53 protein-coding genes (1 of these 53 only partly in view) are annotated in these 54,879 nt (G+C 73.2%); 17 read left to right on the forward strand and 36 right to left on the reverse strand.

Annotated features, from left to right (window positions below):
- The 16 genes from ABZ128_RS05525 to ABZ128_RS05600 all read right to left on the reverse strand — a co-directional run.
- A partial coding sequence (locus ABZ128_RS05525) for a hypothetical protein (protein ID WP_356846399.1) occupies window positions 1-180 on the reverse strand: 180 nt, incomplete at its 3' end.
- Between the two features lie 61 nt (window positions 181-241).
- Window positions 242-1,615 (reverse strand): dihydrolipoamide acetyltransferase family protein, encoded by a 1,374-nt coding sequence (locus ABZ128_RS05530; RefSeq protein ID WP_356846197.1) that lies wholly within the window; start codon window positions 1,613-1,615, stop codon window positions 242-244.
- Between the two features lie 11 nt (window positions 1,616-1,626).
- Complete coding sequence (locus ABZ128_RS05535; RefSeq protein ID WP_356846198.1) at window positions 1,627-2,646, reverse strand: alpha-ketoacid dehydrogenase subunit beta; 1,020 nt, start codon at window positions 2,644-2,646, stop codon at window positions 1,627-1,629.
- A 1-nt stretch (window position 2,647) separates the two neighbouring features.
- On the reverse strand, window positions 2,648-3,787 hold the full coding sequence (gene pdhA / locus ABZ128_RS05540; protein ID WP_356846199.1) for a pyruvate dehydrogenase (acetyl-transferring) E1 component subunit alpha: 1,140 nt from the start codon (window positions 3,785-3,787) through the stop codon (window positions 2,648-2,650).
- Window positions 3,788-3,880: 93 nt separating this feature from the next.
- Complete coding sequence (locus tag ABZ128_RS05545; RefSeq protein ID WP_356846200.1) at window positions 3,881-5,149, reverse strand: acyltransferase; 1,269 nt, start codon at window positions 5,147-5,149, stop codon at window positions 3,881-3,883.
- Window positions 5,150-5,182: 33 nt separating this feature from the next.
- Complete coding sequence (locus ABZ128_RS05550; RefSeq protein WP_356846201.1) at window positions 5,183-6,148, reverse strand: PDR/VanB family oxidoreductase; 966 nt, start codon at window positions 6,146-6,148, stop codon at window positions 5,183-5,185.
- A 152-nt stretch (window positions 6,149-6,300) separates the two neighbouring features.
- Window positions 6,301-7,224, reverse strand: a complete 924-nt coding sequence (locus ABZ128_RS05555) for a fumarylacetoacetate (FAA) hydrolase (protein ID WP_356846202.1) — start codon at window positions 7,222-7,224, stop codon at window positions 6,301-6,303.
- A 96-nt stretch (window positions 7,225-7,320) separates the two neighbouring features.
- The gene (locus ABZ128_RS05560; RefSeq protein ID WP_356846203.1) at window positions 7,321-8,628 is read right to left on the reverse strand and encodes a pyridoxal phosphate-dependent aminotransferase; all 1,308 of its coding nucleotides are present in this window, start codon (window positions 8,626-8,628) and stop codon (window positions 7,321-7,323) included.
- Window positions 8,629-8,632: 4 nt separating this feature from the next.
- Window positions 8,633-10,366 (reverse strand): AMP-binding protein, encoded by a 1,734-nt coding sequence (locus tag ABZ128_RS05565; protein WP_356846204.1) that lies wholly within the window; start codon window positions 10,364-10,366, stop codon window positions 8,633-8,635.
- Window positions 10,363-11,499, reverse strand: a complete 1,137-nt coding sequence (locus ABZ128_RS05570; RefSeq protein WP_356846205.1) for a Glu/Leu/Phe/Val dehydrogenase dimerization domain-containing protein — start codon at window positions 11,497-11,499, stop codon at window positions 10,363-10,365. The genes ABZ128_RS05565 and ABZ128_RS05570 overlap by 4 nt, the downstream gene beginning before the upstream one ends.
- Window positions 11,500-11,648: 149 nt before the next feature.
- Window positions 11,649-12,212, reverse strand: coding sequence for a gamma-glutamyl-gamma-aminobutyrate hydrolase family protein (locus ABZ128_RS05575; protein ID WP_356846206.1), 564 nt, complete (start codon window positions 12,210-12,212; stop codon window positions 11,649-11,651).
- Complete coding sequence (locus tag ABZ128_RS05580) at window positions 12,209-13,033, reverse strand: acetylglutamate kinase (RefSeq protein WP_356846207.1); 825 nt, start codon at window positions 13,031-13,033, stop codon at window positions 12,209-12,211. Before ABZ128_RS05580 ends, ABZ128_RS05575 begins: the two co-directional genes overlap by 4 nt.
- Window positions 13,030-14,082, reverse strand: a complete 1,053-nt coding sequence (gene argC / locus ABZ128_RS05585; protein ID WP_356846208.1) for an N-acetyl-gamma-glutamyl-phosphate reductase — start codon at window positions 14,080-14,082, stop codon at window positions 13,030-13,032. The genes ABZ128_RS05580 and argC overlap by 4 nt, the downstream gene beginning before the upstream one ends.
- A complete protein-coding gene (locus tag ABZ128_RS05590) occupies window positions 14,079-14,930 on the reverse strand; it encodes a RimK family alpha-L-glutamate ligase (protein WP_356846209.1) in 852 nt (283 codons plus the stop codon). Before ABZ128_RS05590 ends, argC begins: the two co-directional genes overlap by 4 nt.
- A gap of 26 nt (window positions 14,931-14,956) precedes the next feature.
- Entirely contained in the window at window positions 14,957-15,145 is a 189-nt protein-coding gene (locus tag ABZ128_RS05595) for a lysine biosynthesis protein LysW (protein ID WP_356846210.1), read from the reverse strand.
- 25 nt (window positions 15,146-15,170) lie between these two features.
- Window positions 15,171-16,325: a LeuA family protein gene (locus ABZ128_RS05600; RefSeq protein WP_356846211.1), complete on the reverse strand. Its 1,155-nt coding sequence runs from the start codon at window positions 16,323-16,325 to the stop codon at window positions 15,171-15,173.
- A 380-nt stretch (window positions 16,326-16,705) separates the two neighbouring features.
- On the opposite strand from ABZ128_RS05600, the gene ABZ128_RS05605 reads away from it, so the two are divergent.
- Window positions 16,706-17,452, forward strand: a complete 747-nt coding sequence (locus tag ABZ128_RS05605) for an arylmalonate decarboxylase (protein ID WP_356846212.1) — start codon at window positions 16,706-16,708, stop codon at window positions 17,450-17,452.
- A gap of 70 nt (window positions 17,453-17,522) precedes the next feature.
- On the opposite strand, the gene ABZ128_RS05610 is transcribed toward ABZ128_RS05605, so the two are convergent.
- Window positions 17,523-18,209: a response regulator transcription factor gene (locus ABZ128_RS05610; RefSeq protein WP_356846213.1), complete on the reverse strand. Its 687-nt coding sequence runs from the start codon at window positions 18,207-18,209 to the stop codon at window positions 17,523-17,525.
- 51 nt (window positions 18,210-18,260) lie between these two features.
- Window positions 18,261-19,460 (reverse strand): transposase, encoded by a 1,200-nt coding sequence (locus tag ABZ128_RS05615; RefSeq protein ID WP_356846214.1) that lies wholly within the window; start codon window positions 19,458-19,460, stop codon window positions 18,261-18,263.
- 644 nt (window positions 19,461-20,104) lie between these two features.
- Between ABZ128_RS05615 and ABZ128_RS05620 the strand changes: the two genes are divergently transcribed.
- On the forward strand, window positions 20,105-20,710 hold the full coding sequence (locus tag ABZ128_RS05620; protein WP_356846215.1) for a ScbR family autoregulator-binding transcription factor: 606 nt from the start codon (window positions 20,105-20,107) through the stop codon (window positions 20,708-20,710).
- 106 nt (window positions 20,711-20,816) lie between these two features.
- On the opposite strand, the gene ABZ128_RS05625 is transcribed toward ABZ128_RS05620, so the two are convergent.
- The 5 genes from ABZ128_RS05625 to ABZ128_RS05645 all read right to left on the reverse strand — a co-directional run bounded on the left by ABZ128_RS05625 (window position 20,817) and on the right by ABZ128_RS05645 (window position 24,940).
- On the reverse strand, window positions 20,817-21,350 hold the full coding sequence (locus tag ABZ128_RS05625) for a nuclear transport factor 2 family protein (RefSeq protein WP_356846216.1): 534 nt from the start codon (window positions 21,348-21,350) through the stop codon (window positions 20,817-20,819).
- Window positions 21,351-21,380: 30 nt separating this feature from the next.
- Window positions 21,381-22,595, reverse strand: a complete 1,215-nt coding sequence (locus ABZ128_RS05630; RefSeq protein ID WP_356846217.1) for an MFS transporter — start codon at window positions 22,593-22,595, stop codon at window positions 21,381-21,383.
- An 11-nt stretch (window positions 22,596-22,606) separates the two neighbouring features.
- Window positions 22,607-23,233, reverse strand: a complete 627-nt coding sequence (locus ABZ128_RS05635) for a sigma-70 family RNA polymerase sigma factor (protein WP_356846218.1) — start codon at window positions 23,231-23,233, stop codon at window positions 22,607-22,609.
- 234 nt (window positions 23,234-23,467) lie between these two features.
- Complete coding sequence (locus ABZ128_RS05640) at window positions 23,468-24,238, reverse strand: SDR family oxidoreductase (RefSeq protein ID WP_356846219.1); 771 nt, start codon at window positions 24,236-24,238, stop codon at window positions 23,468-23,470.
- 66 nt (window positions 24,239-24,304) lie between these two features.
- Entirely contained in the window at window positions 24,305-24,940 is a 636-nt protein-coding gene (locus tag ABZ128_RS05645) for a ScbR family autoregulator-binding transcription factor (RefSeq protein ID WP_356846220.1), read from the reverse strand.
- Between the two features lie 229 nt (window positions 24,941-25,169).
- Here ABZ128_RS05645 and ABZ128_RS05650 point away from each other — a divergent pair, with 229 nt between their 5' ends.
- Entirely contained in the window at window positions 25,170-26,069 is a 900-nt protein-coding gene (locus ABZ128_RS05650) for a ScbA/BarX family gamma-butyrolactone biosynthesis protein (RefSeq protein ID WP_356846221.1), read from the forward strand.
- Window positions 26,070-26,148: 79 nt separating this feature from the next.
- Here ABZ128_RS05650 and ABZ128_RS05655 read toward each other — a convergent pair whose 3' ends face one another.
- Window positions 26,149-26,889 (reverse strand): HAD family hydrolase, encoded by a 741-nt coding sequence (locus ABZ128_RS05655; protein WP_356846222.1) that lies wholly within the window; start codon window positions 26,887-26,889, stop codon window positions 26,149-26,151.
- A 155-nt stretch (window positions 26,890-27,044) separates the two neighbouring features.
- Here ABZ128_RS05655 and ABZ128_RS05660 point away from each other — a divergent pair, with 155 nt between their 5' ends.
- Entirely contained in the window at window positions 27,045-28,190 is a 1,146-nt protein-coding gene (locus ABZ128_RS05660) for a hypothetical protein (RefSeq protein ID WP_356846223.1), read from the forward strand.
- A 102-nt stretch (window positions 28,191-28,292) separates the two neighbouring features.
- Here the strand turns inward: ABZ128_RS05660 and sigJ are convergent, their stop codons facing one another.
- Both sigJ and ABZ128_RS05670 read right to left on the reverse strand, forming a co-directional pair.
- On the reverse strand, window positions 28,293-29,177 hold the full coding sequence (sigJ, locus tag ABZ128_RS05665; RefSeq protein ID WP_356846224.1) for an RNA polymerase sigma factor SigJ: 885 nt from the start codon (window positions 29,175-29,177) through the stop codon (window positions 28,293-28,295).
- 76 nt (window positions 29,178-29,253) lie between these two features.
- Entirely contained in the window at window positions 29,254-30,327 is a 1,074-nt protein-coding gene (locus tag ABZ128_RS05670) for an alpha/beta hydrolase (RefSeq protein ID WP_356846225.1), read from the reverse strand.
- A 96-nt stretch (window positions 30,328-30,423) separates the two neighbouring features.
- On the opposite strand from ABZ128_RS05670, the gene ABZ128_RS05675 reads away from it, so the two are divergent.
- Window positions 30,424-31,149 (forward strand): TetR/AcrR family transcriptional regulator, encoded by a 726-nt coding sequence (locus ABZ128_RS05675; RefSeq protein ID WP_356846226.1) that lies wholly within the window; start codon window positions 30,424-30,426, stop codon window positions 31,147-31,149.
- 195 nt (window positions 31,150-31,344) lie between these two features.
- Here ABZ128_RS05675 and ABZ128_RS05680 read toward each other — a convergent pair whose 3' ends face one another.
- From ABZ128_RS05680 to ABZ128_RS05690, 3 genes are all read right to left on the reverse strand, one after another.
- On the reverse strand, window positions 31,345-31,557 hold the full coding sequence (locus ABZ128_RS05680; protein WP_356846227.1) for an acyl-CoA carboxylase subunit epsilon: 213 nt from the start codon (window positions 31,555-31,557) through the stop codon (window positions 31,345-31,347).
- Complete coding sequence (locus ABZ128_RS05685) at window positions 31,554-33,128, reverse strand: acyl-CoA carboxylase subunit beta (protein WP_356846228.1); 1,575 nt, start codon at window positions 33,126-33,128, stop codon at window positions 31,554-31,556. Before ABZ128_RS05685 ends, ABZ128_RS05680 begins: the two co-directional genes overlap by 4 nt.
- A 119-nt stretch (window positions 33,129-33,247) precedes the next feature.
- The gene (locus ABZ128_RS05690) at window positions 33,248-34,471 is read right to left on the reverse strand and encodes an aminotransferase class V-fold PLP-dependent enzyme (RefSeq protein ID WP_356846229.1); all 1,224 of its coding nucleotides are present in this window, start codon (window positions 34,469-34,471) and stop codon (window positions 33,248-33,250) included.
- Window positions 34,472-34,853: 382 nt separating this feature from the next.
- Between ABZ128_RS05690 and ABZ128_RS05695 the strand changes: the two genes are divergently transcribed.
- Window positions 34,854-35,045, forward strand: a complete 192-nt coding sequence (locus ABZ128_RS05695; RefSeq protein ID WP_356846230.1) for a hypothetical protein — start codon at window positions 34,854-34,856, stop codon at window positions 35,043-35,045.
- Window positions 35,046-35,207: 162 nt separating this feature from the next.
- Entirely contained in the window at window positions 35,208-35,531 is a 324-nt protein-coding gene (locus tag ABZ128_RS05700) for an acyl carrier protein (protein ID WP_356846231.1), read from the forward strand.
- 111 nt (window positions 35,532-35,642) lie between these two features.
- Here ABZ128_RS05700 and ABZ128_RS05705 read toward each other — a convergent pair whose 3' ends face one another.
- Window positions 35,643-35,768, reverse strand: coding sequence for a hypothetical protein (locus tag ABZ128_RS05705; protein WP_356846232.1), 126 nt, complete (start codon window positions 35,766-35,768; stop codon window positions 35,643-35,645).
- 231 nt (window positions 35,769-35,999) lie between these two features.
- Here ABZ128_RS05705 and ABZ128_RS05710 point away from each other — a divergent pair, with 231 nt between their 5' ends.
- The 4 genes from ABZ128_RS05710 to ABZ128_RS05725 all read left to right on the forward strand — a co-directional run bounded on the left by ABZ128_RS05710 (window position 36,000) and on the right by ABZ128_RS05725 (window position 42,496).
- Entirely contained in the window at window positions 36,000-36,737 is a 738-nt protein-coding gene (locus ABZ128_RS05710; protein WP_356846233.1) for a VOC family protein, read from the forward strand.
- Between the two features lie 1,230 nt (window positions 36,738-37,967).
- Window positions 37,968-41,447: an AMP-binding protein gene (locus tag ABZ128_RS05715; RefSeq protein WP_356846234.1), complete on the forward strand. Its 3,480-nt coding sequence runs from the start codon at window positions 37,968-37,970 to the stop codon at window positions 41,445-41,447.
- A 71-nt stretch (window positions 41,448-41,518) separates the two neighbouring features.
- A complete protein-coding gene (locus tag ABZ128_RS05720; RefSeq protein WP_356846235.1) occupies window positions 41,519-41,929 on the forward strand; it encodes a hypothetical protein in 411 nt (136 codons plus the stop codon).
- A gap of 108 nt (window positions 41,930-42,037) precedes the next feature.
- Entirely contained in the window at window positions 42,038-42,496 is a 459-nt protein-coding gene (locus tag ABZ128_RS05725; RefSeq protein WP_356846236.1) for a DUF2871 domain-containing protein, read from the forward strand.
- On the opposite strand, the gene ABZ128_RS05730 is transcribed toward ABZ128_RS05725, so the two are convergent.
- Window positions 42,480-43,070 carry a TetR/AcrR family transcriptional regulator gene (locus ABZ128_RS05730; protein WP_356846237.1) on the reverse strand — a complete coding sequence of 197 codons (591 nt, stop codon included), beginning with the start codon at window positions 43,068-43,070 and terminating at the stop codon, window positions 42,480-42,482. The genes ABZ128_RS05725 and ABZ128_RS05730 overlap by 17 nt on opposite strands.
- Before the next feature lie 125 nt (window positions 43,071-43,195).
- Here ABZ128_RS05730 and ABZ128_RS05735 point away from each other — a divergent pair, with 125 nt between their 5' ends.
- On the forward strand, window positions 43,196-44,848 hold the full coding sequence (locus ABZ128_RS05735; protein ID WP_356846238.1) for a condensation domain-containing protein: 1,653 nt from the start codon (window positions 43,196-43,198) through the stop codon (window positions 44,846-44,848).
- Window positions 44,849-45,146: 298 nt separating this feature from the next.
- On the opposite strand, the gene ABZ128_RS05740 is transcribed toward ABZ128_RS05735, so the two are convergent.
- Window positions 45,147-46,319, reverse strand: a complete 1,173-nt coding sequence (locus tag ABZ128_RS05740) for a nucleotide disphospho-sugar-binding domain-containing protein (RefSeq protein WP_356846239.1) — start codon at window positions 46,317-46,319, stop codon at window positions 45,147-45,149.
- 191 nt (window positions 46,320-46,510) lie between these two features.
- Here ABZ128_RS05740 and ABZ128_RS05745 point away from each other — a divergent pair, with 191 nt between their 5' ends.
- Window positions 46,511-47,911 (forward strand): NDP-hexose 2,3-dehydratase family protein, encoded by a 1,401-nt coding sequence (locus ABZ128_RS05745; RefSeq protein WP_356846240.1) that lies wholly within the window; start codon window positions 46,511-46,513, stop codon window positions 47,909-47,911.
- Window positions 47,908-48,873, forward strand: a complete 966-nt coding sequence (locus ABZ128_RS05750; protein WP_356846241.1) for a Gfo/Idh/MocA family oxidoreductase — start codon at window positions 47,908-47,910, stop codon at window positions 48,871-48,873. The genes ABZ128_RS05745 and ABZ128_RS05750 overlap by 4 nt, the downstream gene beginning before the upstream one ends.
- Before the next feature lie 73 nt (window positions 48,874-48,946).
- On the opposite strand, the gene ABZ128_RS05755 is transcribed toward ABZ128_RS05750, so the two are convergent.
- The gene (locus ABZ128_RS05755) at window positions 48,947-49,366 is read right to left on the reverse strand and encodes an ester cyclase (protein ID WP_356846242.1); all 420 of its coding nucleotides are present in this window, start codon (window positions 49,364-49,366) and stop codon (window positions 48,947-48,949) included.
- A 162-nt stretch (window positions 49,367-49,528) separates the two neighbouring features.
- On the opposite strand from ABZ128_RS05755, the gene ABZ128_RS05760 reads away from it, so the two are divergent.
- The 3 genes from ABZ128_RS05760 to rfbD are packed head-to-tail and all read left to right on the forward strand — an operon-like array spanning window position 49,529 to window position 52,472.
- Window positions 49,529-50,596 (forward strand): glucose-1-phosphate thymidylyltransferase, encoded by a 1,068-nt coding sequence (locus ABZ128_RS05760; protein WP_356846243.1) that lies wholly within the window; start codon window positions 49,529-49,531, stop codon window positions 50,594-50,596.
- Window positions 50,593-51,585: a dTDP-glucose 4,6-dehydratase gene (rfbB, locus tag ABZ128_RS05765; RefSeq protein ID WP_356846244.1), complete on the forward strand. Its 993-nt coding sequence runs from the start codon at window positions 50,593-50,595 to the stop codon at window positions 51,583-51,585. The genes ABZ128_RS05760 and rfbB overlap by 4 nt, the downstream gene beginning before the upstream one ends.
- 29 nt (window positions 51,586-51,614) lie before the next feature.
- A complete protein-coding gene (gene rfbD / locus ABZ128_RS05770; protein WP_356846401.1) occupies window positions 51,615-52,472 on the forward strand; it encodes a dTDP-4-dehydrorhamnose reductase in 858 nt (285 codons plus the stop codon).
- Window positions 52,473-52,581: 109 nt separating this feature from the next.
- Here rfbD and ABZ128_RS05775 read toward each other — a convergent pair whose 3' ends face one another.
- The 3 genes from ABZ128_RS05775 to ABZ128_RS05785 form a co-directional block, all read right to left on the reverse strand.
- A complete protein-coding gene (locus tag ABZ128_RS05775) occupies window positions 52,582-53,229 on the reverse strand; it encodes an NAD(P)-binding domain-containing protein (RefSeq protein ID WP_356846245.1) in 648 nt (215 codons plus the stop codon).
- Window positions 53,226-53,828 (reverse strand): dTDP-4-dehydrorhamnose 3,5-epimerase, encoded by a 603-nt coding sequence (gene rfbC, locus ABZ128_RS05780; protein ID WP_356846246.1) that lies wholly within the window; start codon window positions 53,826-53,828, stop codon window positions 53,226-53,228. Before rfbC ends, ABZ128_RS05775 begins: the two co-directional genes overlap by 4 nt.
- A gap of 143 nt (window positions 53,829-53,971) precedes the next feature.
- Window positions 53,972-54,879, reverse strand: the 3' portion of a protein-coding gene (locus tag ABZ128_RS05785) for a DHA2 family efflux MFS transporter permease subunit (protein WP_356846247.1). It continues 586 nt past the right edge of the window; 908 of the gene's 1,494 nt are visible here — the last part of the coding sequence; its start codon lies beyond the right edge, outside the window; the stop codon is at window positions 53,972-53,974.

Here is a 54,879-nt window from a genome sequence, read left to right on the forward strand (position 1 = left end):
GTACGCCGGAAGGATCGCACCGCCCGGAATACCGAACACGGTGTCGCACCCCACCTCTTCGAGAGAACGGATGAGGGACTGCGCACCCGTGACGTACTCCACGGGTGCGGACCGCTCGCCGCTGCGGAGCCGTGGTGGGGGACGGTCGACTCCGGCGGTGTGCTGCACAGCGCTCTGCATCATGAAATCCAAAGGTCTGGAGGAGTGGGCGGATGCGGGGTGTCCGGGCGGGCCGGGCGTGTCAGCCCCAGGTGAGGAACCGTTTGGGGCGTTCCAGGAGCGCGGCCACGTCGGCCAGGACCTTCGAGCCGAGCTCGCCGTCGACCAGGCGGTGGTCGAAGGAGAGCGCGAGGGTCATCACCTGGCGGGGCCGGACCTTGCCGTGGTGCACCCACGGCCGGAGGCCGATCGCGCCGACGGCGAGGATCGCGGACTCGCCGGGGTTGAGGATGGGGGTGCCGGTGTCGACGCCGAAGACGCCGACATTGGTGATCGTGACCGTGCCGTCCGTCATGTCCGCGGGGGACGTCCTGCCCTCCTTGGCGGTGGCGACCAGTTCGCCGAGCGCCGCGGCCAGTTCGGGAAGGGTCTTGCGGTGCGCGTCCTTGACGTTCGGAACGATCAGACCGCGCGGGGTGGCGGCGGCGATGCCCAGGTTCACGTCGTGTTTGACGACGATCTCCTGGTTCACCTCGTCCCAGGCCGCATTGATCCCGGGGTTGCGCCGGATCGCGACGACCAGGGCCCGGGCGATGAGCAGGAGCGGGTTGACCCGCAGGCCCTGCATGTCCCGGTCCTGCCGGAGCTCCTCGACGAGCTTCATCGTCCGCGTCACGTCGACCGTCACGAACTCGGTGACGTGGGGGGCGGAGAAGGCGCTCGCCACCATCGCCTGCGCCGTGGCCCGCCGTACGCCCTTGATGGGGATACGGGTCACCGCCGCCGGGCCGGACGGTGCCGGGACCGGCGCGGAGGCCGATGCCGATGCCGGCGCCGGGGAGGACTGCGCCGGCCCGGGGGCGGCGGGGGTGCGGGTGGCGGCCGCGTGGACGTCCGCCCGGGTGATGATGCCGTCGGGCCCCGTCGGGGGCACCGTTTCCAGGGCGATGCCCAGGTCCCTGGCGAGCTTGCGGACCGGCGGCTTCGCCAGCGGGCGGGTCCGCGGGGAAGCCCCGGCCTGGCCGGGCGGTGCCTGCGGGGGCCGTCGTCGGCGGCGGGACGATCCGTCGGAGACCCCGTAGCCCACGAGTACGGGCTGCCGGGCGCCGGACGGCGGCGCCGCGGCCGGCGGTCCGGCGGGGGCCTCCGGTGAGGCGGGGGCCGCGGGGGCCGCAGGTGCCGCCGTCGCCGCGGGGGCGCCCGCCGGGGCGGTGTCCACGGAGATGATCACACTGCCGACGTCGACGGAGGCGCCCTCCGGGTAGCGCAGTTCGTGCACCACCCCGTCGTAGGGGATGGGCAGTTCGACGGCCGCCTTGGCGGTCTCCACCTCGCACACGACCATGCCGTCGTGCACGCGGTCGCCGGGGGCGACGTGCCAGGTGAGGATCTCCGCCTCGGTGAGCCCCTCGCCGACGTCGGGCAGTTTGAATTCGCGCAAGCGCTGTTCGGTCACGGTTCCCGCCCTCAGAACGACATGGCACGGTCGACGGCATGGAGCACCCTGTCCAGGCCCGGCAGGTACTCGTCCTCCAGGCGCGAGGGAGGGTAGGGGGCGTGGTAGCCGCCCACGCGCAGCACGGGCGCCTCCAGGTGGTGGAAGCAGCGCTCCGTGATGCGAGCGGCGATCTCTGCTCCGGCCCCGAAGAAGACGGGGGCCTCGTGGACCACGACGAGCCGCCCGGTGCGGCGCACGGAGGCCTCGACGGTGTCGAAGTCGAGGGGCGAGACGGAGCGCAGGTCGACCACCTCCAGCCGCCGGCCGTCCCGCTCGGCCTCGGCGGCGGAGTCCAGGCAGGTCTTGACCGTGGGGCCGTATCCGAGCAGCGTGGCGTCCCGGCCCTCGCGTACGACGCGTGCGGTGTGCAGGGGCCGTACGGGGGCGGGGTCGACCTCGCCCTTCTCGTAGTAGCGCCGCTTGGGTTCGAAGAAGATCACCGGGTCGTCGCTCTCGATGGCCTGCCGCAGCATCCAGTAGGCGTCCGAGGCGTTCGCCGGCGAGACCACCTTCAGGCCCGCGACGTGCGCGAAGAGCGCCTCCGGGGACTCCGAGTGGTGTTCGACGGCCCCGATCCCCCCGCCGTACGGGATCCGGATGACGACGGGCAGTCTGACCGTGCCCAGCGAGCGGGCGTGCATCTTGGCGAGCTGGGTGACGATCTGGTCGTACCCGGGGAAGACGAAACCGTCGAACTGGATCTCCACCACCGGGCGGTAGCCGCGCAGGGCGAGCCCGATGGCGGTGCCGACGATGCCGGACTCGGCGAGCGGGGTGTCCATGACCCGTTCCTCGCCGAACTCCCGCTGCAGGCCGTCGGTGATGCGGAACACGCCGCCGAGCCTGCCGACGTCCTCGCCCATGACCAGGACCCTGGGGTCGTGCTCCATGGCGTCGTGCAGGGCCTGGTTGACGGCCCGCCCCAGCGGCAGGGCCTTCGCCGCGGGGGGCGCGTCGGCCTGCGTCTTCGCAAGCGTCAGGGTGGTCATGTCACTTCCCTCCGGGGGCGGCGAAAGTCGCCTCGTAGCGGCCGAACTCGGCGCGTTCCTCGTCGACGAGGGCGTGCGGGCCGGCGTAGACGTGTTCGAAGATGGCCTCGGTGGGCGGGGACGGCATGGAGCGGACCTGCGCGCGCAGCCGCTGCGCGAGGGCCTCGCCCTCGCGGTCCGCCTCGTCGAGGAAGGGCTGCCCGGCCCACCCGTTGTCCAGCAGGTGGGTCTTCAGCCGGGCGATGGGGTCGCGGCCGGCCCATTCCTCGACCTCGGCGGGGTCCCGGTACTTCGTGGGGTCGTCCGAGGTGGTGTGGGCGCCCATCCGGTAGGTGTACGCCTCCACGAGGGTGGGGCCTCCCCCGCTGCGGGCCCGGGCCAGTGCGGCCCGGGTGACGGCGAGGCAGGCGAGGACGTCGTTGCCGTCCACGCGGACGCCGGGGAAGCCGAACCCGGCCGCCCGCCGGTGGATGGGGACGCGGCTCTGCTTCTCGGTGGGCTCGGAGATGGCCCACTGGTTGTTCTGGCAGTAGAACACCACGGGGGCGTTGTAGACGGCGGCGAAGTTGAAGGCCTCGCTGACGTCGCCCTGGCTGGTGGCGCCGTCGCCGAAGTAGGCGATGACGCCCGTCTGCGCACCGTCCTTGGCCACGCCCATGGCGTAGCCGGTGGCGTGCAGGGCCTGGGAGCCGATGACCAGGGTGTAGAGGTGGAAGTTCTTCTCGACCGGGTCCCAGCCGCCGTTGTTCACGCCGCGGAACATGGCCAGCAGCTTCAGCGGGTCCACGTCCCGGCACAGGGCGACGCCGTGGTCGCGGTAGCTGGGGAAGACGTGGTCGCTGTCGTGCAGGGCGCGGGCGGAGCCGACCTGCGCGGCCTCCTGGCCGAGCAGGGAGGGCCACAGGCCGAGCTCGCCCTGCCGTTGCAGGGTGACCCCTTCGGCGTCCACCCGCCGGGCCAGCACCATGTCCCGGTAGAGCGAGCGCAGTTCACCGGGCGTGAGCGCGATGTCGTAGTCGGGATGCGTGACGCGCCGGCCGTCCGGGGTCAGCAGCTGCACCGCGTCGGCCGCCGGTGCCTGCTGCCCGGCCGCTCCTCCTTCCCGGCCGGCGCGGCTTCCCGCCCTGTCTGCTGTTCCCATCGGATGTCCCACTCCCCTGTTCGATACGTGTGCCACGGCCCGTCCGGCCGCGCTTTCCTGTGTGGGGTCCCGCCCCGGTGGGTGCGAGCGGCCTCAGACCCGGGTGTGCTCGCCGGCCCGCGCCGCCGCGGCGGCCCGGGCGCGGGTCTCCTTGCGGGAGCGCGACCACCTGCGGGTGAGGGGGCGCTCCACCCAGGCGTACAGCGCCCAGGCGAGCAGCACGCAGACGGCCAGTTCCCCGGCGAGGATCGCCAGGGCCGCCGGCGTGCCGAAGAGGCGGTCGCCGAGCAGGCTGCGGGTGTACTCCAGCACCGTGAAGTGCACGAGGTAGAAGGCGAAGGAGATCTCGCCGAGCCAGACCATCGCCCGGTTGCGGAAGAGGGTGAAGCGTCCCTCGTTGTCGGCGAGGGCGCCGGCCGCGATGAGCAGGGCCGCGGGGACGATGCAGACGATGCGCAGCCCGTAGAGCCACGGCACGGTCAGGGCGAGCCCGTACGAGACGAGGACGAGCACCCCGGACCAGATCATGCCGATGTTGCGCCAGCGGCCGAGGACCACGGCCCGGCCCACGAGCATGCCGAGGGCGAAGTCGAGCAGGCGGCCGGGCGGGAAGACGTAGGCGAACCAGAAGTAGTTGGCCGACTGGCCGGGCTCGTTGGGGACGACGGCGGTGCCCACGGGCATGACGGCGTAGGTGAGCAGCGGGGTCAGGGCGACGGCCGCGATGACACCGCCGATCCAGTACTTGAGCCGGTGCGCCGGGATGCGCCGCAGCACCAGGTACAGCAGCGGGAAGGCCAGGTAGAAGAAGGCCTCGGTGGACAGCGACCAGCTCACGTTGTTCACCGCGAAGTTGGTGGGCACGTCCGGCACCCACGACTGGAGCATGAAGAGCGTGAGGAATCCCTGCGCGGGTGTGGTGTGTGCGCCGTCGACGCCTTCGACGAGCAGCAGCGCGAGGAGCCACGACACGAGGTACGGCGGCACGATCTTGGCGTAGCGGCGGCGCCAGAAGGACTTCGCGGTGTCGCCGGGTCGGGCCGACCAGATCAGGATGAACCCGCTCAGCATGAACCAGAAGGGCATGGTCAGCCCGGCCACGCCGCCGAGCGCCGCGTAGATGCCCCGCTCGACGCCGTGGTCGGCGAACAGCCGGATGCTGGCGAACGGCAGTACGGCGTGGAAGAGGAACACCAGCAGGGCCGCCGGGAAGCGCAGGCCGGTCAGGGTGGGGAGCCGGCTGACGCGGACGACCGTGCTGTCCCCCGCGGACGGGGTGCGCGGGGCGGACGGGATGGGCGGGGTCGGCGGGCCGGGCGCGCGGACTGGTCTTTCGGTCCTGGTGAGACTGTCGATGCTCACGGGTTGTCTCCTCGGGGTGGTGGGGAACGCCGGTCAGATGTCGAGGACGAGGCGTGGGGAGGCGCAGCGGGAGACGCAGATCATCATCACGTCGCCCGCGGCGTGCTGTGCGCTGCTGAGCAGGCTGTCCCGGTGGTCCGGGGAGCCCTCGATCACGCGGGTCTCGCAGGTGCCGCAGACGCCGTCGCGGCAGGAGGCGTCGACGTAGACCCCGGCGTCCTCCAGGGCGTCGACGATCGACTCGTCGGGGCCCACGGCCACGGTCCGGCCGGAGCGGGCGCACTCCACCTCGAAGGCCCGCTCCCCGTCCTCGGGGGCCGGGGCCGCCGTGCCGGCGAAGCGTTCGACGTGCAGGCGGTCGCCGAGGCCGAGCCGCGTGCAGGCGGCCTCGACGTCGTCGGTCAGCGACTGCGGTCCGCAGCAGTAGACGCGGGTGCCCGCGGGGGCCTGCGCCAGGATGCCGGCGACGTCCATGCGTCCGCGCTCGTCCTTGGGGTGGAGGACCACCGAGGCGTCGTCGGTGGCGAGGGCGGTGAGTTCCTCGCTGAACGCCATGGCGGAACGGCTGCGTCCGCCGTACCAGAACTGCCAGCTCCTGCCGCGGGCCGCGGCCTCGCGGGCCTGTACGAGCAGGGGGGTGACGCCGATGCCGCCGGCGATGAAGACGTAGGACTCGGCGTCGGCCAGCGGGAAGTGGTTGCGCGGCCCCCGTACGGTCACGCTCGCGCCGGGCCGCAGCTCGTGGTGGACGAAGGCGGAGCCGCCGCGCGAGGCGGGCGCCTTCAGGACCGCGATGCGGTAGCGGGCGGTGTCGGCGGGGTCGCCACACAGGCTGTACTGCCGGACCGGGCCGGCGGTGTGCAGGTCGATGTGGGCGCCGGGCGCCCAGTCGGGCAGCGGCTTGCCGTCGGGGTGCACCAGCTCGACGGAGAGGACGTCGTCCGCCTCGTGTGTCATCCGGTGCACCAGCAGGTCGAACTGCGACTCCGTGCTGCTCATGGCGGTGTCCTCCTGGTCGGCGTCGGCTGCCGGGTTCGAGGCGGGCGGGGATGGGCCTCCCGGGCCCGCTGCCGCCGGGTCGGCGGCCGGCGGGAGCGGGCGGGGAAGGCAGGGCGGGGCGGGTGGGGCGCAGCCGGGCGGGTGGGGCGCGCCTATGCGGCGGCGGCCGCGGTGGCGGTGGCGGCGGTGGCGGTGGCCGCGGTGCCGAACTGGATCGGGTTGGCGAGCACCACGCCGTGGCTCTTGACGTCGATGACCACCCGGTCGCCGTCGGCGATCCGGAAGCCGTCGTGGAAGCTGGCCTTGTCGGCTCCGAGGAGCACGTAGTTGACCATTCCGGGGCGGCGGATCGCCGGGTACTCGAAGAGGTTGGCCATCATGTCCCGCGCCGTGAAGTACAGGGCGTCCTCGCCGCAGTCGAAATTGCCCTCCCACGCCGGCACGCCGTCGCGCTCGATGGTGACCCGGCCGGTCACCGACTTCGGCGGCTCGCCCAGGAACAGCCAGGGCGCGAGGGAGGTGTCGCTGAGCTTGCAGTACGGGTTCCAGCCCGGGTTCTGCCGGTGCAGGCCGATGTCGCACAGGTCGTTGCCGAAGGTGTAGCCGACGTAGTGCGGGTCGCCGTTGTCGTCGTTGACGTAGACGAGGGCGACCTCCGGCTCCTCGATCAGCGCGACCGCCTTCCTCGGGACGACGAGGGTCTCGTCCGGCATGCGCAGCCAGGAGCCGAAGCCCTTGAAGAACCAGTTCGGGGCGACGAACTCCTCGCCTTCGGTCGGCTCCTTGCCGAACTTGGACTTGTGGGTCCCCATGAAGCCGCTCAGCAGGGCGTTTCCGGTGCTGGTGGGCAGCAGCGGCGGCAGGTAGCGCAGCTCCGGGTCGCCGGCGGTGACCGTGATCTGCTCGGCCTCGCCGGTGATGGCGGCGAGGACCGCCTCGGGTCCGTCGGCCGCGATGAACTCGGCCTGGAGCTGCCCCTCGGAGACCTGGTACAGCGTCAGGGACCGGCCCGGTACGGGCCGCTCGAACCCCGCGTACCGCTCGCCCTTGTACTCACACTCGAACAGGATTGACATGGTGGTCGGCCCTCCTGTGGCCGTGGGCGGCCCGGGGCCGCGCGGAAGCGGTCCGGAGGCCGGGGACGGGCCCGGCATCCGGAAGGTGACGGTTGATCAGCGGCCGGCGAGGGCCGGCCGCGGGGCGGCGGGCTTGCCGGTGAGGTCGGCGAGGACCTCCTCGATCCGGTCGAGCGAGAAGCGGATCCAGTCCAGGGCGAGCGGGTCCTCGGCGTTCAGGGCGGCGGTGCGCTGCTCGTCGCCGTCGCCGTAGAGCCGGCTGGTGGCCACGCGCAGCCGCAGGGACTCCTCGGGCTCGCCGAAGGCGCTCGCCGGGAGGACTCCCACGCCGTGGCGTTCGACGAGGAGCCGGGCCAGCTCGGCCCCGGTGTGCACGCCGTGGGCCTGCGCGAGGTGTTCGCGCAGCGGCTCGAAGTCGGGGTACAGGTAGCAGGTCGCGACCACGGGCGGGACCAGGGCCCCGGCGGCCGTGAGGCGTTCGGCCATCGCGCGGGCCACCGTCTCGTGGAGCCGGCGGCTCGCGGCGACGTGCTCGACCACCTCGGCCGGCTCGTCGAAGGCCCAGGCGGCCGCCGCCTGCACGGGTGCGGCGGGGCTGGACCAGATCTGGCTGGCGATGCCGACCAGGCGGTCCCGCAGGGCCTGCCCGGCGTCGCCGTCGGGGAGCCGGGCCACCCCGGTGCGCCAGCCGCCGATCGCCAGGTTCTTGGTGAGTCCGGTGGTGACGACGGTCCGCTCGGGTGCGTACACGGCGGGGGACACGGCGGGGGTGGCCGCCGGGTCGTAGACCAGGTCGCAGTAGATCTCGTCGGAGATGATGACGAGGCCGAGTTCCCGGGCCGCCTCGCCCAGGCGCCGCACGGTGTCGGGCGCGGCGATGGTCCCGGTCGGGTTGTCCGGCAGGGTGACCACGACGGACCGCGGGTCGTGCCCGGCGGCCCGGGCGGCCGTGACCGTCTCGCGCAGCAGGTCGGGGTCGGGGACCCCGCCCTGGCCCGGCAGGGTCGGGACGGAGAAGTGCCGGGCCCCGATGAGGTCGGCCTGGGCCGCGTAGCTGACCCAGCTCGGCATCGGGATGACCACGTCCCCGCCGACGGCGAGGAGCAGTCCGAACAGCAGCGGTTTGCTGCCGGGCCCGCAGACCACCTGCTCGGGTGTGGTGGGCAGGCCGCGCCGCCGCCAGTAGCCGGCGGCCGCGCTGCGCAGCGCCGTGGATCCGGCCACGGGGCCGTACGATCCGAGCCCGGCGGCCTCGGTGAGCCTGGCCTTCAGGCCGGGGTGGACGGGCAGGCCGATCTCGCCGCTGGCCATCGACAGCACGCTCTGTCCGGCCAGCCGCCTGCGGGCGATGGCTTCGTCGGCGGCGAGCGTCGCCGACATCGTCACGTTCGTGGGCTCGGGCACGGTCTCACGCCTTGCCGTAGAGCTCTCGGAGGGTGGCCTTGCGCACCTTGCCGGTCAGGGTCTTCGGCAGGGCGTCGATCACCTCCAGGCGGTCGGGGAGGAAACGCGGGTCCAGGCCGGTCTCCTGGAGGTAGGCGCGGATCTCCTCCAGCGTCGGTGCCTCGTCGCCGTCGGCGACGACGACCGCGAGGATCGGGTCCTCGACCCGGCCCGTCGGGCCGACCAGGGTGGTTTCGGCGACCTTCGGGTGCCGGTTGACGATGGACTCGATCTCGGCCATGGGCACGACCATTCCGTCGCGCTTGATGGCGTCGCTGGCCCGGCACAGGATGCGGATGCCGCCGCGGCCGTCGTCGCGGGCCACGTCGCCGGTGTCGAACCATTCGTCGTCCATGAGGTGGGCCTTGTACTCGGCGTCGCGCCGGTAGTAGCCCAGGGCCTGGGAGGCGCCCCGCACCCGCAGCCGGCCGACGGGGGCCCGCTCGGTGGGGTTGATGCACTTGTCGATCCGGATCTCCATGGCGTCGATCGGCCGGCCGTTGCTGTGGGCCGCCCAGTCCTGGTTGTAGTCCAGCTTGGTGATGGTCACCGGGCCGTTCTCGGACATGCCCCACAGCGAGTACGTACGGGCGCCGAGGGTCTCGCGCAGGTCGTCGACGAGCGGCTGGAGCACCTGGGCCGAGCCGGTCACCACGTGGCGCAGCGTGTGCACGTCGCGCGGCTCGTCCCGCTGGGACTGGGCGATGTCGGTCAGGGTGGGCGGCGGGCCGTACAGCAGGGTGGCGCCGTACTTCTGGACCAGGTCGAGGAGCGCCTCGTTCTTGCGGTGGTCCTGGAAGGCGATGGTGCCGCCCAGCATGACGCTGGCGAGGACGCCCTGGCCGAAGCCGGAGTAGTGGACCAGCGGGGTGGTCACGGCGGCGACCAGGTGCTCGTCGAGCAGGAAGGTGTCGACGTATCCGCGGATGGCGGAGTGGACGGTGTTCTGGCTGTGCAGTACGCCCTTGGACTCTCCGGTGGTGCCGGAGGTGAACAGCACCACGAACGGGTCGTCGGGCCCCAGCTCGCGCCCCTCCAGGTCCTCGCCGTGGACGTCCTCCCAGTGGCGGTCGACGAAGTGGTCGCGGAAGTCGACGGTGCCTTCCGGCGCGTGGCCGTCCACGATCACCACGTTCTCCAGGCTGGGGAGTTCCTGCCTGAGCCGGTCGGCGGTCTCGCCGAGCCGGTCGCCCTCCCACTCCGCGACGGTGATGATCACGCGGGCTTCGGTGAGGGACAGCCGGTGGCGCAGCGGCTCCTCGGGGGTGGTGGGTGCGATCGGGCAGATGACCGCGCCGACGCGGATGCACGCGTACAGCAGCGGCACCATCTCCCAGCGGTTGGGGAGCTGGACGGCCACGAAGTCGCCGGGCCGGACGCCGAGTTCGACGAGGGCGCCGGCGAACCGGTCGGTCAACTGGCGCAGCTCGATGTAGTCGAGGGTGTCGGTGCGGGCTTCCTTGATGCGGCGGCCGGCGACCGCCAGCTTGTGGGGGCGCAGGCGTGCCTGGCGGCGCAGGTCGTCGAGGAAGGTCTCGGTGCGCCACCAGCCGCGCTGGTAGTACAGGGCTTCGCGGGCTTCGCGCCCGTCCGGCATGGGGCTGGTGATCTCGATGACGGGCATCGTCTCGCGGGTGAGGACGACTCCGTCGACCACCGGCGGGTCCGGCTGCGGCGGTGCGGTCAGGGTCTCGGTCATCGACGGTCCTTCCGGCGGGCGGTGAGCAGGGTCGGCAGGGGGTCGCCCGCCTGGGCTGCGGCGATGTCCAGCAGGTCGCGGGTGTTGCGGCGCACCCGGTCGCCGACCCAGTCGAAGACCCAGGCCTTGCGGGCACCGGCCGACAGGTCGAAGGGGACGACCCGGGTGACGGCCAGAGCGGCGGAGGCGGCGCCGCCGATGTTGGCGATCACGCCGGGCACGAGGACGGTGCCCGAGGCCCGCACCTTCTCCTTGGCGTCGGTGCTGGAGCTGAGGTTGCCGCCCTCGACCACCAGGCCGGCGCGTACGCGGTGCGCGTTCTCGGCGTTGATCGCGTGCTTCTGCGCCGCGAGGATCAGCAGGTCGGCTTCCACGTCCAGCCAGGCGTCCTGCTCCTGGGACACGGTGACGTTCTGGGGCAGCCGTGAGCGGTCGATCTTTCCGAACTCGTCGGTGATCGCGACGAGGTCGGCCACCGGCAGGCGGTCGGCGCTGATCGTGCCCTGGACGTCGGCGACACCGACGACGGTGTGGCCGCGCTCCTCCAGGAAGTGCGCGACGGCGCGGCCCACGGCGCCGAAGCCCTGAATCACGACTCGGGCCGGCCCCGTGCGACCGCCGGCCTCCAGGGCGGTGATGGCGGCGACGCCGACGCCGTGCCCGGTGCAGTCGATCAGCGGCTCGTAGTAGGTGCGCCAGTCGATGGGCATGTCCGGGGCACCGAGCCGGTAGCGGGGGTCGTACCCGGCCTCGTCGAAGAAGACGGCGCGGTCGGCGGGCGTGACGCCCATGTCGATGCCGAGGTGGATGCCGCCGTGCAGTAGCGGCTTGACGGTGCGGCCGAAGGTGCGGAAGGTGCTCTCGCGGTCGCTGCCGTCGGCGACGATGCCGGCCTTGGCGCCGCCGATGGGCAGGCCGGCGAGGGTGAACTTGTGCGTCATGTCGCGGGCGAGACCGGCCACCTCTTCCTGGGTGACACCGGCGGTCATCCGGGTGCCCCCCATGGCCAGACCGTCGTGGAGCGAGTCGACGACGACCCATCCCCTGAGGGATCCTCCGCTGCCGTTCAGCGAAACGGTGAAAGCCGGGTCTTGGGGCGTATCCACGGCGGGGCTGCCGTCCAGAGAACTCATTGCCAAGGACCTCATAATCGATTCGATGGGGGTGTCTGTCTGAGCTGAAGCGGTGGCGGCGTGCCGCACGCCCGACGACGGGGGCGGGCACCGGTCGTGCGGCACGCCGGTCCGGGGCGGTGATCAGCCGGCCGGGCCGGCCGGGGCGATCACTGGTAGATCTCGGCGAAGCCCCGCAGGATCTCCTTTCCGTCGCTGCGGAATTCCAGGTGGGCCTGCGCGCCGAAGATGCGTCCGTCGTCGGAGCGGATGAACTCGACGGGGGCGTGCTCGGAGCGGCCGATGGAACGGAAGCCGGCGGGCGCCCCCTGGAGGTAGAGGGTGTGGCGGTGGAAGACCGTCACGGTCGGCTTGACGTGGGAGAAGAGGGGCTCCTCCTTGTCGACCTGCACCTCGTGGCCGCCGACGCGCTGGGGTCCGTCGGCCAGTTCGCCGCCGTTGGCCACGGCGATGATCTGCATGCCGCCGCAGATCCCGAAGACCGGGACCTCCGCCCCCATCACGAGATCGATGAGGGGCCGGTAGTAGTCGCTGTCGTACGCCCTCACCTTGGTCCCGCTGAGCACGATCGCCTGGTACTTCGGGTCGAGGCGTGCGGGCACGGAGGCGGCGTCGACCACGTCGGTCTCGGAACCGAGGTCCTCGAAGCGCCTCCGCAGCTGCTTCAGGGAGAGCGTTCCGTTGTTGACCACGAGAACCCGGGAAGTCGTCACGAGCCCTGCTCCTCTCGCCGGCTGCGCGTGATGACGGTGCCGGTGTCCTCGGCGAGCATGTGCGAGACGGGAGCGCTGCCGATGATGACCCTTTCGACGCCCCGGTCCAGGGCCTCGCCCGCGGCGCGCAGCTTCTTGCGCATGCCGCCCGTGGCCCCGCGGTCGCGGAACTCGGCGGCCGCTTCGGCCGTGATCTGCCGGACCGGCTCCCCGTCGATCAGGAGGTGCGGGACGTCGGTGACGAGCGTCAGGCAGGTGGCCGAGGAGGCGCCCGCGATGGCGGCCGCGGCCCGGTCGGCGTCGGTGTTGACCTCCTGGCCGGCGGTGTTGCGGGCCAGCGGGGTGACCAGGTAGCAGTGGCCCGGCTGGAGGTTGGCCAGCCGGCCCGGGTCCACCTCGGTGATGGGGCCCACGAGGTTGTCCAGCTCGACGAGCTGCTTGTCCTTCCACCACCAGCGCTCGCCTTCGCCGGCGTGGACGAGGCCGTCGCTGCCGAGGAGGCGTTCGGTGGTGATGCCCCGCTCGCCCAGGCGGGCGATGACGTCCTTGCCGAGGGCGTCGCTGACGGCCTTGATGTCGTCGATGACCTCCGGGGTGGTCCACCGGCTCTGGTTGCCGTAGCGGTCCCGCAGGATGGCGGTCGGCTCGGTGTAGCGGGGGTTGAGCTCCTTGAGCGGCTTGGACCAGCCGTGCACCAGGATCAGCGGGTTGTCGCGGCCGTGCGCGGCCAGGTCGTCCCACCAGGCGTCGGACATGTCGTCCAGGCAGCTTCCGCCGAGTTTGACGACGGTGGGGGTGGCCGTGGTGGTCGTGGTGCTCATGCGGGCATCACCGGCTGCATCGTCAGCCCCGTTTCCTCGGGCAGCGAGAAGCGCAGGTTGAGTGCCTGGATGCCCTGTCCGGCAGCGCCCTTGACCATGTTGTCCAGGGCCGCGAGGACGACGATGCGCTCGCCCTCGGGGTCGTGGAGCACCGTGACGTCGCAGTAGTTGGACCCGAGGACCGCCTGCGGGTCGGGGACCGGGATCAGCGTCTCCGTGTTGCGGCGGACCCGGACGAACCGGTTGTTCTTGTAGAAGCGCAGGTAGGCGCGCTGGAGCTCGCGGGCGTCCACCGCGTCGTCGGTGAACACGTACGAGCTGGCCAGCAGCCCGCGTACGTGGGACACCCCGTAGGCCGACATCGTCAGCCTGCCGATCGTCCCCGGCTTGCTGCGGTCGAGGAAGTCGCCGACCTCGGCCGCGTGCCGGTGCCCGACCGGGGCGTACGGGGCGATGGCGCCGGCGCGCAAGGGGTGCAGGTCGGCGGTGCGCAGCTGGATGCCGCCGCCGCTGGAGCCGCTCTTGCCGTCCACCAGCACGGTCTTGAGGTTCAGGCCGAGGCCGAGGGTCAGCGGTGCCAGGCCCAGGGTGATGGCGGTGGCGTAGCAGCCGGGCAGCGAGATCAGCGAGGCGCCGACCAGCTGGTCGCCGACGAGTTCCGGGACGCCGTAGACGAACCGGTCGGCGAGTTCGGCCTGCCGCTCGACCTGGGGGTACCACCGCTCGTGGAGCTCGGGGGTACGGATGCGGAACGCTCCGCTCAGGTCGATGACGCAGGGCACCTGGTCGGCCAGCCGTGCGGCGAGCTCGGCCGAGGCGGGGGCCGGCGTCGCGAGGAACACCACGTCGCAGCGGCCGGAGAGGTCGGTGACGGCCTCGATGGTCAGGCCCAGGTCCAGGCGCAGTCCCGGGTGCAGTTCGGCCGGGCGCCGGCCGACGTTCGAGGATCCGCCGAGGAAGGTCAGCTCCAGTTCGGGATGCTGGGTGACCAGGCGGATCAGCTCACCCCCGGCGAATCCGGAGGCGCCGATGATGCCGACACGAATCATGCGAGGGTCTCCTGCAGATAGCGGCCTATGGCCGAGGCGACGTCCACGCCGGTCGCCGACTGGATCGCCCGGAACGCCGGGGCGTGGTTGACCTCGTTGACGACGTAGCCGTAGGACGTCTTGAAGAGGTCGATGCCGTAGATGCCCTCGCCGAGTTCGTTCACCACGCTGTCGACGATCTTCTGGACCTCGGGGTCGTGGTCCATGGCGTGGTGGCGGTTGCCGAGGGCCGCGTTGCTGCGCCAGTCCGTGCCGGCGCTGGCGAACTCGGCGGCGGCGACCAGCTCGCGGCCGACGACGAAGCACCGTACGGAGCTGCCGCCGTCCAGGAACGGCTCGACGAGGCTGGCCTGCTCGAAGCCGTGGCCGAGGTCCTCGATGTAGTCGTAGACGGACTGGGCGGTGTCCGCGTCGCGGATGAGGGTGACCCGCTTGCCCATGCCGCCGAAGACGGGCTTGAGCACCAGGGGCAGGGGAAGCTCGTCCAGGGTCTTCTCGAAGTCCTTGCGGGACAGGACGAGGCGGTAGTCCGCCACCGGCACGTCGGCCTTGCGCAGCAGGGTGCGCAGCGTCAGCTTGTTCTCGCAGGCCTGGATCGCGAAGGCCGAGTTGAGGGTCTTGATGCCCGAGGTTTCCGCCTGGGTGGCCAGCAGGCCGCCCCGCGTGTAGCTCCGGCTGCGGATGAGGACGACGTCGTGGCCGCTGAGCGAGGGGGCGTCCGGGTGGCCGAGGGACAGCGATTCGTCGTTGACCCATTCGACGTGCAGACCGACGTCCGGTGCGGTCTGGATCAGCCGGCGTTCTTCCCAGCCGATCCGGTCCGCGACGATGGCGATGTTGCCGCGCATTGAGGGACTCCTATCCGGTTCGCGGCTTACTGGCCCCAGTCGCGGAGGGTGACTTCGACCATCGCGAGGGAGAGGGTGCCGTCCGCCTCGACGTCCTCGACGCGCAGCGTGAGCATGCACTCGGGGCAGACGAGGGTCTCGCCCTTGCCCATCGGCGGGGTGGTGAGGTCGGTCTCGCACTCGGGGCAGACGGCGGTGAGGGTGGCGGTGGACATGCTGTTCTCCAAAACGTTGTCGGGCTTAGAGCGACTGGAAGTCGATGGCGGACTTGCGGATGGCGTCCCGGTCGAGCAGCGGCCGGCCCTCCTGCTCCTGACGCCGTGTGAGCCAGGCGGTGAAGGCCTCGATGTCGACGCCGGCTCCTTCCTCGGCCAGCGCCCACTTCACGAGGGCGGTGGTCAGGCGCGAGCGGACGCGCAGTTCGCGGGTGTTGCCGACGAGCTCGGCGGGGAGGGTCTCGTACGCCTCGGGGCTGGTGAGCTGGCCCGGCAGTTCGTAGGCGAAGGCGTGGGGGGTGGTGGGGCCGGACTGGAAGGCCTCGCCGAGGCCGGCTCCGCGCAGCGCCGCCTCGGACAGCTCGGTCAGGTGCGTGAGGTCGAAGCGGGTGTCGCCGTGGATGACGCGCAGCGAGGTCAGCAGTTCGGCCAGGGGGGCGTTGCCGCCCCGCTCGCCGATGCCGGCCACGGTCGTCGAGATCCAGTCCGCGCCGGCCCGGTGGGCGGCCAGGGAGTTGGCCACCGCCATGCCCAGCATGTTGTGCGAGTGGATCTCGATCTCGGAGCCGTCGATCGCGGTGAGGTCCGCGATCTTCTCCTCCATCTGCCAGGGCGAGAGGCAGGCGACCGTCTCGGCGAGCCGGAACCGGTCGGCTCCGGCCTCGAAGCCGGCGGTGACGTAGGGGACGAGGCGCTCGCGCGGGGTGCGGGCGCCGTCCTCGCCGCTGAAGGTCACGTGGAAACCGCGTTCCTTGGCCGACTCGATGGCCGCCCGTGCGACGTTGATCAGGTACTTGGTGCTCGGCGAGGCGAGCTTGAGCTGCGCGTGCTCCTGCGAGGTGGGGATCGAGAACATCACGGACTTGACGCCCAGGCGCAGCGCCTCGTCCAGGGCCTTCTCGACCTGCTGGCGGTCCCGCACCACGACCAGGGTCAGGCTGCGTTCGGCGCCCACCGCCTCGTGCGTGGCGAGGACGAGGTCGGCGTCCTTCGACGAAGGACCGGACACCATCCCCACCTCGACGAGGTCCACGCCCGTCTTCACCAGCAGGTCCGCGATGACCGCGGCATCCCGGGCGCCGAACTCGACGCCGGCCATGTGAGCGGAGTCCCGCAGGGTCGCATCGGATATGTGAGGCAGCCTCTTCGGGAGACCGTCGCCGTTCTCTGATACTGCCATTGCATGTGCTCCTTCTCCAGGACCCGTCGCAGGAACGGATCACCGAGTTGCTACAGGAAGGGATCGTGGGGCCGCATTCGCCTCGGGGGCGTTCTCGCGAAGAGGCTTCGGGCCGCAGATGGTGTCGGCGCCGAATCCGGTGGGAATGCGGTGGGCGCTGGGATAAATCTTGTTCGGCGGACCGGTGAGGCGTCAAGGAAGTCGGCGTCAGGCCTTCGTCGAGTTTTGTCAGGAAGTGTGAGGGCGGGAAAGGTCTGCAAGGTCGCGGTCATGCGCCGTCAACTGGCGTCAATTGCCGTTAATTCCGATGCCGGGCCGGTTGGCGGCGGGAATTTTTGGATTACCGTGGGGATTCACTTCGACAGACGGGTTATTTCCCCATGGACCTTTTCACCCTGCCGCGGCTCGGGGTTGTCGTACCCCCGGAGAATCCGACGGCGGAGCCGGAGTTCAACCGTCTCGCCGGTTCCCGGATGAATGTGTACACGTCCCGTTTCCCGGTGCTTCCCGGCACGTCCCTGCCGGAGATGCTGGAGACCTACAACGAGGTGCTGCCCGAGACCCTGGCGGCCTTCGGCGGGATGCGGCTGGACGCCGCTGTGGTCGCCTGCAGCGCTTCGCACTACCTGCTGTCCCCCGACGGGGACCGGGCGCTGTGTGACGAGCTGGGCGAGCGGGCGGGATTCCCCGTGCAGTCCTCGACCCAGGCCATCCTGGCCGCGTGCGAGGCGCTGGGGGTGGAGCGTCTGACGCTGGTCTCCCCTTACGAGCCGTGGCTGACCGAGACCTCGGCGGGCTTCTGGCGGAAGGCCGGCCTGGCGGTCGACCGGGCGGTCCTGGTGCCGGCCGGAGCGGACCGCTTCAACCCGTACGAGGTGACGACGCAGGCCCTCCTCGGCGCGGTGCGGCGGGCGGAGCTTGCCGATGACGGCGCGCTGCTGTTCACCGGCACGGGGATGTCGACCCTGGCCGCCCTGGACGAGCTCTCCCGCGACACCGACCGGGTGCTGCTGACCTCGAACCTCGCCAGTGCCTGGTGGGCGCTGCGGGAGGTGGGGGCGCACGACGCCCTGGCCGGCGGCCACCCCTTGCTGAGCCGGCTGGCTCGTACGACGTCCGCGGTCTGAGCCCGGGAAGGGCCGCGGCGGGCGCGGGGGAGCAGGTGGTCACGGGGGGCCGCCTGCTCCCGGCGCGTCGTCACGACACCTCGGAGGAGCGCTTCCGCCCGTGCCCGATGCGGTAGCCGACGCCGCGCACGGTGACGATCCACTTGGCGGACCCGAGTTTCGCGCGCAGGCTGCTGACGTGCGTGTCGATGGTGCGGCTGGACTCGGTGTAGTCGCATTCCCAGACCTTGGCCATGAGCTCTTTGCGGGAGACGACCCGCTCGGGGGTGGAGGCCAGCGTGTAGAGGAGCTCGAATTCCTTCGAGGTGACCTCCACGGGGCGGTCGTTCAGGCGGACTTCGCGGGATCTGCCGTCTATGTGCAGCGGGCGCAGCGAAATGGACTGCGGGGCGGTCGGGGACCGCGGGTGCGCGCGGCGCATCACGGCCTCGATACGGGCCATGACCTCCCGCACTCCCGTTGATTTGACCACGCAGTCGTCCGAGCCGGCCTGGAGGGCGAGAACCCGGTCCAATTCTGCGTCCCGGCTGGTGAACGTGATGATGGGGGTGTCGCCGGCGGCGCGTATGGCCCGGCACACCTCCAGGCCGTCGATGTCCGGCAGTTCGAGGTCGAGCAGGACCAGGTCGGCCCGTTGGTGCAGTTTCAGGGCGTCCGTTCCGGTGGCGACGCCTTTGGCGTCGTAGCCCTGCCGCCGCAAATTGCGCACCGTCGATTCTGCCGATGCGGAGTCCTCTACCACGAGTACATTCACCATATGCTCGTCGACTTCCTCGGATGGGCTGAGAAAAAAGGTTGTGGAAAAGGCTCAGGCACTCATGAGCAGGGGTTCACGGCTCTGCACCGCCGGCCGTACGACGCGGTCGTAGGCGTAGGCGGCGGAGACGAGCGTCATGTGGTGGTGCCAGCCCGGGAAGGAGCGGCCCTCGAAGTCGAGCAGCCCGTAGTCCCGTTCGAGGGCGGCCACCGTGAGAGAGGCCCCGGACTGGAGCCGGGCCAGGGCCAGCAGCTCGTCGGCGGGGCGGCCCAGCAGGTTGGTGATCCACACGCGTGCGGGGTGGCAGCCCGCGGGGCTCCTCTCGGTGAACAGCCGGTAGGTGCGGGGCTCTCCGGGCACGCGGACCAGCCCGGTCAGCAGGCCGATCCGGCGCTCCCGCCGGTCGGGCGCGGCCGTGCTCGCGGTGGGCGCGTGCCGGGCGGTGCGGCGGTGCAGGAAGCGCTGGGCGCCGAGGGTCTGGTGCGGTGTGTCGGGGGCGGTGCGGCCCGCGCCCGCGAGCCGGGGGTCGGCGGGGTGGACGTGCAGGCCGGCCGGTACGGCGACCACGAAGTCGTGGCCGCGCCTGCTGAGTCCGCTCAGCAGGCGGCCGGCGTCGTGGTGCTCGCTCATGTCGGCCACGACCGGTACGCGGACCGGGGGGACCAGCGCCGAGGTGACGGCGTCCACGAGGTCGAGGGCCTGCGCCCACATCGGCCGGTGGCGGGCGGACTCCGGGATGCGGGCGCGTTCGCGGCGCCGGGCGTCGTCGTTCCACTGCTCCGGCAGCATCAGCCGCCACTCGACGGGGACGTCCTCCTCGCCGGTGGACAGGAAGAGGCCGAGGCCGGCCTGGCAGCTGATGGTGCGTCCGAGGGCGGGGACGAAGCGGCGGTGCACGCCGCAGGTGTACTCGCCCCGTTTGGGCAGGACGGCGGTGCCGAGGGTCAGGGCCCGCGCCGTGGTGTGTGCTTCGGCCAGCCGGGTCAGCTCCTGCCGGGCCGGGACCCAGTCCCAGGGGCTGGAGTTGATGAACTGCTGGAGGGACTGGGAGGCGGTGGGCGAGGTGGAGACGGTGGCGGCCAGCCGGCGGATGGACTTCCTGCCGGGCGTGGACAGCAGCCCCTGGAGGTAGATCCGGGCCCAGCGGCGCTGGTCGGCGCGCGGCAGGTGGCCGAACAGCGCTTCGGCGAAGGAGGAGACCGGCCAGTCCTGGTCCGGCTCCGGCGTCGGGTGTGTTCGGTTTTCCGCCATGCTGCATTCCCCTCCCTGGCGTGATGAACTCGCCATAGCATAACGAACGTTCTCTTTTTTTAGGCCGTCGAGAACCAGCCCGTCTGCGACTTGACCAAGTCGGCCGGCGGCCGGCGGCCTCCCGGTCCGCGCCGCAGCGGCCGGTGACACCTTCCGGCCGCGCGCCGGCCGCACTCCAGCCGCACACCGGCCCGCGCCTGCCGCGCCCGTACGCCGACCTCGCGCCCCGGTGGGTACGTTGCCGCGGCCCGCTACACGATTGGTCGGGAACCCGCCAGTTTCGGTTCAATCGGTGGCAATCCGGGAAGGCGACGGGCCCCTCTCCAGTTGAGCCTGTGCCGGAACCGACCGGCGCCCCAGAAGAAGCGGAACCGACCACGCCGGCACCGGAGGTGACATGTGGCCGCACCCATGCGTCCAGCCCAGGGCCCCAGCCCGACCCCGGCGAGAATTCGCCACGGCCCGCGAACGGCCCCCCACTCGTTCGACGAGCGGGGCCATCATGGGCTCGCCTTGTTGATCGACCACGTGACCGAAGAGACCCCCGTGCGCGCACCTGGCCCACCCGCGGTGCGTCCTCGGCAACGGCGCACCGTCGCCGGCCCGGCCGGCAGCCCCGGGTGGGTGGAATCCGGAGAAAGCCCATGGTGAAACAGGAGAGAGCCGCACGGACCCGGGAGGCTCTGGTGCAGGCCGCCGCCGCGGCGTTCGACTGCGCGGGATACGAGGCCACGACACTGGCCAAGATCAGCAAAGCGGCCGGCATCTCCATCGGAGCCCTGACGTTTCACTTCCGGTCCAAGGACGAACTGGCGGACGCCGTCCAGGCACGGGGCGAGGCCGCCCTGCGGTACGCCGCGGACCGGGCGGCGGCGCGCGAGGAGGTGCCGCTGCAGGCCGCGGTCGCCCTGACCGTCGAGATCGCGCGGCTGCTGGAGGAGGACCCGACCGTCCGTGCCGCGGCGCGGCTCGCGCGCGAGCGCGTGGACGGCGCGACGGCCTGGTGCTCCCTCTGGCTGCCCACCCTCGACCGGCTGCTCGCGCAGGCCTCGCGCGGCGAACTGCGGCCGGGCACGGACCGCAAGACGGTGCTCGCCCTGGTGTCGTACCTCGTCACCGGCGCCGAGGGGTACGCCCGCAGCCGCGCGAAATCCCCCGGGAAGGCGGACGACAGCGCCGAGCAGCAGCTGACGCGGATCTGGGACGTGGTCCTGCCCGGGATCTCGGGCGGGGACAGGGTCTCCCCCTGATCCGGCGGGTGCGGGGTCCGGCCGCTCGCGGACCCCGCACCCGTGGCCGACGCCGCCGGCTGCGGCCGTGCGCCGACTGGTCCGGCGGATGCGGCCGTAGCCGGTGTCAGCTGCGGCCGTACGCCGGCGAGTCCGCCGTCACGGCACGGCCCCCGGCGCGGGCCGCGGCGGACCGGCCCGGGGCCGCGGGCTCCGCCGCCCCGCCCCCGTCGGGCCGCGGTACGCGGCCGCGCACCGCGCAGGTGCGGATGCGCGCCGCGCCGCCGTCGAGGACCACGGTCCAGGTCTGGTACTCGTCGAAGCCCAGCCACCGGCCGCCGTCCTGCGACGGGCCCGCCGCCCGGCCCCGCCAGGAGAGCACCAGCTCGACCACGCCGCTGAGCGGGGCGTCGAGGCGGACCCGCACCGAGGAGGCGGTGCGGCTCTCGTCCGCGTACCTGCGCCGGGCGCCCTCGTACCAGGAACGGAAGCCCTCCAGCTCCTTGTACGTGCCCTCGTGCAGGAACATCACCAGGCCGTCCGGGACGAGGAACGCCTGGACCTCCTCGGCCGGGGCGTGCCGGTCGAGCGCCGCGCACCATCCCTCGACGAGCCGGCGTACCAGGCCCTCGGTGAGCTGCGCGGTCCGCGCCGTGTGCATCCGGACTCCCTCCCCCGGCCGCTGACCTGTCTACGGGGCCGTGCCGGCCCGCTTGGCAGGGAACCCGTGGGTCCGGGCGGCGAGCACCACGACGAGGACCGGCGCCAGGAACACCAGGACGCTCCAGGGGAACGAGCGGGACCCGAGGAGGTCGAGGAGGATGCCGCCGACGACGCCGCCGCCCGCCATGGCGCCGTTCCACGAGGTGACGAGCATGGCCTGGGCGGCGTCGGCCGAATCCCCGCCCGCGTCGGCCACGGCCGTCTGGAGCAGCGTCGGGGCTCCGCCCCAGCCCAGGCCCCACAGCGTCACCGCGGCGTAGACCAGGACCTGGCTGTCGGACAGCAGGGCGAGGGCGGCGGCCGCCACGGCGATCAGCAGGGTGTTCACGATCATGAGGGTGCGCAGCCGGCGGTTGATCTGCGCGCCCACGACCCAGATGCTCACCAGCGACGCGATGCCGAAGGCCAGCAGGACCAGGTCGGTGGAGCCGCCCATGCCGACCTCGTCGAGGAACGTGGCGATGAAGGTGTAGAGGATGGTGTGGGCGAGGACGAGGACGAGGGTGACGAACAGGACCGGGGTGACGCCGGGGACGCGCAGGGCCCGCAGCATCGGGGGGCTGTCGCTCTGGCGCTGCCCGGGGTGGTCGGGGACGGCCGCCGCGATCCACCCGAGCAGGACGACGGTGAGCCCGGTCATGGCCAGGAAGGCGGTCTGCCAGCTGAGGGCCTTGCCGAGGAAGGTCCCCGCGGGGACGCCGAGGGACAGCGCGACGGGGATCCCGGCCATGGAGATCGCCATGGCCCGGCCCTGCAGGTGCGCGGGCGCCATCCTGCGGGCGTATCCGGCCAGCAGCGCCCAGGCCAGGCCGGCGGCCACGCCGGCGACGAAGCGGGCCGCCATCGTCAGGGAGTAGGAGGTGGAGACGGCGGTGACCGTGTTGGCGACGGCGAACCCGGCCATGGCGGTCAGCAGCAGCCGCTTGCGGCGCCAGGCGGCGGTGGCCGCGGTCAGGGGTATCGCCGTCAGGGCGGTGCCGATCGCGTAGATGGTCACCGTCTGCCCGGTCGCGGACTCACTGACGTGCAGGTCGGTGCTCATCGCGGGCAGCAGCCCGGCCGGCAGGGTCTCGGTCAGGCTCGTGATGAAGACCGCCGTGGCGAGGGCCAGCAGGGCGAGCAGCGGTAGTTTCTGCTCGTCGGCGGCGGGCCGCCGTACGTCGACGGGCACGTGTGTGGTCATGGAGTATCAGCTCAAACCTTCGCGCGTGTAGGGGTGGTGTCGGGGGCCGGACCGGGTGCCCGGTGCCCCAGGTGTCCGTCGAGCAGGGTCCGCAGCCGCCTTCTGCCGCGGTGCAGGCGGGAGTTGACGGTGCCGTTGGGAATGCCGACCAGCGCGGCGATCTCCTCGTACGGCAGGCCTTCGACGTCGGCGAGGTAGACGACGGTCCGGAAGTCGCCCGGTATCGCCTGCATCGCCTCGCTGATCACCGGGTCCGGGATCCGGTCCATGACCTGCGACTCCGCCGAGGGCAGGCCCTTGGAGGTGTGGGAGGCGGCGCTGGCGAGCTGCCAGTCCTCGATGTCCGAGGTGTGCGCGCAGCGCGGCTCCATCTGCTGCTTGCGGTAGTCGGTGAGGAAGGCGTTGGTGAGGATCCGCAGCAGCCAGGCCCGCAGGTTGGTGCCGGGGCGGAACTGGTGGAAGCTGCGGTACGCCCTGGTGTACGTCTCCTGGACCAGGTCCTCCGCGTCGGGCGGGTTGCGGGTCAGCCGCATGGCGTGGGCGTACAGCAGGGTTCGGTAGCCGACGGCATCGCGCTCGAAGCGAGTCGAGCGCTGCTCGTCCGTCTCTGCGGCGGGGACCGTGGTCGTGTCCGTCATGGGTGCTCTTGCGCTCCTGTACGCCCGCCGCACCACGGGAGTACAGGCGCGATCCGGCGGAGGACTGTGTGGGTCCCCACAGGTTACATATCGAGCGTTCGTTTTCCTTTGATGCGGCGAACATCCGTGACGGTCTTGGCAAGTTGCCCAAGCGGCTGCCGCGCGGACGGGCGGACATGCAAAAGCGCCGGGCGCCGCCCTTGCGGGCGCCCGGCGCTCACTGCGGCGCTGCGGTTACCTGGCGGTCCACCCGCCGTCGACGGGCAGGGCGGTCCCGGTGACGAAGGAGGCCCGGCCGCTCAGCAGCCAGGCCGCGGCCTGGGCGACCTCGGCGGGCTCCGCCATCCGCTTCTGCATGGAACGGGAGACGAAGGGCTCCTCCAGGGCGGGGATGTCGGTGAGCACCTGCTGCATGAGCTCGGTGAGGGTGCTCCCCACCACCAGCGAGTTGACGCGGATGCCCTGGCCGCCGTATTCGTCGGCGGCGGCCTTCGTCAGCCCCACCACCGCGTGCTTGGCCGCGATGTAGGAGGCGGTGGCCCCCGTCGCGAGGACGGCGGCCACGCTGGCCGTGTTCACGATGGAGCCGCCCGAGCCGGCGGCGAGCATGGCGCGTATCTGGTACTTCATGCAGTGCCAGACCCCGCGCAGGTTCACGTCGATGACCCGCTCGAAGACCGAGTCGTCGGTCTCGTGCAGGGGAGTTCCGGCCGTCGCCCAGCCCGCGTTGTTGAACGCCCCGTCCAGGCGGCCGTAGGCCTCCACCGCGCCGGCCACGACGCGCTCGACGTCCCCGGGGTCGGTGACGTCCCCGGCCAGTACGGTCGCCCGGCCCCCGGCCTCGGCGATGTCCCGGGCCACTGCGGCGAGTTGGTCTTTCCTGCGGGCCATCAGGACGACGTCCGCGCCTTCTGCGGCGAAGAGTCGCGCGGCGGCGGCCCCGATGCCGCTGGATGCGCCGGTGATCATGACTGCCTTGCCCTGGAGCAACCCCTCAACACGCATGTTGCGCATTCAACCACGGGGCTCCGGCCGGCTCCGCATGATCCTTCTCACAAGGCGCCGGTCCGTTCAGCCCACCCGCGACTCCGCCTTCCCGCGCTGCGGGTCGAGGTCGATGGCGGCCGCGACCGCGGCGGGGGCGAGGCCGGGGAGCAGGAACCGCCACATCCGGATCACCCGGTCCGTCAGGTCGGCCCGCCCGGACATCAGCTGGGAGTGCAGCTGGGTCCCGGTACACGTGCCGACGATGAACTCGGCCACTTCCGCCGGGTGGACCCCCTCCAGGAGCTCACCCCTGGCCACCGCCTCCTCCAGGCAGCCCTCCATGATCTCCTGCCAGTCGCGGAACGAGGTGTCGTCCCGCACGCCCAGGGCCCGCTGCTCCACGGCGAGCTGGACGCCGGCCCGCAGCAGCAGGTCGGTGCGCAGCCGCCAGGACCAGACCAGCGTGATGTCCACCAGCCGCTGCAGGCCCGCCGATCCGAGGTACGGGACGATCGTGTCGGGCTGCGCGTTCATGACGGCGCGGGCCAGCGCCTCTTTGTTGGGGAAGTGGAAGTAGACCGCCCCGAGCGTGACTCCGGCCTGCTGGGCCAGCGCTCTCATGGAGGTACCCCGGTAGCCGTGCTCTTCGAGCAGCGCCGCCGCCGCTCGGAGGATCTGGTCGCGCGTCTTGGCGGCGCGTTCCTGCTTGGGCTCGTGCATCGAGATCTCCATCGACAAACAAAAAGAACACACGTTATTTTATGACTCTCGGTCCCCCCCACCGCCCGCGACTGAGGTTACAACGAGGCCTGCTCGCCGTACCTGGAGTGAATCAGTGATCAACGTCCAGCCTGCGCAAGTCCGTTCCGCCGCCGCCCCGCCCACCCACTCCGCCGTTCCCGGCCGGCCGTTACGCCGCCCCACCTCGGCGGAGGCGATCCAGCTCCTGGTGCACAAACACAGACCGGCGGAGGTGCTCCTCACCGGCCTGCGGCGGCGGGGATCGGACGACTTCACCGTCACCGCCCGCTGGCCCGATGCGCACGTCTTCTACGAACGGCGCCTGGGCGCCTTCGATCCGCTGCTGTTCGCCGAGACCGTGCGGCAGAGCATCCCGTTCCTCTCCCACGTCGCCTACGACGTCCCGCTCGGACACCAGCTGATCTGGGAGTACTTCACCTACAGCGTCAACCCGGCCGCACTGCGGATCCAGCACCGCCCGGCCGTCGTCGAACTGCACATCACCTGCTCGGACGTCGTCCGGCGCGCCGCCCGCATGGCCGCGATCACCATGGACGTCACGGCGTTCGCCCACGGCAGGGAGCTCGGCTCCGCGCGCGCCCGGTTCACCAGCAACCCGCCCGCCCTCTACAAGCGCCTGCGCGCCGGGTACGCGGACCCGCTCACCTCCATGGCCGCGGCCCGGCCGGCACCTCCCCCGATACCCGCCGCCGCCGTGGGGCGCCTGCGGCAGGCGGACGTGGTGCTGTCCGCCACCGACGCCCCCTCGCGCTGGCTGCTGCGCAGTGACACCTCGCACCCGGTCCTCTTCGACCACCCGGTGGACCACGTGCCGGGCATGCTGCTGCTGGAGGGGGCCCGCCAGGCCGCGCTGGCCCGCGTGGGCGCACGGGACGCGCTGCCCGTCGCGTTCGACTCGACGTTCTTCCAGTACGTGGAGTTCGACGCCCCGTGCCGGATCGCCGCGGAGCCGACGCTGCCCGACCACCGGGGCCGGCCGCGCGTCGACGTCGTCGCGCTGCAGCGAGGGGGGATCGCCTTCTCCTGCATCGTGACCCTCGAACCGCGCGGGGCCGGCCCGTACGGCACAGCGCCGGCGGCCGTGTGACGCCTGCCCCGGCCCGGCACCCGCGGGCCGCGTGGGAAACCGGGAGGAGGCGGCGCAGGGCCGCCGACCGCCCGGGGCCTCAGAGGTGAGGGACGATCAGGGAGGGCAGCCGCCGCATGTCGGTGAAGACCACCGTTCCGGGCAGCGCCAGCCATGCGGCGGGTGTGAGGCCTCCCGCGTAGCCGAAGCCGCGCATTCCGGCGGCGCCGGCGGCCTGGATGCCGAAGCGGCTGTCCTCGACGACCGCGCACCGGGACGGGTCCACGCCCAGGGAGCGGGCGGCGTGCAGGAACAGGTCGGGGGCGGGCTTTCCGTGCTCGACCTCGTGGGCGCTGAAGATCCGGCCGGCGAACCGGTCGTACAGCCCGACCCGGCCCAGGGTGTGCCGCATCTTGTCGTGGCTGCCGCTGGAGGCGATGCACCACTGCTGCGGTCCGAGGCCCGCGGCACGGAGGCCGTCGAGGGCCTCTGCCATGCCGTCGACCGCCTGCAGGCCGGCGTCGACCGCCTCGGCGTGCAGCGTGCGGAAGCGCTCGTCCCAGACGCGGGCGGTTCCGGGGCCGAGCCGGGCGGCGATCTGCTCGCCGATGGAGGTGGTGGAGCGGCCCACGAAGCGCTCCATGACCTCGGCCTCGGTCAGCGGCCAGCCCAGCTCCGCGCCGAGGGCCACGTGCGTGCGGACGGCGATGGGCTCGCTGTCGACGAGTACTCCGTCGCAGTCGAAGACGACGAGTTCGACCGGCGCGGCGGACTCGGCCTCGCGGACGCGTGGTGCCTCGGCGGCCCGGGCGGAGGGCGGGGGCGGGGCGGTCGTGGTCATCGTGTCGTGCCTTCCGTGGGAGGGGCTCGGGGACAAGATCACACAGCCGGTCGGGGGCGGACAAGCAGCGGAAACGGTTCCCGGGGTGCTCCCGGCTCCTCGCCCCGTCCTCGCCCCGCGGACCCGGCGGGGAAAGACGTGAGTACCGTCTGTGCATGCACATCGATGAGCCGGGCGCGCCGCAGCGGGGGCACGTCCTTCTGATAGCGGGTGACGCCGCCGTGCGGCGGCGGGCCGTGCAGGTGGCGCCGAGTGCCAATGTGGCGGCGGTGGCGGCGGTGCCGTCGGCGGTGCTGCTGGGCAGTCAGGTGCCCAGCGACACCACCTATCTGGACGGGGCCCGTGATCCCCACACCGTGCTGCTGCGGTTGCGGGCGGCGGCCGCCACTTCCGGGCCGCTGCTGGTGTACCTGTCGGGGCGGCTCACGCTCGACCGGCGGGGGCGGCACCTGCACCTGGCGCTCGCGGGGACCACGGCGTCTTCGGTGCGGTACACGGCGTTCCCGTGGGAGTGGCTGGGGACCGAGCTGCGGGCCCGGTCCGCCGGGCTGACCACGGTGGTGCTCGACCTGGTGGCCGACAAGAGCGCGTGGCCGGTGCTGCAGGAGTACGGGAGCCTGCCCGGTTCGCCGTCCGCCGAGGTGTACGGGGTGGTCGTGCCGCCCGCGTTCGCCGGCGGGCACGACGGCGTCAGCCCGTACACGCGGCACTGGGTGGAGCAGTTGCGGCGGGGCCCGCACCGGCCCGGCAACGTACAGGTGCACGCCTTCGCGGTGGGGGCGGCCGCGCTGCCGCCCGGCACGCTGGTGCTGCCGGCCACCCGCGCGCTGAGTGCCCAGCCCGCGCAGTCGCAGTCGCAGTCGCAGTCGGCCGAGGATCCGCGGCCGCACATCCACGCGCTGGCCTCCGGGGGCCGCCACGAGGAGGCGGCCGCGCTCGCCCGGGCCTGGGAACAGCACGCGCTGCGGGCCTGCGGGCCGGGCTCGTCGGAGGCGGCCCACTGGGCGGAGATCCGCGCCGACCTCGCCCGGATGGCCGGCGACTACAGGCTGGCGACCCGGCTGTGGATCCGGGCCGGGACGACCCGCCTGGAGCGGCATGCGCCGGACGCCCCGGAGGTGCTGGCCGCCGGGGCGGGTGCGCTGTACTGCTGGACCCAGCTCAAGGACCAGGCCGCGGCGCGGGAGGCCGGCCCCGAACTGCTGCGCCTGCTCGGCGCCCTGCCGTCGCTGGAGCCGCGGCTGCTGCACCTGACGCAGCAGCGGCTCCAGGCGCTGGACTCGGTGGCGGGCCGGCACTGATCCGCAGCTCCCGGCCCGGCATGCGGGCCGGGCCGGTGCGGGGGTGTCCGCGTGTCCGGTGGATCACGCCGGACACCTCGGGATCGCCGGGATGGACGGCCGTCAGGCGGCGAAGTCCGTCAGGTCGAGGGCGCGCAGCCGCTCGGGGTCGGCGACCACGTCGATCGCGGTGATGCGCCCGGCCGTGACCGTGAAGGCCATGACGGACAGCGGGTGGCCGTCGGCGATGACGACCGCTCCGGCCGCGCCGTTGACGAGGGCCGGGCGGACGAACGGGCTCATGCGCCTGAAGGTGAGGGCCTGCGAGGCCACCCTGGAGGCGCCGTTCAGGACGACCGTGTGACGGGCGCGGGCGACGCCGCCGTCGGAGCGCAGGACGACGTCGGGGTCGAGGACGGCGACGAGGGCGTCGAACCGGCCGTCGCGGGAGGCGGCGAAGAAGGCGTCGACGACCTCGCGCTGGCGGGTGAGGTCGGGGTCGGGCGCCGGGGCCTGCCCCTGGACCCGGCGGCGGGCGCGGCTCGCGAGCTGGCGGGTGGCCGCCGGGGTGCGGTCGATCAGCGGGGCGATCTCGTCGAACGGCACGGCGAACATGTCGTGCAGGACGAAGGCGACCCGCTCGGCGGGCTGGAGCGAGCCGAGCACCACCATCAGCGCCAGGCCGACCGAGTCGGCCAGCATCACCTCGGCTTCGGGGTCGATGACGTCCTCGCGGGTCACGACCGGGTCGGGTATCCGGAGTTCGAGGGGCTCCTCGCGGCGCGTCTCGCGCGAGCGCAGCATGTTCAGGCAGATCCGCGCCACGACCGTGGTCAGCCACCCGGGCAGGTTCTCGATCTCGGCGGCGCCCGTGCGCTCCAGGCGCAGCCAGGCCTCCTGGACGGCGTCCTCGGCCTCGCCGAGGGAACCGAGCATGCGGTAGGCGACGGCGCGCAGCCGGGTCCGCTCCTGCTCGAAGCGGTCGGTCGGCGATGGGCTCTCGTACACCGGTCACGTGTCCTTTCGTGCGGGCGGTCCGCCTCATGATCATGACCGGCCCGCCCGCCCGTGTCAGCCGCCCGTGTCAGCCCGCCGGGGCGGTCACCAGCGGGCGGACGCGGGTGAGCATCAGGTGCAGGAACTGGTCGGGGCGGCGGAACGAGGCGAAGTGGCTCGCGTCCTCGATCAGGGCGAACTCCTTGACGGGGGCCTCGACCTCGTCGAAGAACCGCCGGGCGCGGTCGGGCGGGGTGATGACGTCCCGGTCGCCCTGGAAGACGAAGAACGGGATCTCGAAGCGGGTGCCGTCGGCGCGGTCGTCGAAGGCGGCCGTCCCGGGGGTGAGCACGCCGGAGAACTTCATGCCCGCGAAGTACTGCCCGATCTCGCGCAGGGTGTGCAGCGGGGAGAACCACAGGGACCGCAGGACGACGCGCTTGAGGGTGTCGAGCGTGAAGGGGTCGCTCGCCACGGTCAGTTTGTCGTACGCGGCCCGCTGCGCGGCGCTCCAGTGCCGGGCGTCGGCGCCCATCCGCTCCACGGCCGCGGCGTCCTTGTGCCGTCCGGCGGCGCGCAGGCGGGCGAGGAGGGCGGCGTGGGCCGAGGTGTCGCGGCCGGCGTCCAGGACGTTCTGGTCGGTGCCGACGTAGGCCGCGTACAGCTCGGGGTGGTTGCGGGCCAGGCGCAGGCCGAAGACGCTGCCGAGGGAGCTGGCGACCAGCACGAGCCGGTCGGCGCCGAGGCGTTCGCGGGCGTACCGGGTGACCTCGACGGCGTCCTCGTACAGCCGGGCGAAGGTCATCTCGCCCTGCCCCCCTGGTCCGGAGCGGCCGAAGGTCTTGCCCGCGCCGCGCATGTCCCAGCGCACGATCGTGAAGTGCTTCTCCCAGGGCCGGGTGAGCGCGCCGTGGATGGAGTGGGAGGCGCCGGGGCCGCCGTGGATTTCGAGCACCACCGGGTTGGCGAGGTCCTCCCCGCGGATCGAGATCCACTGGTCGATGCCGCCGATCCGGACGAAGCGCTGCTCGTCGATGCCGCGCGGGCTGTCGATGCGCAGGAGGCGGGCGTTGCGGGCGCGGCGCAGGGCGCGGTGGCCGAGCAGGCCGGCGGCGGGTGCGGTGAGGAGGGCGGCGCCGGTGGCGAGGACGGTGGCGAGCATGGGGGACTCCCGGTTTCTGTGTATCACGTAAGCGATTTCGTTTATGTTATACACAGTTAGGCGACGGGTCGTCAACGATGCAAGGAGCGGGGCCCCATGGCCAGGAGCAAGGACGAGAAGCGTGATCCGGCGGTGAGCCTGGCGCTGCTGTGGGGCGAGCAGGCCCAGCCGCGACGCGGGCCCAAGCCCTCGCTGAGCGTCGAGCGGATCGTGGACGGCGCCCTCGCCGTCGCCGATACGGAGGGGCTGGACGCGCTGTCCATGCAGAGCGTCGGCGCGCGCCTGGGCGTGACCACCATGGCGCTGTACCGCTACGTGCCGGGCAAGGCCGAACTGCTCGACCTGATGGTGGACGCCTCCTTCGGCCCGGCTCCCGCCGTCGACGGGGTGCCGGGGGGCTGGCGGCCTCAGCTGGAGGCGTGGGCGCGCGCCTGCTGGGAGCAGTACCGGCGCCGACCGTGGATGGTGGTCGCCACCGGGATGCGCAGACAGCTGATGGGGCCCCGGCAGCTGGCCTGGCTGGACTCGGCGCTGGCCGCACTGGCGGGGACGGGGCTGTCCTTCGCGCAGCAGCACGAGGTCTTCCTGCTGCTCATCGGGCACATCCGCAGCCTCGCGCAGCAGCGCGCGGACGATGACGCGGAGGGCCGGGAGGAGTGGGACCGGCTCACGGCGCAGGTGCTGGAACGGCACGCCGCGCGCTTCCCGGCGCTGAGTGCGGCCATCGCGGGCGGGGCCTTCGCCCCGCACGGGGGTGATCCGCTGGACTTCGGGCTGGAGCGGATCCTCGACGGGGTCGAGGCGCTCATCGAGCGGAGCTGAGCCTCTCCGGGGCCGGACCGGGGCCGTGCCGCGCGGCCGGGTCGGGATGCGGCTGCGCCGGGCCCCCTTGGCGGGGGCCCGGCGGCGCGGGGGCGTCAACGGCGTTAACGGCGTTAATGGCGTCAGCAGGTCGGCGGCGTTAACGGCGTTAACGGTCTCGGCAGTGCGGAGGCGTCGGCGGTGTCGACGGGCCGGTCAGGGCCGGCGCCAGGTGCCGGTCGTGCGGAACGCGTCCGCCGGGCCGCGGTCCCAGCCCGCTCGCCCCCTGCCGGGCGGCTCTTCGGGCTCGGGCGCTCTGGCCAGCAGGGCCGTGAGGACCGCCATGACGGCGGCCGTCTCCTCCGCGTCGGGGTTGCCGCCGGTGATCCGCCAGGCCTGCGACGGCGCCCCGCCCTCCACGGCCGTCATACCGGCGGGTTGCCGTGCTTGCGCGACGGCAGGTCGGCGTACTTGGTACGGAGCATGGAGAGCGCGCCCACGAGCACCGAGCGGGTCTCGGCCGGGTCGATCACGTCGTCCACCAGACCGCGTTCGGCGGCGTAGTACGGGTGCATCAGCTCCGTCGTGTACTCCTTGATCTTCTGCGCCCGCATCGCGTCGGGGTCGTCGGCCGCGGCGATCTCCCGGCGGAAGATGACGTTCGCCGCGCCCTCCGCACCCATGACGGCGATCTCGTTGGTGGGCCAGGCCAGCGCCAGGTCCGCCCCGATGGAGCGGGAGTCCATGACGATGTACGCGCCGCCGTACGCCTTGCGCAGGACGAGGGAGATGCGCGGGACGGTGGCGTTGCAGTACGCGTACAGCAGCTTCGCACCGTGGCGGATGATGCCGCCGTGCTCCTGGTCCACGCCCGGCAGGAAGCCGGGGACGTCGACGAGGGTGACCAGCGGGATGTTGAAGGCGTCGCAGAACTGCACGAAGCGGGCCGCCTTCTCGCTCGCGTGGATGTCGAGCACCCCGGCGAGGCTGGCGGGCTGGTTGGCGACGAAGCCGGTGACGTGCCCGTCCATCCGGGCGAGCGCGCACACCACGTTGGTCGCCCACGCGGGCTGGACCTCGAAGTACTCGCCGTCGTCGACGACCTCCTCGATGACCTTGCGGATGTCGTACGCCTGCTGCGGGTTGACGGGGACGATGCCGGTCAGCGCCCCCGTCGGCCGGTCCGCCGGGTCGCCCGTGAACTCGCGGGGCGGGGTCTCGCGGTTGTTGGCCGGCAGCAGCGACAGCAGGTGCCGGACGTCCTCCAGGCAGCTCTGCTCGTCGTCGTAGGCGAAGGCGGCCACGCCGGAGGTCGCGGCGTGCACGTCGGCGCCGCCGAGGCCGTTCTGGGAGATCTCCTCACCGGTGACGGCGCGGACGACGTCGGGGCCGGTGATGAACATCTGCGAGGTCTCGCGGACCATGAAGACGAAGTCGGTGAGGGCGGGGCTGTACGCCGCGCCGCCCGCGCACGGGCCGAGCATCACCGAGATCTGCGGGATCACCCCGGAGGCACGGGTGTTGCGCTGGAAGATGCCGCCGTACCCGGCGAGCGCCGAAACGCCCTCCTGGATGCGGGCGCCCGCGCCGTCGTTGAGGGAGACCAGGGGCGCGCCGGCTGACTCGGCCAGGTCCATCACCTTGTGGATCTTCTCGGCGTGGGCCTCGCCGAGCGCGCCGCCGAAGATGCGGAAGTCGTGGGCGTAGACGAAGACGGTACGGCCGTCCACGGTGCCCCAGCCGGTGACCACACCGTCGGTGTAGGGGCGCTTGTCCTCCAGTCCGAAACCGCTCGCGCGGTGTCTGCGCAGCGCCTCGATCTCGTGGAACGAGCCCTCGTCCAGCAGGAGGTCGATGCGCTCGCGGGCGGTGAGCTTGCCCTTGGCGTGCTGACGCTGGGTGGCCCGCTCGTCCGGTCCGGCGACGGCCTGGGCCTTGATGTCGGCCAGTTCCGCGGCACGGTCCAGGACCGGTATGAGGGGCGCGTCGATGATGGTCATGTGGATCCTCCAGGTCTGAGGCCGGATTGCAGCCACCGTCGCGGGCGGGGCTCAAGAGGTCGTCGAAGTCCGCTGGAACCCTCCGCGATACGGGGTCGGGACCGGGTCTCGCGCAGGGTTCAGGACGTCGTGTGCAGGGTGAGGTGGCCGCGCCGGAAGGGTTCGGGGCGGCGGTACGGGTCCTGCCGTACGGGCGGGCGGCCCACGGGGGCGGCTCCGGCCGCGGCGAGCACCCGTACCGCCGACACGGCGGCGAACTTCCGCTCCTCGCGCACGATCTCGTGCAGCGCCTCGCGCAGGGCGGGCCCGAGGTGGTCGATGTCCTCGGCGGTGTTGTCGTAGTGGACGGAGGCGACGAGGGCCGTGGGCGCCTCCCGCCCGGCCGGGTGCAGCGGGTGCTCCTGCGCGACCGACTTGCGTACGACGATCCCGCGCCGGGCCAGGGCGCGCCGGACCAGCGCGGCGGGCACCTCCCCGTGCCGGAAGCCCACGATCCCCGCCTGCACGCGGCCCGCGGCTAGCAGGTCGATCCCCGGAGCCCGGGCGACGGTGCTGCGCAGGCGCGGCAGGAGCTGGGGGTGCGGGAGGGACATGGCCGCGGCGTGGTGGCCGAGCGCGGTGTACAGGGCGGCGACGGCGGCCGGGGCCGGCGGCTCCGGGAACGCCTCGGCCGACCGGGGACCGGCGTAGGCGAAGCCGATGCCCTGCGGTCCGCGCAGGAACCTCCAGCCGTCCGCGGTGAGCAGGTCGCAGCCGATGCGCGCGGCGTCGACGGGCAGCTGGCCCACCGCGTGTGAGGCGTCGACCGCGTAGAGGGCGCGGTGCGGGGCGAGGAGCCGGCCGACGGCCTCCACCGGGTTGACGGTCCCGCAGACCGCGGAGACGTGCACGACGGAGACGAGGGCGACGTCCTCGTCGATGTGCTCCAGCATCCACTCCAGGTCGAGGTCGCCGTCCGCCCGCAGCGGGACGACCTCCAGCCGGCAGCGGGTGCGCTCGCGCAGGGCGTGCAGGGTGGTCAGGCGGGCCACGCCCTCGTGGGGGGTGGTCCAGATCCGGTCGCGCGGACCGAGGTCGAGGCGGGACACGTAGGCGTGGAAGGCATCGGCCGCGCCGACGGCCAGGGCGGTGCGGCCGGCCGGGACGCCGAGCAGGGCGCCGAGGCGCTCGTGGATCCCGGTGTGCAGGACGGCGCCGAGCTCCTCTTCCAGGGCGTGGGGCCCGAAGCGGTCGTCGCGGGCGGTGCAGTCGGCGAGGACGGACTGCACGGCGGCCGGCATCCGGCCGGTGCCCGCGGTGTCCAGGTGGGCCGTTCGCTGCCCTTGGTGCGTCGGCGCGTTCATCGAGGGGCCTCCCTCCGCTGTGGGGCCCGGCGGGTACCCGGCCCTGCTGTACCAAGAATTGCCAACACGCTTGGCAAGACATTGCCCAACGCCGGGCCGTCTTGGCAATATCCGGGCAACCCCGCTCCGGCGAGGCTCAAGTCAGCGGGTTTCTGGCAACTTTTGGCAAGTGCTGTTGCCGCTTCTGCCGGATCAGGAAAAGCACAGGTCAGGGCGGATGTGGCGTGGTTGGAATTCGGCTCGTCGGGCCATGGGGTGGGGAATTGGGCGCTGCCTCCAGGGCATCTTGAGCGATTTCCGAGTGAATCCCGAGGGTGGGTTGCCAATGTTCTGGCAGAGGACTTGCCAAGCCGGAACAAACAATTGCCACCGAGGAGTCACCATGAAGACCATCGCCCGCGTCGTCGCCACCGCCGCTCTCGTCTCCGCCGCCGTTCTCACTGCGGGCGGTGTCGCCCAGGCCGACGGCGGACAGATCGACTGGCCGGTCGCCCCCGGCACCTCCGCCGCCCCGGCGGGCGCCGGGATCGACTGGCCGGTCGCCCCGGCCACGGGCCAGATCGACTGGCCGTAACCCGGGGCGCCCGGCGCACCCGGCGCGCCCGTCGCGCAAATGGCGCACGCGGCGCACGCGGCGCACGCGGCGTTCGGAGCCAGAAGGGGTCCACGGCGGCTCTAGCGGGATGCGGCACGGTGCAGGGGCACCACGTCGTCCGTCCCGGAAGGAAGTCCACCGATGGCCCACGCACCGTGGAACGCGAAGTTCGAGAACCTCCTGCGCCAGGGACTTCCCGGGCTGGGCCGCGACGAGGCGCCGGCCGCGGACGTTCCGATGGAGGCGTACGGCCTGGACTCCATGGCGCTCATCGGCATCGTCAGCAGCCTGGAGTCGGTGTTCCGCGTCAGCCTCGCCGGCCAGGTGGTGATCCCGGTCCGTACCCTGACCGCCGGTCAGCTCTGGGGCATCCTCTCCGCCGCCCTCCACCCGGCATGGGCCGACGACCGCCGCGCCGAACCGGCCGGCAGCATCCGCAACGCCTCACCGTGGGCCGTTGCCTGAGGAACGGCACCGTACGAACGGCCCGTACAACCGTTGAAGCCCCCGCCGTCGGCGGGGGCTTCGGTCGTTTCCGCTGCCCGGTCCCTCCGGGGGGCGGGCGGGCGGAGCAGGTCAGAGGCTGGAGATGTGGGACAGGACGGTGCGCGAGGTGGCGGGGGCTTCGTCGGACTCGGCCTGAACCGAGACCTCGGGAACCTCGCCCCGGTCGGGCTTGGGGTGGGGGATGCGTGTACCCATGGTCGGCCTCCACGGTGGCAGGAAACGGGTCCCCACCGTGCCAGGACCGCCTCGCGGTGACCTTGAGCGCGCGGGGTCGCGGCCCTCCGCCAGCCGGCCTGGCACCTCTTGGCCGGGCCGCCGACGGTGCGCCGCACCCTTCGAGCGCCGTACACGGCTCCGGAGTGCGCCCCCCTACGCGGGACCGAGCGGCGCGGGGGCCGGGCCGGCGGGACTTCTAAGATCTTCGGCATGGCAACACGACTCGTGCAGATCAACATGAAGGCCCACGACGACTCCGCGCTCGGCCGGTTCTGGGCGGAGGCACTGGGGTGGGGTGTCGACAGCGAGGGACCCGGCGTTACCAACCTCGAACCCGTGGGTTTCGCCTACCCCGACCCCACGGCCGTCTGCATCGACATCATCGCCCGCCCGGAAGCCAAAACGGGCAAGAACCGCGTGCACCTTGATCTGGCCACCACCTCGACCGCCCATCAGGCGGAGTTGGTCGAGCGCTTGAAGGAACTCGGCGCGACGCTCGCCGACGTGGGGCAGGGCGACGTCCCCTGGACGGTCATGGCCGACCCGGAAGGCAATGAGTTCTGCGTCCTGGAGCCGCGTGCGATCTACCAGGACACCGGGCCGATCGCCGCGGTGGTGGTCGACTGCACCGACCCCCGGGAGATGGCCCGGTTCTGGGGCGAGGCGATGGACTGGACGCTGCACGAGGTCACCGACGACCACGCGACCATGCGCTCCGCCAAGGGCGTCGGCCCCTACCTGGAGTTCCTCCGCACCCCCGACACCAAGAGCGGGTGGAACCGCGTCCACCTCGACGTCTGCCCCTACCCCGGTGACGACCCGGCCGCAGAGGCAGCCCGACTGCGCGCCCTGGGCGCCACCGACCCTGATTTCGATCAGTCGGCAATCTCCTGGACGGTTCTGACCGACCCGGAAGGCAATGAGTTCTGCCTCCTCAGCCCTCGCTGACCTTGAGCAACGACTCCGGCCGGTGCCGGGGCAGCGGCGAAGCCCGCGGCGTCGGCCAAGCCGCCGGGCGTCCCCGGTGAGCCGGCGCGCGCCGTTGGAGGCCGTCACGGCTCCGGCGCCTACGGCGGCGTTACGCGCCGGCCTGGGTCACCTCGACGCCCCCAGGGGAACAGGTGTGGGGTGACTCCCGAACGGCGGGTGGCGCTTGCAAAGAGCGCCATCAGGCCAAGTGGGGGCCGTCCAGTACGCGGCGCGCCGCAGCCCGGCGCCGCGCGGGGCCGACATGCACGGCCCACCCTGCCGGGCCGCACGCGTCTGCGGCGTCGTGGCCCTGCGCGTGCCCGCCCGCGGGTGTACGGACCCCGGGCGCGGGGCCCCCTCCCCCGGGCCGCCGACCTGGGCGCTGAACCACCCTCCGTATGCACGGTCGCCTCTTGCCCCGGGCTCCGCACGAAACGGGACCCCAGCATGCCGGGCCGCGCCCGGTCCGCGGAGTCGCGGCCCTCGCACGCCCCGTACGGACCGGGCGTCGACCTCTGTGGCCGGGCCGTAAGTCCGGCCGGCACCACTCACTGCGGCGCGCCGGGCCGGCACTCGCATCGCACCGGGCCGGGCCGGGCACCGGCTGACGCGGGCGCTCGGCCGCACGAGTTGGCCCGGGCAGCCAGCCGGGGCCAACACCTCGCACGCCCGCGCGCGGGGCCGGGCGTCGGTGCCCGTAGCCGGTGGGCGGCATACGCAGCACGCCGTGCCGGTCACGCCCGTACGCGGAGTCGCGGCCCTCGCACACCCGCGGGCGTGGGCGCCGCTCCTGCGCCGGGGCGCGGGCTCCGCTCAGGGCGGCCGCCGCCGTACGCGGGGCTCAGCGGAGGTCGGCCCCGGGCATCTTTGGACGGGTCCGCGGCCGGGCGGTGGCCGACCCTGCGCGGGGTCAGGGTGCTGCGCATGCCGGCGGCGCACCACTTGGCGGCCGCCCGGGCGGCGGCGGTGAGCGCAGCGGGCCGTCTGGGCCGCGCTGCGTTCGGGGAGTCAGGCCCTCGCACGCCCGCAGCCCGGCGCCGCGCTGCACCGGTATGTGCGGAGCGGTGGCCCTCACGCCCCGGCCCATACGCAGGGCAGGGGGTCGAGTGGGGTTCCAGGGGTTCTGGACAGAGCCTCAGTTTCCGCTTGCCAGCATCTAGGCAAGGTTTTGCCAAACCTGCCGAGCCGCTGTCGAAGGAGCGAGCCCTGATGTCAATCTCCGGCCTCATCGAGCAGCACGTCCTCGCGCGGCCCGAGGCCATTGCCCTGACCTACGGCTCCCCCGGCGCAGGCGGGGTCTCCCTCGGCTACCGGGAGCTCGGCCTCGGCGCCAACCGGCTCGCCGCCCATCTCGCCGCCCGTGGTGTCCGCCCCGGCGACCGGGTGGCGACCGCGCTGCCCGCCGGGCCCGAGCTGGTGACGGCCTGGCTGGCGGTCCTGCGGGCCGGTGCCTCGTACGTGGCGCTGGACCCGGACGGCCGCCCCGGCCTGCCGGGCGGCGGCGCGGTGCGCGCCGTGGTGACCTCGGGGCAACGGGCCGCCGGATACACGGGGCTGGGGGCCGAGGTCGTCGCCCTCGACGCCGAGGCCGGGCAGATCGCCGCCCGGCCCGGGGCCCTGCCCGACGCGCCGGCGCAGGCGCACGCGCAGGAGTCGGCGTACCTCCGTGACGTGCTCGCCCTCGTCGGACCGGACGGCCCGCTGCGGGTGAGGCCCGGCGAGGGGGTGGGGCAGGCCGCCGCTCCCGAGGAGGAGACCGCCTCACTGGAGGCGTGGGCGGCCCTGACGGCCGGTGCCCGGCTGGTGGGCCTGGACGCGGGCACCGTCGCCGACCCGGGACGGCTGGAGGCGGCCCTGCGGGAGGGGGGCGTGGACGTCCTGCTCCTGGCCGGCGCGGACTTCGAGCGGACCGCCCGCGAACGACCGGCGGCCTTCGGCCCGCTGCACACCCTCGCCTTCGGCGGTCCGGCGGCCTGCGACCCGCAGCTGCTGGGGCAGGTCCTGCACCGCGCCGGCCCCGCGCCCCGGCTACTGCACCTGTACGGGACCCCGGCTGCCTGGCACGAGGCGGCCGCACCCGACGCGGTCTGTGCGGGCGCCCCGCCCGCGGCCCCGCCCGGCACGCCGGTCCAGGAGATCGTGCGGGACCTCTTCGCGGAGGCCGCCGGCGTACCGCGCAGCGCCGTGCACGCGGACAGCGACTTCTTCCGCCTCGGCGGCGGCCCGGCGGCCGCGCCCCGGCTGCTGGCGCGGATCCGCGAGGTGCTGGACGCCGACCCGGGCGGCGGGGCCCTCGACCGGGCCCCCACCCCTGCCCGGTTCGCCGCGCTGCTCGGGGACGGCCCCGCGGCCGCCACCGGCCCCGGGCGGGCGGCCGCGGCCGGCAGCGCCGTCCTGCCCCTGCGGCTGCGCGGCCCGCTGGACACGGACGCGCTGGACCGGGCCCTGAAGGACCTGGGCCGCCGTCACGAGGCGCTGCGCAACAGCCGGCTCGGCTCGGCCGGAACCCGGCTGCGTTCCCTGGCCCCGGCCGAGCACGTGCTGGAGCTGACGCTGCCGGGCGATGCGGTGGACCTGTGGTCGCACGCACCGCTGGCCGCCGGACTGGCCCTGGCCTACGGGGCGCGGGCCCGCGGGGAGGTCCCGCGCTGGGCGACGGCCGCGCCGGAAGGGGCGCAGCGGGCCCTGTTCGGGGACGCGGAGCCCACCGCGGTCCCGGGCAGCGGCCCGTACGGGGGCGATGCGGACTCCGGGGACCTGGCCTTCGCGCTCGACGCCGGCCTGCACGCACGGCTCACCGAGCTGGCCGCGGGGCAGGGGGTGACCTTGTTCATGCTCGTGCACGCGGCGCTCGCGGCGCTGCTCACCCGCCTCGGCGCGGGCCCCGTGGTCACGGTGGCCGCGCCGGTCCCGGCCCGGGACAGCGCCGCCCTGCGCCGGGCCGTCGGACCGTACGGGCGGGTGCTGGCCCTGTCCGTGGACGCCTCCGGCGATCCCGCCTTCACCGAGCTGCTGCGCCGGGTGCGCACCGCGGACCTCGCCGCGTACCGGGACGCCGAGGCGGCCCTGGCACTGCCCGGCGGGGTCGCGCTGACCGTGCTGCAGGAGACGGCCGGCGTCCACGCGGCCGGCGCGCTGACGGTGGAGGCCGCCGAGCCCCGCCTGCCCTCGCCCCCGGCGGCCCTGGCCCTGACCCTGACGGAGCGGTACGGCCCGGCGGGGGCGCCCGCGGGGATCGCCGGGACGGCCGCCTTCCCGTACGAGGCGATCGGCGAGGCCGCCGCCGCCTCGCTCACGCGCCGGCTGGTCGCCGTGCTGGAGGCGGCCGTCGAGGCCCCGGACAGCGCACTGAGCCGGCTGCGGCTGCTGCCCGGCGCGGAGCCGGTGGACGCCGTCGGCCTGTGGAGCGGTGCCGGGCGGGAGCTGCCGGCCGGGCCCGCGCGGAGCGTGGCCTCGCTCTTCGCGGAGCAGGTGGCCCGCACCCCCGGGGCGGCCGCCCTGGGCGGCATGGACTACGCGGAACTGGACGCCCGCTCCGACCTGTTGGCGCACGTCCTGCTCGAACACGAGGCGGGCCCCGGCACCTGCGTGGTCACCGCCATCGCCTCTCCGACCGGCTTCGCCGTCGCCGCGCTCGCCGTGGCCAAGGCGGGCGCCGCGTGCATGCCGGTGGATCCGGCGCTCGGGCTGCCCGCCGCCGTGTGGCCGGCGGTCCTGCTGCTCGACGAGGCCGCGGACAGGGTGCTGGCGCCCGTGCCGCGGGCGGTCCGGCTGGTCCGCGCGGCGGCCGCCGACCAGCTGCCGGCCGGCAGCAAGTGGCCCGTCCGCGCGGCCGACCGTACGCGTCCGCTCGACCCCGGCGCCCCGGTGCTGCTGGCGCACACCGCCCACGCGACGATCCCGACCGCCGCGACCATCGCGATCGGCGGGGAACGGCTCAGCGCCGCCGCCGGCGAGGGGCCGGCCGCCGACGCCGCCTGGCTGGTGCCCGGTTACCCGGACGCGGAGGCCGCGCTCGGGCTGCTGCGTGCGCTCGTCAGCGGCGCCCGGGTGCACCTGCCCGGCCCGGCCCTCACCCACGGTGCCCCCCACGAGGTGCTCCAGTGGCTGCGCGAGCAGGGCGCCTCGGTGGTGCTCGGCCCGGCGGACGACGTACTGGTGGCCCTCGCCCGGGCGCAGGACACCGCGTTGACCGTCAGCAGCGGCTGGCCCGAGGGGCGGCTGCTGGTCGAGCGGACGCCCGGCGGCCGGACCCGGCCCGCCCCCGGCTACCGGGCCTACGTGCTCGACGCGCAACTGCGGCCCGTCGCGGCCGGGGCAGTGGGCGCGCTCTACATCGGCGGGGTGGGTGTGGCCCAGGGGTACGCGGGTCTGCCCGGGGCCACCGGCGAACGCTTCCTGCCCGACCCGCTCGCCGGGCCCGGGGACGCGTCGGCCCGCATGTGGCGCACCGGGCACGCCGGCCGCGTCGACGAGGACGGCAGCCTGCACATCCTCGACCACCCGTGCGCCGACGACCCGTTCGCGGACGAGTTCGCCACCTTCGTCGTCGTCGCGGACGGCGCCGGGCACCGCGCGCTGTGGCCCGCCCGCGTCCCCCTGGTCGACGGCTGGCACGAGACGCACGCCGAGGACGTGTACGAGCTGTGCCTCGACCACCTCAACGACCAGCTGAACGACCGCTTCTGAAGCCCTCCCGCCCGGCCTCCGGCCCCGCCTTCACCTTCGCCCTTCGCCCTTCGCATACAGAGGAGCCCGTCATGACCACCCTGACCGCCCCCGCCACGCTGACCGCCCCCGGCCAGGCCCCGGGCCCGGCGCCCTCCGCCGTCCTGCTCGTGGAAAGCCCTCTGTCCCCCTCCGCCGGCCTCGCCCTGCGCCGCGACGGCGTCGAGGTGATACTGCTGCGCTTCGACCACGACGCGGTCCACCTGAGCCCGGAGTACGTGGCGCGGACCGCCGGCCTCCCCGTCTTCACCCTGGACACCTCCGCCCCGCTCATGGACGAGGCGGCCCGTTACCTGCGCTGGGTCAAGGGCACCAAGGGCCTGCCGCGGCCCCGGTTCCTCCACAACCCGGACGGGGAACTCCAGCAGACCGCGGGGGCCTTCGCCTCGCTGGTCGATCTGCCGCAGCTCTCGCCGGCCGCTCGGGAACTGGTCGAGGCGTAGTCGAGCTGCGCTTGAGTGATGATCCGAAGGGGCGATGAACTGCCCGTCCGCAGTGCTTGAATGGGCCGCATCAGGGCGGTATCGGATCATCAGGGAGCGAGTGCGGAGATGCGGAAGTCGTACTACGCGGCACACGTCTACATGATCGTGGGAGTGATCTCCGGGCTGTACTACCGCGAGCTCACCAAGATCAATGACTTCGAGGGCGAGACCCAGCTCGCCGTGCTTCACACCCACCTGCTGGCGCTGGGCATGCTCGTGTTCCTCATCGTCCTCGGGCTGGACAAGGTCTTCGGACTGTCCGGGACGAAGCAGTTCACCTACTTCTTCTGGTTCTACAACACGGGTCTGACGATCACCTGCGCGAGCATGCTCTACCGCGGCACCCAGACCGTGCTCGGCAACGAGGTGCCCGAACTCTTCTCGCTGGTCGGCGGCATCGGCCACATCGTCTTGACGGTCGGTCTGATCCTGCTGTTCGTGCTGCTCGGCAAGAAGCTGAAGGAGCCCGCGAACGCCGGGCCCGCCCAGCCCACCGAGCCGGAGCAGGTCAGGACGGCTGCCTGACCGGTCCGGTCACGAGGCCGGTCAGGGCGGCCAGCCGCTCCTGCTCCGGCCCGGGGCGCAGCCGGCGGCCCCAGGACAGGGTGGCCAGGCCGTGCCAGGCGCTCCACAACACCTCCGCCAGCAGCTCCGGGTCGCGCTCGCCCGCCACGGGCCCGACCGCGTCCCGGATCTCGGCGAAGGTGTCGAGGAGCGGCTGCGGGGTGTCGGGGCCGGCGTGTTCGAGCCCGACGTCGAGGGTGAGCATGGCCTGGTAGAGGACCGGCCCGCGGGCCGCGAAGTCGAGGTAGGTGCGGGCGACCGCGTCGAGTGCGGCCTGCGGGTCCGCGGCGCCGAGGCGTGCGGCGCGCAGTTCGGCCGCGAGTTCGGCGAAGCCTTCGAGGGCGACCGCGTGGACGATCGCGTCCTTGTTCTTGAAGTGCTGATAGAGCACCGGCTGGCTGTACTCGATGCGTTCCGCGAGGCGCCGCGTGGTGACGGAGTCCCAGCCCTCGGCCTCGGCCATCTCGCGGGCCGTGGTGAGGATCAGCCGGCCTCGCTGGGCCTGCTCGCGGAGGCGGCGCTCTCGGGGAGTCATGCCGCCCACCTTAGCACTTTCGGCGAAATTTTAGTTAGCAGTGATAGAATCCTGCGCTTCGGCGCGCCTGCCGGCGGGGACGCCGCTGGCGGACCTCAAGTGCCCTTCGAGGCACGGTCGGCAGCATGCGGGGCAAGACCGCCCACAGAGAGGGCCACCCCATGCAGACCCCGACTCCCCTGGAGGAGCTGCTCGACCTGGCCGCGGACGCCCTGGGCCGCGACCGGCGCACGCTGCACGCCGCAGCCGCGGGTTCGCCGTTCGTCACGCTCGGGGGCGGGCTGGGGCAGGCCATGCGGCTCCAGGGCCGCGCCGGTGAACGGCTCGGGCTGGCGCTCGACCTGGCCGCACTGCTGGGACCGGCCCCGCTCGCCGACGTACTGGCGCGGGCCCTCCCCCTGCCGCCCCGCCCCGAGCCGGCCCAGCCTTCCGCGGCGCAGGACCTGCTGCCCTCCCAGCTGGCCGCACTCACCGCCCAGCCGTACACCGGCGCCGCGGCCGTCCATCGCATGCTCTCCGCCGAGTTGACCGGCCCCCTCGACATGGCCGCGCTGCGTACGGCGCTGAGCGCGCTCGGCGCCCGGCACGAGGGCCTGCGGACCGCCTTCGCCTCCTCGGCGCGCGGGCCCGTACGCCGTGTCCTCGACGACTGGAGCGTTCCGCTGATGTCGACGCCGCAGGCGTACGAGGGCGAAGGGGCCGTCACCGCGGTGCAGTCGAGGATCGCCGCGGACGTGGACCGCCTGGTGGGCCACCCCGACCGGCCGCCGCTGGCCTTCGTCCTGACCCGGCTGGCCGCCGACCGGCACCTGCTGACCTTCCTCCACCACGACGCCGTGGCCGACGCCTGGTCCGCGGCCCTGGTCTGGCGGGAACTCCTGGCCGACTACGCCCGCGCCGTCCGCCGCCGTCCGCTGGACCTCGCGCCCGCACCCGGGCCCGACGCGGTCGCCGCCCGGGCCGCCGCACTGGACCGCTCGGGTGCGCTGCGCGCCCTGACGGCCGAACGCGTGGAGCGGTTGCGGGAGTTCCCCGAGGTGGTGGACCTGGTGGCGTCCGCGCAGCGGCCGGCCGTCTTCGACTTCCGCGGCGAGCGGCTGCTGTTCGGGCTCGGCGCCGAGCTGCGCGACGCGGTCGACGCGACGGCCGCGCGGGCCGGCGTACCGCACACCGCGGTGGTGCTCGCCGCCTGGGCACTGGCCGCGGGCCGGCGGGCGGGGCGCGAGTGGCTGCTCGTGGGCACCGAGATGCCGCGCCGCCCCACCGCGGACCTGCAGCGTACGGTCGCGCCGTGCACGGTGCGCGTGCCGGTCGGCTGCGCACTGGAGGGCGGCACCGACTACTTCCTGCGGGGCATCGCCTGCGCGTTCAGCGAGGGGCTGCGCTACGCCGACCTCGACCCGGCGGACCTGGCCCGGGAGCTAGGGGTGCGCGGCGACCGGTCGCGGACCGCCCTGACCCAGGTCGCCTTCGCGGCCCGTGACGAGCTGCTCCCGGCGGCCCTGGAGGCGGGGCCGCTCACGGCGCGCTTCCACCACGGGCACCTGGGCGGAGCCACCGCGGACGCGGAGCTGGCCGTACTGGGGTGGCGGGAGGCGCCGCTGCTGTCCCTGGAGTTCGCCTCCTCCGTACTCACCCGCACCGAGGCGGCGGCGCTGGCGCAGGAGGTGGTCGGGGCCCTGGAGGCCCTCGCGGCCGCCGGGCCCGCCGCCGCGGTCGAGGACCTGCTGCCCCTGCGGCTGGACCTGGCCTCCCTCGCGCCGGTGCCCGTGTCGTAGGCCCGTACGAGGCCTGCGACGCCCGTGAGCCGACGGCCCCCCGCCGCACCCACCCACGCCACGCGGACGGGGGGCCGTCGTACGCCGGTGGGCCGCCGCACGCCGGTGGGCCGCAGTACACCGGTGGTCCCTCGTACACCGGTGCTCCGTACCGGCCGGGAAGCCGGCTCATCCGGTGCGCGCGACCCGGAAGGCGCGCGCACCGGATGCCGGTGAACCCGGGCGGCGGGGGACGTCCGCCCGGGAGCAGGAGGCGACCGGTGCGGGGCGCCGCCGGGGCCGCCCCGCACCCGCCGGGTCAGGCGGCGAAGGAGGGGAGCTTCGCGGCGATCTCGTCCGGGCCGGGCAGCGAGGCGATCTCGGCGGCGATCTTGCGGGCCGCCTCCCGGTAGCCGTCGTCGCCGAGGATGCGGCGGGCGTACTCCGTCACGGTCTCGGCCGTGAGGTCGAAGACCACCTCGCCGGCGCCCGCGGCGTGCACGGCGCGGCCGTTGGCCGGGCCGTCGGCGCCCTGGGGCACGATGAGCTGCGGCAGCCCGGCCTCCAGCGTGGCCAGGGTGGTCCCGCTGCCGCCGTGCTGGACGACGAGGGCGGCGCGCGCGAGCACCTGTGACTGGGGCAGCCAGGGCGCGGCGACGACGTTGTCGGGCAGTTCGCCGAGGTCCGCGATCTGCACCCGGAATCCGGTGGCTACGAGGACCGGCAGGCCCAGCGGGGTGAGGCCGTCGATCACGGTGCGCAGGTTCTCGGCGGAGCCCAGGGCGGTGCCGAGGGTGAGGTACACGAACGGCTCCCCGGACGTGCCGAGTCCGCCGGGCAGTTCGCCCTCCTCCTTGAAGGAGACGGGCCGCTGCTCGATGCGCGGCAGGCCCGAGGAGAGCACGGCCGGGTCCTGGAGGGAGGGCGGGCAGATGTCGATGAGGGTGTTGCCGAGGGTGAAGGCCTGCCCGTCGGGCACGTCCACGCCGAGCTCCGCGGCGGTGGCGAGGACCTCCTGCTGGAGGCGGGCCGCCTCGTGGTCCTGGGCGAGCACGCCGACGCCGTGCGCGACGGCGGGGATGCCGGCGAGCCGGGCGGCGAAGCCGGCCCCGGGGTTGAGCACCTCGTGCACGACCAGGTCGGGGCGCAGCCGTTCGAGGGCGGGGGCCAGGTCGGCGGCGACCCAGCGGGGCAGCACCGAGCCGAACACCTTGATGTGCAGGTCCGCGAGTACCTCGGCCGGGACGTCCTGGGCCCCGACCTCGCCGCCGTGCTGCTCAAGGAAGGCTTGACCGCCCGCTGCTTCGATGAACGCCTCGGGCACCGAGCGGCCTGCGGTCACCGGCTCGAAGCCGGCCTCGCGCAGGGTCTGGTGGAACTGCTCGCCCGTGGCGAACGCGACCTCGTGGCCGGCTGCTCGCGCGGCCCTTGCCAAGGGAAGCAAGGGGAAGATGTGCCCGAAATTGCCCACGCTGGCGAAGAGGATTCTCATGCGTCCCAGCGTAGGGGCGCCGACACCCCTTGTCTAGTGATGCTAGGAAATCTAGCATCGACAACTCACCGGTCGAGCCGTCGTACGGGGCATCTCCAGGCGTCCTCCAGCCACAGCCGATCACCCTCCCCCATCGTCGTCGTGCGGCCGACTGCCCCTGGGCACGCAGGAGAAGGCGAAGGAGTCCACTGATGACCATCACCCAGTTGGTGCCCCCCGGCATCGCGACGAGCCTCGGGCAGCGCTTCGCGCTGTCGGCCGAGACCCTGGACAGCCCGGTCACGCCCAACGCGGTCTTCCGGGAGTGGTTCGCGCAGCAGCGCCGCACCAACCGCTACGACGTGCAGCGCATCCCGTTCTCCGAGCTGGTCGGCTGGCACTTCCAGGACTCCACCGGGAACCTGGTGCACGAGAGCGGCCGGTTCTTCTCCGTCGAGGGCCTGCGGGTGCGCACGGAGTGGCAGGGGCGCGGCGCCTCCTGGTCGCAGCCGATCATCAACCAGCCGGAGATCGGCATCCTGGGCATCGTGGTCAAGGAGTTCGACGGGGTCCTGCACTTCCTGATGCAGGCGAAGATGGAGCCCGGGAACATCGAGACGGTGGAGCTCTCCCCCACCGTGCAGGCGACGCGCAGCAACTACACCGGCGTGCACAAGGGCAACGCCGTCCACTACATCGAGTACTTCCGCCCGCCCCGGGTCAGCTCCAAGGTGCTCTACGACTCCCTCCAGTCGGAGCAGGGCTCCTGGTTCCTGCGCAAGCGCAACCGGAACATGGTGGTCGAGGCGATCGGCGACGTGCCGGAGCACGAGGACTTCGTCTGGCTGACCCTCGGCCAGATCCACCAGCTGCTGCAGCAGTCCAGCCTCGTCAACATGGACGCCCGGACCGTGCTGTCGCTGATCCCCTCCTTCGCCGAGGACGGCCCGTCCCTGCACTCCACCGAGCACCTCCTGAACCGGCTCACCGAGATCAAGGCCATGCGGGAGCTCGTGCAGAGCACCATCCCGCTGTCCGACGTCGAGCAGTGGCAGCACACCGAGTACGAGATCGGGCACGAGAGCGGCCACCACTTCACCGTCATCGCGGCCTCCGTGTCGGCGGCGAACCGCGAGGTGACCAGCTGGACCCAGCCCCTGCTGGCCCCCGCCGAACAGGGGCTCGCCGCCTTCGTGGTCCGCCGGATCTGCGGGGTGCCGCACCTGCTGGCCCAGGCCCGGTCCGAGGCCGGCGTACTGGACGTGGCCGAACTCGGCCCCACCGTGCAGTGCCAGCCGGGCCGGGCCCTGACCCTGCCCGCGGCCCAGCAGCCGCGTTTCCTCGACCTGGTGCTGCGGGCGGGGCCCGGCCAGCTGCTGTACGACACGGTGCAGTCGGAGGAGGGGGGCCGCTTCCACCACGCCGGCAACCGCTACGCCCTCGTCGAGGTCGGGGAGGAGTTCCCGGTGGACGTGCCGGAGGAGTTCCTCTGGGTGACCCCGGGCCAGCTGACCGGCCTGCTGCGGCACAGCAACTACCTGAACATCGAGGCCAGGACCCTGCTGACCGGCCTGGGCGCCGTCTCGGCACTGAACGGGAGGTACGGATCGTGAGCGCAGCGGGAGCCGGGGGAGCCGTACGGATCGGCGTACTGGGCTGCGCCGACATCGCCGAGCGGCGGATGCTGCCCTCGATGCTGCGCCAGCCCCTGGTGGAGGTGACGGCCGTCGCCAGCCGCCGGATCGAGCGGGCGCAGGACTTCGCCGCGAAGTTCGGCGGCGCCGCGGTGGCCGGGTACGAGCGGCTGCTGGAACGCGAGGACGTCGACGCGGTGTACATCCCGCTGCCGCCGGACCTGCACGTGGAGTGGACCCTGCGGGCGCTGGCCGCCGGCAAGCACGTGCTGTGCGAGAAGCCGTTCGCGACCTCCCTGGCCGACGCGGAGAAGGCGGTGTCCTTCGCCCGCGAGAGCGGTCTGCTGCTGATGGAGAGCTTCATGTTCCTCCACCACTCGCAGCACGCCCGGGTGCGCGAACTGGTCGCGGAAGGCCTGATCGGCGAGGTCCAGCTGTTCACCTCGGAGTTCGGAATCCCGCTGCGCCCGGGCGGGGAGCGCGCGAGCACCCTGCCGGAGGTGGCGGCGTACCCGATCCGGGCCGCCCGGCTCTTCCTCGGCGAGGGGCTGCGGGTCGCGGGGGCCCAGGTGCGCCCGGCGAGCCCGTACGGCCCGCAGCCCGCCGGCAGCGCGCTGCTGACGGCGCCCTCGGGGGTCGCCGCCCACCTCGCGTACGGGGTGGAGCACGGCTACCGCAGCGGGTACGGCCTGTGGGGCAGTGAGGGGCGGCTGCGCCTGGAGCGCGCGTTCAGCACCCCCGACGAGTTCACGCCGGTGCTCCAGGTCGAGCGAGGCGGCGTCACCCGTGAGATCCCGCTGGCCCGGGACCGGCACTTCACCAACATCGCGGGCGTGTTCGCGCGGGCGGTGCTGGAGGGGGAGGACTTCACCCCGCACACCGAGGAGGTCCTCGCGCACGCCCGGCTCGTGGACGAGGTGGAGCGCGCGGCGCAGGGCTGAGGGGCGGGCGGGACGCGCGACGGCCCGGCGGGTACGGGGTACCCGCCGGGCCGTTCCGGAGCCTCGCGCGGGGCTACTGGGCCTGGAGGGCGTAGAAGTCGGCGCCGAGCTGATGGAACATCCCGGCCACGTCCAGCTGGTCCCAGTGCTCGGCGAGCAGGCCGTCCTCGACCCGCCAGATGTCGATGGACTGGAAGTTCAGGGTGCGCCCGGTGGCCGGTATCCCGAAGAAGGTGCCCTGGTGGGTGCCCGAGTACTCCAGGCGGGCGGCGATCCGGTCCCCTTCGACGATCACGTCGTGGGCGACCGCCTTGACGTCCGGGAAGGCGTCGAAGATCTGCTGGAAGAAGGCCGCGTTCGCCTCGATGCCGTCGTCGACGATCGGGTTGTGGTCGATGTGTCCGGCCGCGGTGTGCTCGCCGATGGTGCTCACGTCATGACTGTTGATCATGTCAACGAAGAGCTGGACGAGTGCGCGGTGGTTGTCTGCCATGGGTGAGTGCCTCTCTGGGGGCTTGCATCTCGGTGCCGACCTCGCCGGGCGGGCGCTGCCACCCCGAGGATCCGCACCCCCGGTCGAGCCCCCCTGGAAAACCCCCTGGGCCCGGTCCGCCCCCGACCCCGGCTCAAGTCGCCGCTCCTAGCGTCGGGTGCCATGAAGGCACTCGTTCTCTCCGGTGGGGCCGGAACCCGCTTGCGCCCCCTCACCCACACGTCCGCCAAGCAGCTGGTGCCCGTCGCCAACAAGCCGGTGCTCTTCTACGGCCTGGAGGCCATCGCCGACGCCGGGATCACCGAGGTCGGCGTCGTCGTCGGGGACACCGCCGACGAGATCAGGCAGGCCGTCGGCGACGGCTCCAAGTTCGGCCTGCGGGTCACCTACATCCCGCAGGAGGCGCCGCTGGGCCTGGCGCACGCGGTGGTGATCGCCCGCGAGTTCCTCGGCGACGACGACTTCGTCATGTACCTCGGCGACAACTTCATCGTCGGCGGCATCCGCGAACTCGTCGACTCCTTCCGGGCCGAGCGGCCGGCGGCGCAGATCCTGCTCACCCAGGTCTCCGATCCCCGGGCCTTCGGCGTGGCCGAGCTCGGCGCCGACGGCCGGGTCGTGGGCCTGGATGAGAAGCCGGAGGTGCCCAAGAGCGATCTGGCCCTGGTGGGGGTCTACCTCTTCACCGGCGCCGTGCACGAGGCGGTGCGCGCCATCGAGCCGTCCTGGCGCGGCGAACTGGAGATCACCCACGCCCTGCAGTGGCTGATCGACCATGAGCACGACGTCCGCTCCACGACGATCTCGGGCTACTGGAAGGACACCGGGAACGTCGCGGACATGCTGGAGGTCAACCGCTGCGTGCTGGAGCTCGCCGAGCCCCGCACCCTCGGCGAGGTCGACGCGCAGAGCGAGATCATCGGCCGGGTGGTGATCGAGGAGGGCGCCTGCGTCACCGCCTCGCGCATCGTGGGCCCCGCCGTCATCGGCGCGGGAACCCGCATCAGCGGCTCGTACATCGGCCCGTTCACCTCGATCTCCCGCGACTGCCGGATCACCGACAGCGAGATCGAGTTCTCCATCGTCCTGGACGGCTCCTCGCTCACCGGAACGAGCCGCGTGGAGGCCTCGATCATCGGACGCAACGTGGAGGTGACGCCCGCTCCGCGGGTGCCCGCCGCGCACCGGCTCGTACTCGGCGACCACAGCAAGGTGCAGATATCCTCATGACGACCACACGCATCCTCGTCACCGGCGGCGCCGGCTTCATCGGCTCGCACTACGTCCGCACGCTGCTGGGCCCCGAGGGGCCGGGCGACGTCGAGGTCACGGTCCTCGACAAGCTGACCTACGCCGGCAACCCCGCCAACCTGGACCCGGTCCGCGGACACGCGGGCTTCCGCTTCGTCCAGGGCGACATCTGCGACACCGCGCTCGTCGCCGAGCTGGTCGCCGGGCACGAGCAGATCGTGCACTTCGCCGCCGAGTCCCATGTGGACCGCTCCATCCTGGGCGCGGCCGAGTTCATCACCACCAACGTGCTGGGCACCCAGACCCTGCTCGACGCGGCGCTGCGCCGCCCCGGGGGCAGCGCCCGCTTCCTGCACGTCTCCACCGACGAGGTGTACGGCTCGGTGGCCGAGGGGTCCTGGCCCGAGACCGACCCGCTGCGGCCCAACTCCCCGTACGCGGCCTCCAAGGCCTCCTCCGACCTGGTGGCGCTGTCGTACCACCGCACGCACGGCCTGGACGTGCGGGTGACGCGCTGCTCGAACAACTACGGCCACCACCACTTCCCGGAGAAGGTCATCCCGCTGTTCGTGACCAACCTCCTCGACGGGCTGAAGGTCCCGCTGTACGGGGACGGGCGCAACGTCCGCGACTGGCTGCACATCGACGACCACGTCCAGGGCATCGAACTGGTGCGCGCGGGCGGCCGGCCGGGCGAGGTCTACAACATCGGCGGCGGTACCGAACTGACCAACCGGGAGCTCACCGCCCTGCTGCTGGACCTGGCCGGGGCCGGCTGGGACCGGGTGGAGCACGTGGCCGACCGGCTCGGCCACGACCTGCGCTACTCGGTGGACTGCACCAAGATCTCCACCGAGCTGGGCTACCGGCCGCGCAAGGACTTCGCCAAGGGCCTCGCGGAGACCTTCGAGTGGTACCGGGACAACCGCGCCTGGTGGGAGCCGCTGAAGCAGAGGGCCGCCCTGTGAGCAGATGGCTCGTCACCGGCGCGGAGGGCATGCTCGGCCGGGACCTGCGCTCCGCGCTCGCGCGGGCCGGTGTCGAGGCCGTCGCCCTTCCCGGCGCGGAGCTCGACGTACGCGACCGGCGGGCGGTGCGCGCGGCGATCGCCGCGCACCGGCCCCTGGTGGTGGTCAACGCGGCGGCCTTCACCGACCTCGACGCGGCGGAGAGCCACGAGACGCAGGCGCTGCACGTCAACGGTGCGGCGCCGCTGTACCTGGCGAACGCCTGCGGGGAGTTCGGGGTGCTGCTGCTGCACGTGTCCACGGACCACGTGTTCTCCGGCGACGCCCGCACGCCGTACGCGGAGGACGCCTGGCCCGCGCCGCGGACGGCGTACGGCAGGACCCGGCTGGAGGGCGAGCGGGCGGTGCTGCGGCTGCTGCCGTGGACCGGGTACGTGGTGCGCACCGCCTGGCTGTACGGGGAGGGCGGCGACAACTTCGTGCGCCGCCTGATCCGGCTGGAGCGGGAGCGGGAGTTCGTCGAGGTGGCCGAGGACCGGCGCGGGCAGCCCACCTGGTGCGCCGATGCGGCCGACCGGATCACGGCGCTGGGGCAGGCCGCGCTGCGCGGGGCCGCGCCCGGCATCTACCACGCGACGAGCGGCGGCGAGTGCAGCCGGCTGGAGCTGGCGCGCGAGGTGTTCCGGCTGCTGGGCGCGGATCCGCGGCGGGTCCGGCCGGCGGCCGGCGCGGCGCGGTCGGCGGCGCGGGGCCCCGCGTACGGGGCGCTGGGCCACGACCGGTGGGAGGCGGCGGGCATCGCACCCATCCGCGACTGGCGCGAGGCGCTGCGGGCGGCGCTGCCGGCGCTGCGGGCCGCGGAGCGGCCGGAGCCGGCCCGGGTGTGAGCGCAGCGCCGGCGCCGCCCGCCCCGGCGGGGCGCCGGACGCGGGGCAGCCGCGGCGGGCGAGGGGGGATTTCGCCCGCCGCGGCCGGTCCGTCGGCACGGCCGGTGCTTCAGTGGCTGATGGCCAGGCTGAACGGCACCGGGCCGTGGGCGCGGATGAAGGGTCCGAGCATCAGGTAGTTCCATTCCAGGGCGCGCGCGTTGTAGAGCCCGCCGAGGTCGAGGATCCACTCCTTCGGCCAGCCGAGGCCGTCGAGCAGCTCCGCCGCGGCCGCCTTGGCCCGGGCGTCGTCCCCGGCCAGGAAGGCGGTGGGCGGCGAGGACAGGATCCTCGGGTCGACCATCACCGCGGAGTCCATCGTGTTGAGGGACTTGACCACGGCGGTGTGCGGGAGCACCCGCTGGATCTCCTCCGCGAGGCTGCTGTCCGGGTAGAGGGGCGCGACGGGGAAGCCCTCGGGGCCGCGTACGGCCGAGTTGGCCACGTCCACCAGGACCCGCCCGCGCAGCTGCGGCTCCAGGGCGCGCAGCAGCTCGACGGAGGCCTCGCCCGGGGTGGCGTTGAAGACGACGTCCGCGGCCCCGGCGGCCTCGGCGCGGCGGGTGAAGCGGACCCCGGCGGCGGTCAGCGCCCCGGCGTCCGCGGCGCGGCGGCCCGGGTCGCCCGAGCCGATCAGCACCGTGTGCCCTGCGCGGGCGAAGCCGGCGGCGAGGGTGGCGCCGACGCTGCCGGATCCCAGTAAGGCGACGGTGCTCATGCGGTGCGGCCCCCGCCGTAGGAGGCGACGGCCTGCTGGTAGGTGGGCAGCAGGCCGAGGGCGACGGCCTCGTCCAGGGTGGGCGCGGCCGCGTCCTTCTCGGAGCGGATCAGCGGCTCGGAGGTGTTCCACGGGATGCCGAGGGCGGGGTCGAGCGCCTGGATGTCCACCATGGTGCCGGGCACGTACTCCTCGGAGCACAGGTAGTTCATGCAGGTGTCCTCGGTGAGGGCGAGGAAGGCGTGGCCGAGGCCGTCCGCCAGGTAGACGCCGATGCCCGAGTCCGCCTCCTGGAGCGTGGTGTCGAACATGCCGAAGGTCGGGGAGCCGACCCGCAGGTCCACCACCACGTCGAGGGCCGCGCCGCGCACGCAGGTCACCAGTTTGGCCTGGCCCGGCGGCAGGGTGGTGCCGTGGATGCCGCGCAGGGTATTGCGCCGGGACACCGAGTAGTTGACCTGCTTGACGGTGAACGGCTGGCCGCTGAGCTCGGTGAGCTCGCCGATCCGCCAGGCCTCGTAGAACAGGCCCCGGTTGTCCGACAGCTGCGATGGCGTGATCCGGAAGGCGTCGCGGATCTTCATCTCCTCGATTGCCATGCTTCCTCGGTTCCTTGTCGTCGTGAAGGCCGGATTCGATTCTGTGGCGACCTTCTCCTGACCCGCTCGGGTGCGGCTGGAGCCCGCACGCCGATGGCCCCCGCGGCTGCGGGGGCCATCGGCGTGCGGGAGGGGCGGGGTGCTCAGCGCACCGGCGCCGGGGCGGGCTTGTCGGCCACGGGGGCCGGCGCGGCCGGTGCGGCCGCCGTGGCGGGCGCGGACGCGGCCACCGCGTGGATCCCCTTCTTGCGGCCGGGGGCGATCAGCATGGAGAGCGTCGCGGCGGCGACCGCCGCGGCGCCGACCCACATCGCGGGCACGAGGCCGTCGACGAAGTTCTGTGGCGAGGCGTATCCGCCGTTGGCGCTGAAGATCGACGCCAGCAGGGCCACGCCGAGGGCCGCTCCGACCTCGCGGGTGGCGGCGGTGACGCCGGAGGCGATGCCCTGCTCGTGCTCGGCGACGGAGCCCATCGTCAGGTTCATCAGCGGTGCATAGAACAGGGCCATGCCGGCGCCGCAGATCATCAGGGAGGGCAGCTGGGCGACGTAGGAGGTGTCCGGTTCGAGGATCACGGCCCACCAGACCATGCCGGCCGTCATCATCGCGAGGCCCAGGGTGACCACCGGCTTGCCGCCGATCTTGTCGGAGACCATGCCGCCGATGGGGGCGACGACCATCGGCATGGCCGTCCAGGCCAGCAGCCGGACGCCGGCCTCCATCGCGGTGTAGCCCTGGATGTTCTGCAGGAACTGCGTCATCAGGAAGATCGCGCCGAACATGCCGACCGACATCAGGGTGCCGGACAGGTTGATCGCGGTGAACGCCTTGATCTTGAACATGCCCATCGGCACCATCGGGTGCTCGGTCTTCATCTCCCAGACCACGAACAGGACCATGACCAGGGCGCCGCCGATGAGCGAGCCGAGGACCCCCGCGGAGGTCCAGCCGTCGCCGTGGCCCTTGATCAGGCCGAGGACGATGCCGAAGAGGCCGACGCTGGCGAGGACGGTGCCGACGGCGTCCAGACGGGCGCCGGCGATACGGCTCT

This window comes from Streptomyces sp. NPDC006326 (assembly GCF_040612915.1).
GTDB lineage: Bacteria > Actinomycetota > Actinomycetes > Streptomycetales > Streptomycetaceae > Streptomyces.

What these genes read in the sequence shown, in the direction of transcription:
- ABZ128_RS05675 (WP_356846226.1), top strand. Translation starts at nt 30,424, where the DNA reads ATGGCCAGGAGCAAGGACGAGAAGCGTGATCCGGCGGTGAGCCTGGCG.
- ABZ128_RS05590 (WP_356846209.1), bottom strand. Translation starts at nt 14,930, where the DNA reads ATGCGCGGCAACATCGCCATCGTCGCGGACCGGATCGGCTGGGAAGAA.
- ABZ128_RS05705 (WP_356846232.1), bottom strand. Translation starts at nt 35,768, where the DNA reads ATGGGTACACGCATCCCCCACCCCAAGCCCGACCGGGGCGAGGTTCCC.
- ABZ128_RS05625 (WP_356846216.1), bottom strand. Translation starts at nt 21,350, where the DNA reads ATGCACACGGCGCGGACCGCGCAGCTCACCGAGGGCCTGGTACGCCGG.
- ABZ128_RS05645 (WP_356846220.1), bottom strand. Translation starts at nt 24,940, where the DNA reads ATGCACGAGCCCAAGCAGGAACGCGCCGCCAAGACGCGCGACCAGATC.
- ABZ128_RS05715 (WP_356846234.1), top strand. Translation starts at nt 37,968, where the DNA reads ATGTCAATCTCCGGCCTCATCGAGCAGCACGTCCTCGCGCGGCCCGAG.
- ABZ128_RS05735 (WP_356846238.1), top strand. Translation starts at nt 43,196, where the DNA reads ATGCGGGGCAAGACCGCCCACAGAGAGGGCCACCCCATGCAGACCCCG.
- argC (WP_356846208.1), bottom strand. Translation starts at nt 14,082, where the DNA reads ATGATTCGTGTCGGCATCATCGGCGCCTCCGGATTCGCCGGGGGTGAG.
- pdhA (WP_356846199.1), bottom strand. Translation starts at nt 3,787, where the DNA reads ATGGGAACAGCAGACAGGGCGGGAAGCCGCGCCGGCCGGGAAGGAGGA.
- ABZ128_RS05635 (WP_356846218.1), bottom strand. Translation starts at nt 23,233, where the DNA reads ATGACGGACACGACCACGGTCCCCGCCGCAGAGACGGACGAGCAGCGC.
- ABZ128_RS05570 (WP_356846205.1), bottom strand. Translation starts at nt 11,499, where the DNA reads ATGAGTTCTCTGGACGGCAGCCCCGCCGTGGATACGCCCCAAGACCCG.
- ABZ128_RS05620 (WP_356846215.1), top strand. Translation starts at nt 20,105, where the DNA reads ATGGTGAAACAGGAGAGAGCCGCACGGACCCGGGAGGCTCTGGTGCAG.
- ABZ128_RS05610 (WP_356846213.1), bottom strand. Translation starts at nt 18,209, where the DNA reads ATGGTGAATGTACTCGTGGTAGAGGACTCCGCATCGGCAGAATCGACG.
- rfbB (WP_356846244.1), top strand. Translation starts at nt 50,593, where the DNA reads ATGACGACCACACGCATCCTCGTCACCGGCGGCGCCGGCTTCATCGGC.
- ABZ128_RS05630 (WP_356846217.1), bottom strand. Translation starts at nt 22,595, where the DNA reads ATGACCACACACGTGCCCGTCGACGTACGGCGGCCCGCCGCCGACGAG.
- ABZ128_RS05595 (WP_356846210.1), bottom strand. Translation starts at nt 15,145, where the DNA reads ATGTCCACCGCCACCCTCACCGCCGTCTGCCCCGAGTGCGAGACCGAC.
- ABZ128_RS05685 (WP_356846228.1), bottom strand. Translation starts at nt 33,128, where the DNA reads ATGACCATCATCGACGCGCCCCTCATACCGGTCCTGGACCGTGCCGCG.
- ABZ128_RS05740 (WP_356846239.1), bottom strand. Translation starts at nt 46,319, where the DNA reads ATGAGAATCCTCTTCGCCAGCGTGGGCAATTTCGGGCACATCTTCCCC.
- ABZ128_RS05720 (WP_356846235.1), top strand. Translation starts at nt 41,519, where the DNA reads ATGACCACCCTGACCGCCCCCGCCACGCTGACCGCCCCCGGCCAGGCC.
- ABZ128_RS05775 (WP_356846245.1), bottom strand. Translation starts at nt 53,229, where the DNA reads ATGAGCACCGTCGCCTTACTGGGATCCGGCAGCGTCGGCGCCACCCTC.
- ABZ128_RS05660 (WP_356846223.1), top strand. Translation starts at nt 27,045, where the DNA reads ATGCACATCGATGAGCCGGGCGCGCCGCAGCGGGGGCACGTCCTTCTG.
- ABZ128_RS05730 (WP_356846237.1), bottom strand. Translation starts at nt 43,070, where the DNA reads ATGACTCCCCGAGAGCGCCGCCTCCGCGAGCAGGCCCAGCGAGGCCGG.
- ABZ128_RS05615 (WP_356846214.1), bottom strand. Translation starts at nt 19,460, where the DNA reads ATGGCGGAAAACCGAACACACCCGACGCCGGAGCCGGACCAGGACTGG.
- ABZ128_RS05550 (WP_356846201.1), bottom strand. Translation starts at nt 6,148, where the DNA reads ATGAGCAGCACGGAGTCGCAGTTCGACCTGCTGGTGCACCGGATGACA.
- rfbD (WP_356846401.1), top strand. Translation starts at nt 51,615, where the DNA reads ATGCTCGGCCGGGACCTGCGCTCCGCGCTCGCGCGGGCCGGTGTCGAG.
- ABZ128_RS05605 (WP_356846212.1), top strand. Translation starts at nt 16,706, where the DNA reads ATGGACCTTTTCACCCTGCCGCGGCTCGGGGTTGTCGTACCCCCGGAG.
- ABZ128_RS05700 (WP_356846231.1), top strand. Translation starts at nt 35,208, where the DNA reads ATGGCCCACGCACCGTGGAACGCGAAGTTCGAGAACCTCCTGCGCCAG.
- ABZ128_RS05580 (WP_356846207.1), bottom strand. Translation starts at nt 13,033, where the DNA reads ATGAGCACCACGACCACCACGGCCACCCCCACCGTCGTCAAACTCGGC.
- ABZ128_RS05655 (WP_356846222.1), bottom strand. Translation starts at nt 26,889, where the DNA reads ATGACCACGACCGCCCCGCCCCCGCCCTCCGCCCGGGCCGCCGAGGCA.
- ABZ128_RS05695 (WP_356846230.1), top strand. Translation starts at nt 34,854, where the DNA reads ATGAAGACCATCGCCCGCGTCGTCGCCACCGCCGCTCTCGTCTCCGCC.
- ABZ128_RS05745 (WP_356846240.1), top strand. Translation starts at nt 46,511, where the DNA reads ATGACCATCACCCAGTTGGTGCCCCCCGGCATCGCGACGAGCCTCGGG.
- ABZ128_RS05670 (WP_356846225.1), bottom strand. Translation starts at nt 30,327, where the DNA reads ATGCTCGCCACCGTCCTCGCCACCGGCGCCGCCCTCCTCACCGCACCC.
- ABZ128_RS05710 (WP_356846233.1), top strand. Translation starts at nt 36,000, where the DNA reads ATGGCAACACGACTCGTGCAGATCAACATGAAGGCCCACGACGACTCC.
- ABZ128_RS05565 (WP_356846204.1), bottom strand. Translation starts at nt 10,366, where the DNA reads ATGACCGAGACCCTGACCGCACCGCCGCAGCCGGACCCGCCGGTGGTC.
- ABZ128_RS05690 (WP_356846229.1), bottom strand. Translation starts at nt 34,471, where the DNA reads ATGAACGCGCCGACGCACCAAGGGCAGCGAACGGCCCACCTGGACACC.
- ABZ128_RS05640 (WP_356846219.1), bottom strand. Translation starts at nt 24,238, where the DNA reads ATGCGTGTTGAGGGGTTGCTCCAGGGCAAGGCAGTCATGATCACCGGC.
- ABZ128_RS05760 (WP_356846243.1), top strand. Translation starts at nt 49,529, where the DNA reads ATGAAGGCACTCGTTCTCTCCGGTGGGGCCGGAACCCGCTTGCGCCCC.
- ABZ128_RS05680 (WP_356846227.1), bottom strand. Translation starts at nt 31,557, where the DNA reads ATGACGGCCGTGGAGGGCGGGGCGCCGTCGCAGGCCTGGCGGATCACC.
- rfbC (WP_356846246.1), bottom strand. Translation starts at nt 53,828, where the DNA reads ATGGCAATCGAGGAGATGAAGATCCGCGACGCCTTCCGGATCACGCCA.
- ABZ128_RS05755 (WP_356846242.1), bottom strand. Translation starts at nt 49,366, where the DNA reads ATGGCAGACAACCACCGCGCACTCGTCCAGCTCTTCGTTGACATGATC.
- ABZ128_RS05600 (WP_356846211.1), bottom strand. Translation starts at nt 16,325, where the DNA reads ATGGCAGTATCAGAGAACGGCGACGGTCTCCCGAAGAGGCTGCCTCAC.
- ABZ128_RS05555 (WP_356846202.1), bottom strand. Translation starts at nt 7,224, where the DNA reads ATGTCAATCCTGTTCGAGTGTGAGTACAAGGGCGAGCGGTACGCGGGG.
- ABZ128_RS05535 (WP_356846198.1), bottom strand. Translation starts at nt 2,646, where the DNA reads ATGACCACCCTGACGCTTGCGAAGACGCAGGCCGACGCGCCCCCCGCG.
- ABZ128_RS05725 (WP_356846236.1), top strand. Translation starts at nt 42,038, where the DNA reads ATGCGGAAGTCGTACTACGCGGCACACGTCTACATGATCGTGGGAGTG.